Source organism: Chryseobacterium sp. FG46 (assembly GCF_057809135.1).
Genome location: NZ_JBMDJJ010000008.1, coordinates 57,672 through 115,342, shown reverse-complemented (window position 1 = coordinate 115,342; position 57,671 = coordinate 57,672). Strand labels below are relative to the sequence as shown.

The following is a 57,671-nucleotide window of genomic DNA, read 5'->3' as shown; positions in this document are numbered from 1 at the left end:
GTGGTATTAATGGTTTCAGAACCTGTAAGTCCGGATTTTTTCTGCAGCAGATTGAGAAGTCTTTCGTCTACTTTTTTGAAAGCAATGGCATTGATAATATCCAGTAGTTCTTCAAATCTTTTATGGTACAATCTGAAAATGTAGTCCAGCCATTCCGGATGTTCCCTGATGAATAAAGATACTTTATCTATAGGTAAGAACAGTATTTCCGCGTCTTCTTCAATTTCCGCTTTTACGATACTTTTTTCATTGTGCATGCCCCCCAGAAAAGACATGATGCAGCTTTCTCCGGCCTTGATATAGTACAATAAAATTTCACGTCCGTCTTCTTCTGTTCTGATCACTTTCAGCATTCCTTTCATCACGATAGGAATGGAACGAATGGAAGCATTTTCATCTAAAATAATGTCTCCTTCATGGTAATTTTTGGTTGTACCATACTGATACAGCTTTTCTACCAGGTCTGGCGACGATGAGAATTCGGAAGAAAGTATAGTGTCGTCCTGCATTTTTTTATTCTAATTTACACCAATTTCATCAACAAACAACCATGCTTTGGAATCTGCTCCGGGATTTCCTGCCGGAATAATACCAGCATTTTCAATAGTTACTTTCAGGTATTTCGCATTTTGCGTTCCTACATTCACTTTAATTTTTCCATTGGCTTTCTGAATTTCAGAGGTTTCGATTTCTTTGATCAGTTTAAAATTCTTATTATCGTCAGAAACAAAAATTTTAGCAGATTTAGCCAGATGAATCCAGCTTCCTTTATTCTCAAGGGTATTGAAATACACTTCTGAAAAAGCTGTTTTCTGACCGAAATCTATGGTTGCCACTACATCTTTCCCCTGAAAGCCCAGCCATGTTTTACCCAGCTGTTTTACATTTCCTATAATTCCGTCTACTAAGGTGAAAGCTCCTCCAAAAGAATAGTTTTCACTCGGTTGCTGTTCTAGGGTTATGTTTTTTCCCGTTGTTTTTGAAATTATAAATTGCTGCGAAGAAACAGCACTCTTTAATTGTCCGTCTTGAAAATAGGCTGATTTAACTGTTAAAGAATTAGGAATCTGAACTGCCTTCTGATACGTCTCAGAATGGATAGAAGGGTTTGTTCCGTCCAGCGTATATCGGATACCGTTAGGATTTTGCGAAGTTGAAAGCTCATAAGCAATTCCGTTATTGGAAGGAATTACTTTTCCTGTAATATTATAAATGCTTCTCGCATAATTTACCTTCATATCATCCAGAACTTTAAACTGGCTGATCACTCTGTTTTCAAATTCTTTATAATTCTTGGGATCTGATGTTCCCCATCCCACTTCAGAAAGTGCCATTAATCTTGGGAAAATCATATATTGTACCTGTTTAAAATCTAGAATATATTCCGTCCACAGATTAGCCTGAACTCCCATAATATATTGTGCCTGCTCTGCATTCAGTTCGGAAGGGACAGGATTGTAGGAATAGACTTTTTCCAAAGGAGTAAATCCTCCAAAAGCATTAGGCTCAGACTGCGGATCTCCCTGATAGTGATCAAAATAACAGTAGGCACCAGGAGTCATTACGGCAAAGTGTTTTGCTTTTGCTGCTTCAATACCTCCGTTCACGCCTGTCCAGCTCATTACTGCTGCATTGGGAGCTAGCCCGCCTTCTAAAATTTCGTCCCAGCCAATAATTTTCCGGCCTTTGCTGTTAACATATTTTTCAATCCGATGAATAAAATAGCTTTGCAAGCCATGTTCATCTTTTAAATTATTTTTCTTAATCAGTTCCTGGCAGTGTGCACATTCCTTCCATCTTGTTTTCGGGCACTCATCACCACCAATATGAATATATCGTGAAGGGAATAATTTGATGACCTCATCCAAAACATTTTCCAGAAAGGCAAAGGTTTCATCTTTAGGGCAGAAAACATCATCAAAAACGCCCCATTTCGTAGCAGGTTCAAAAGGTCCTTTGGTACATGCCAGTTCAGGATATGCTGATAAAGCTGCCAATGCATGTCCCGGCATTTCAATTTCCGGAACAACGGTAATGTGTCTGTCCTGAGCGTATTTTACTACGTCTTTTATTTGTTCCTGTGTATAAAAATAAGGACCGTAAGGTTTTCCGTCAAAAGTATTATCCACATAAGCCCCAATCATGGATTCTTTACGTTTTGAGCCAATCTGAGTAAGTTTCGGATATTTTTTGATTTCAATTCTCCATCCCTGATCATCCGTTAAATGCCAGTGAAAAGTATTAAGCTTGTACATCGCCAGATAGTCAATATATTGTTTCACTTCGTCTACTGTGAAAAAGTGACGGCAGACATCCAGGTGCATTCCTCTCCATGCAAATTTCGGTTGGTCTTCAATCTTCATTGCCGGAATTTTCTTACTCTCTTTATATTGTTCGAAAATCTGAGCCAGCGTCTGTAGCGCCAGGAAATACCCTTGTTTAGTATAAGACTCAATATGAATTTGTTTTGGAGAAATTTCTATCGAGTAGTATTCTTTCTTCTGTTCAGCTTCTCCTCCCGCAACAAGAGGAATTATAGAATTCTTTAAATGAATATCATCACCCTTCTGAGCATATTGAAATTTTAACTGTGAGCCTATTCTTTTTTTGAAATAATCCGTTTCTTCTTTCGGAAGATTCCCATTTAATAAGAAGGCTTTGGGAATTAAAAATTCTCCCTGTAAAAGTTGAACTTTTTGAGGGTAAGGAATTACATTTAATTTATTTTGAGCAAAAATCACGTTTGAAATCAATACAAAAAACACTAAAAAAGTCCGTATCATTAGATGGGGTTAAGGTTTGAGCTAAGATAATTATTTTTCAAAACTCTTTGAACCTTTTTAAAAACAAATTAAATACTCTCAATTGTTTAGATTCATATAAAATGAATAATTTGCAGTTGTTCACCATTCTGTCTAGAAATTATTCTATTCAATACAGTGTATTATGGTGTGCTTTTTGATCAATTTAGTTGGCTTTAAAAAAATTAAAGGTTTAAATTTGTAAAAAAACAGGATGAAAAAAAACATTTTTCTGGCAGCCGCTTTATTATTTTCTTTCTCAGCTCAGGCACAAATTTTTGATATTATAAAATCTGCTGTTAAAGATAAAACCGGTGTAGATCTTAATGTTCCGGTAAAAAATAATGGTACAACAGTTCCTGCTAAAACTACCACTACAACTTCTGGTTCCAACCCTTCATCTTCCAACCTTGGAAACCTTACTTCCGGTCAGATTTCCTCAGGATTAAAAGAGGCTTTAAACATGGGTGTAACGGATGGAGTAAAAAAACTGGCCGTAACAGATGGTTTTTTCAAAAATGAAGCGGTAAAGATTTTAATGCCTGAAAAATTAAGAAAAATTGATACAACTCTACGTTCAATCGGAATGGGAAGCCTTGCTGATGAAGGGGTAAAATTATTAAACAGAGCAGCTGAAGATGCCGTAACAGAAGCTGCACCTATTTTTACAAACGCTATTACTTCTATGACCATTACAGATGCTAAAAACATCTTATTAGGAAGTAATAATGCAGCAACTAACTATCTGCAGGGAAAAACCCAGACTCAACTATTCAATGCCTTTCAACCCAAAGTAAAAGCTTCTTTAGGTAAAGTAGGTGCTGATACACTTTGGAAAAATCTGATTTCAAAATATAATACATTTACAGGGCAGGCTGTAACAACAGACCTTAACGAATATGTTACTACAGAAACCATAAACGGAGTTTTTAAAATGGTGGCAGACAAAGAGAGCGGAATCAGGAATACGCCCGCTATGAGAACTACGAGTATTCTGCAGAAGGTATTTGGGGCTCAGGACGGGAAATAAATGAGATGTTAGATTTGCATACTAACCGTTTAGATATAAAAGCTGTTTCAATGATGAAACAGCTTTTTTTGCTCTAATTTCTTTTGTCTTGAAATCGAAGATTCGACGTAGTCAAACAAAAGAAACAAAAGATCTCTTCGCTAAAAATAAATCCTGTTCTCTAAAAATTCTAAACTTGCACGAATTCTTTATTTCTTAATCGGTTCTGAATTGGTCTCGCGCTTCGGACAGGAGAATTTTCTTAACGTTCTTAGGAATTATTTTTTTAACGCTGCGAGTTCCTATGTTGGTTTAAAAAATTTCGGCCTCACAAAGTGAGGCCGAAATTTTTATATTTATTATCAGATTAGAACTGCATTTCAGGAATCTCTCCTTCAATAATCAGATCTGCTTCTGTTGCTTTGATAATATCTTCTACAGAAACGCCTGGTGCTCTTTCTAACAGCTTGAATCCTGCCGGAGTTACATCCAGAACAGCTAATTCAGTAACTACTTTTTTCACACAGTTTACGCCAGTTAAGGGAAGTGTACATTTTTTAAGGATTTTGCTTTCGCCGGCTTTATTTACGTGCATCATTGCAACAATAATATTTTCAGCAGAAGCTACAAGATCCATGGCACCCCCCATTCCTTTCACCATTTTCCCGGGAATTTTCCAGTTGGCAATATCTCCGTTTTCCGAAACTTCCATGGCACCAAGAATGGTAAGGTCTACTTTCTGACCACGAATCATCCCGAAACTGAAGGCAGAATCAAAGAATGAGCCTCCTTCCAGAATAGTAATAGTCTGTTTTCCGGCATTGATGATATCAGCATCTTCTTCTCCTTCGAAAGGGAAAGGTCCCATCCCCAAAACTCCATTCTCACTCTGGAATTCTACGGAAATACCTTCCGGAACATAGTTGGCAACCAAAGTAGGAATCCCAATTCCCAGGTTTACATAATAACGATCTTTGAGTTCTTTTGAAATTCTTTTGGCAATTTGTTCTTTTGTAAGCATAATAAAAACTTAGACTGCAATTTAATTATTTTCACTTGAATACAAAAGGGCTTTGTTGTATTCAACAATTAACACTGTTAGTTAAAATAATATCTGTAATTTTGTTCCATTATTTTTTAATAGAATGAAAATACTTTTTAGATATCTTAAACCCTATCAGTGGCTGATAATCATCTCTTTATTTTTGGCTACGATCAACCAGGTTTTTTCTTTATTTGCTCCGGCGATCACAGGAAATATCCTTGATCAGCTGGTTACTCATCCCAACTTTTTTGATAAAGAAAAGCTATTGCCCCGAAACCTGAATGAATATTTATACGGAAGTTCTGTATATCACGGAGCTTTTTATTTTTTGGGACTGCTTATCGGAACAGCAATGGTGAGCAGAATTGCCAAAGCCTTTCAGGATTATGTAGTCAGTGTGATCACTCAAAAGTTTGGAGCGAAAATATTTACAGACGGTTTAAAGCACTCTATGGCACTCCCTTATCAGGAGTTTGAAGATCAGAGAAGTGGTGAAACCTTATCCATTTTAACCAAAGTAAGAGAAGATACGGTCAAATTCATCACAAATTTCATCAATATATTCTTTGGAATTCTGGTGAGTATTATTTTCGTTTCCGTGTATGCGATCCGCTTACACTGGTCTATTATGCCGGTTTATATCTGTGGTATTTTCTTTATTGCCATTGTCACCAATTTATTGAGCAAGAGAATAAAAGTGATTCAGAAAAATATTGTGACTGAAACCACAGCTTTAGCCGGAAGTACTACTGAAAGCTTGAGAAACATTGAAATTGTTAAAAGTTTAGGATTAACCAATCAGGAAGTGATCCGTTTAAATAACAATACGTATAAGATTCTTGGCCTTGAACTGAGAAAGGTGAAAAGCATCCGTTCTCTGAGTTTTATTCAGGGAACCATGGTCAATTTTCTTCAGCAGTTGATTACACTGACCCTTTTATTTTTAATTTTTAAAAATATTGTCACGCCAGGTCAGTATTTATCTCTGATGTTTTACGGTTTCTTTATTTTCGGGCCTATGCAGGAAATTGGAAATATTATTATTTCTTATCGTGAGGCAGAAGCTTCTCTTCAGAATTTTGACCGTTTGATGAAAAAAGAGGTAGAAGAAAAACCTATTCATCCGAAACAAATCGGAGCTATTGAGGAACTGGAATTCAAACATGTTTCTTTCAAGCATCAGTCTGCTCAGTACAAAGCTTTAAATAACATTTCTTTTGATCTTAAAAACGGTGAGACCATTGCTTTTGTAGGACCGAGTGGTTCCGGTAAGAGTACTTTGGTGAAACTATTGGTTGGATTGTACAGGCCTCAGGAAGGGAATATTTTTTACAATGGAATCAATGGAAAGGAATTTGATTTTGATGAACTGAGAAACCAGATTGGTTTTGTAACACAGGATACCCAGTTATTTGCAGGAACTATTAAAGAAAACCTTCTTTTCGTTAATCCTTCAGCTACTGAGGAGGAACTGGCCATTGCTCTTCAAAAATCAAGCTGTACCGCATTGCTGGAAAGAGCCGAAAAAGGAATTGAAACCGTTATCGGTGAAGGTGGTCTGAAACTGAGCGGCGGTGAAAAACAAAGAATTGCCATTGCCAGAGCTCTTTTAAGAAAACCTCATCTGTTAATTTTTGATGAAGCTACTTCTGCTCTGGACAGTATTACGGAAGAAGAAATTACCACAACCATTAAGGATATTTCGAAAGAAAAGGAACAGATCACCGTCCTCATTGCCCACCGTTTAAGTACGATTATGCATGCGGATAAAATCTATGTTCTTGAACGCGGGCAGGTTGTAGAAACCGGTTCTCACGCCAGTCTTATTGATGAAAAAGGACTTTACTACGCCATGTGGAGACAACAGATCGGAGAAAGAAAAACACTTACTCCTCAAGCATAAAAAAAGCGCTGATGAAATATTCAGCGCTTTTATTTTTATGGTTTGAGCTTATTCTTTAGTTCTTACGGTTCTCTGCTCAATTCTTTTTTCAAATTTTTCTCCCTGGAAGATTCTCTGAATCATAATTCCCGGAATATGAATTTCGTTCGGATCTAATTGTCCCGGTTCTACCAATTCTTCTACTTCAGCAATGGTAATTTTTGCAGCACCTGCCATCGGATGGTTGAAGTTTCTTGCAGATCCCTTGAAGATAAGATTTCCTGCATGATCACCTTTCCAGGCTTTTACGATAGAAAAATCTGCATCGTAAGCATGCTCCAGAATATGAGGTTTTCCTTTGAATTCTTTTACCTCTTTACCTTCCGCTACTTCAGTTCCGTAACCTGCCGGTGTGTAAAATGCCGGAATTCCCGCCTGAGCAGCTCTGCATTTTTCAGCTAAAGTTCCCTGCGGAGTAAGTTCTACATCCAATTCACCTGAAAGCATCTGTCTTTCAAACTCAGCATTTTCTCCTACATAAGAAGAGATCATTTTCTTAATCTGTCTTTTGTGAAGCAGTAATCCTAATCCGAAATCATCCACTCCTGCATTGTTTGAAATACAGGTAAGATCTTTCACATCACTTTCTACCAAAGCATTGATTGAGTTTTCAGGAATTCCGCAAAGTCCGAATCCGCCAAGCATCAGTGTCATTCCATCATTAATTCCTTCGATGGCTTCCTTTGCATTTTTTACTCTTTTATCTATCATGAAATATTAGATTTTTCTGTTGGCTAAATTTAATAAATTTTCCTGTATATCTGATGAATGTAAACAGTACTGAATTTCATGCTTTTTGGAGACCGTATTTTCAAATATTTAAAAACATCATAATCAAAAAGTTACAACAAAAACCGAACAAGTCTGTTCATTTTTTATTTTATTTCTCGTCAATTCGATTTATATTTGAAACCTCAAAGACGAAAATACAGTATGTTTTATTGTATTTGGATGCAATTTAAACACAATTTTAATGTAAAAATTATTCAATGCTAAATCATTACAATTTCTTTCACACTATTTAATCTTCTATAGACATACCATCACATTAATTATAATATAAATCAATTTCAACAAAAGCATGAAAAAATTATTCACCTCAGCATTACTTGCCTTGGTTCTAAGTGTCAACGTATATGCACAGGAAAAAACGTATTTCGATGAAAACTGGGAAAAAACCACTGCAGACAACATGGAGTATTATCGTGAAACGACTCCTAAAGGAAAACTTACCTTTATCAAAGATTTCTATAAGGACGGAAAACTTCAAATGGAAGGATTGGCTTCAGACACTACCCCTAACAGTGAAGTTTTCGAAGGAAAAGTAACCTGGTATACTTCTGAAGGAAAGGTTCAGAATTTCGCCACCTATTCCAACGGTCAACAGGTTGGCCCGGCTCAGACTTATGATACGAAAGGCAGGCTGACAGAAGATTTGGTATATAAAGCTGATGGAAATTTTTCAGGAAAGATGTTCAGCTATAAAGATGCTGAAGACGGAATGGATTTTAATATTCTGGTTGATTACGAAAACTCAACGCCTGTAAAAACAACCGTTTATGATGATGACATTAAAGACATCAGAAATGAAACCATCATTGATAAGGACGGTAATACCGAAACAAAATATTACGGTGAAAAAGGAAAATATCTTGGCAGCAGCACTACCTCCGGTTCGGGTGAAAATATGATGGTAGATTACTATTCCAGTCCAATGAGAATCTCTAAGATAGAAAAATACAGAAAGGACGGCAGTGTAAAGGAAGGTATAATCTACAGCAAAAGCGGAAAGATTTTACAGGAACAGAAAATGAATAAAAAAGATGGCTATAAAACCACTTATGATGAGTCGGGTAAAAAAATAGGCCATCTGGTATACCAATATGATAAGGAAAATGATGTTTATAATCCAATGGACGGGGACGATTATCATCTGGCTTATGAATATTCACAGATTTCCTCTATTGATACTTATGAAAAAGGCTCAAAGATAACCAGTAAATATTTTGATGAAGATGGAAAGCTATCCTCCGAGCAATTTTTAAAAGATGATCTTATCCAGGAAATTAAATATTATTCCCCGGATGGAAAGCTGAAATCTACATTAACATACAAAGATGGCATCCCTTATAATGGTACTACTTATCAAAGCTTTAATGAAACAGTCTATAAGGAAGGTATTGTTGTAAATATCAAAAACTTTTTTGAAGGTGATAATACGAAGCTGAGTTTTGAAAAAAAGCTGAACGCTAAAAAAACAGGCTATGATGCAACCGTTTATGATACCAAGGGCACTATTTTATATACATTCACACAACCGATCAGTGAAGACGGGGAAGAGTATTCCTTCACAGCACAAATCACACAGTATATAAAAGGGAAGCCTGCCAATAAGTCTTCTGTAAAAGCAGGTGTTATTCAAAGCGGAAAAATCAGAATAAAAACATGGGATGGAGCTAAAGAACTTGAACGCAGCGGGAAATGGATTCTGTTAAAACTTTATAATATGGATGGAAAGCTCATTCAGGAAACTAAAACGCTGGCCGATACTCAGGATGAAAATGCTTCTGCTGAAAACCAGACGCTGCTTAACGAGGATGATCTGTACTATCCATTTGACTAATTAACACAACTATATATTGAAGGCGGTTTCATTTTTTGGAATCGCTTTTTTGTTTAACAACCAATGGGCAGAGGTTTTCACAGATGTTTCTAGTTTAATATACCCTATTTTTAACATTTAAGAAAATCAAAGATTTTTAAAGATTTTTAAAGACTTTTGTGACTTTTGTGGTTTGTTTTTGACCACAGATGGCACAGATTTTCACAGATGTTTCTAGTTTAATATACCCTATTTTCAACATTTAAGAAAATCAAAGATTTTTAAAGACTTTTGTGACTTTTGTGGTTTGTTTTTGACCACAGATGACACAGATTTTCACAGATGATTATGAAGAATCATATTTATTTACATCAATAAAAAAGAGGCTATCATTTCTGACAGCCTCTTGATTATAATTGTGTGTTTTAGTTTAACCTACTGAATAATCAATTTTAAAGTAAACAGTTTTCTTCCGTGTACTTTTACATAATAAACGCCTGCCGGAAGATTCTCATTCACCAAAGAAAAACGTTGGTTATTGATATTTTTCGAAACGTACAATAATTCTCCCGAAGCTGAAACCAGTTCTATTTTTTCAATCGGGTAATCGCTTTTAATAAAAGTAGGCTGTCCCGGTTTGGTTGGGTTTGGATACAATACTACATTTTTTTCTGTACTTCTGGTTTCTTCAGTGCCTAAAGTAGGTGAAGCTACCTGGAACTGTACTCTGTTTGAAACTTCTGTATAGGAATCATTCGTAAACATTACCATGTAGTAATTTCCTGGTGTTGCAGGTACCGCTGTTCCCTGAATGGTTTTTGTTCCCTGAGTTATTCCGTCAAAATAGGTATAAGAAACAAAATTATCATCCGGTGTCTGAACACTTTGAGGATAGATTCCCAGCCAGTCTTTAATGATTCCCGGAGAATCCGTCCATGAAGCCGTAATATTTTCACCCAATGTATATACCGGTTTGTTGATCCAAAGATCTGTAACGATATCTCCTACTTTGAAGAATACCTTCTCCCCGATTCCGTTATATCCGTCCTCCAATAAGTACTGAGCATAATAATATCCTTTCGGAAGTCCTGTGAAATTAAGAGTTCCTGATGCCGTTGTTACATAACTCCATTTGATAGAAGCAGTCGTTCCCGGAGTCTGTCCCATTTTATAAATTCCGATCCAGTCTTTCTGTAAATTGGGTCCATCTATAAAATTGATTGTAACCGTTCCTCCTACCGGATACGTATCAGCGGTAGTCTGCAACTGTACTTTCGGTCCTACATAGAAATTTTTTCTTGGAGTGATTTCTGTATATCCTCCATTGGCAAAGAATCCTGCAAAATACTGACCTTTAGTAGCCAGACCATTATTGAACGTTACTGTTCCCGCAGTCTGTCCATTTGTATAAATATAACCCTGTGAAGTGGTAGAAGCCGGAGTTTGTCCCTTTTTATAGATTCCAACCCAATCCTGCTGATTTCCCGGACCTCCGGTAAATGTAGCGGTGATAGCTTCATTTTGGGCATATTCTGTTTTGTTTAAAGTAAATGTAGGATTTGAAACCACACTTCCTGTAATTTCGAACTGCTTCACATCACTCCAGTCACTCCACTCAAGGTTTCTGTCTCTGTAACGTGTTTTTACGTAATAGATTCCGTTGGGAATAGAATTCGCAGCCAGTGTTGCTTTTGTGATGTCTACTCCATCATTCAGGTTTTTCGTTTTATCAGGAGTTCCGTTTCCGTCTTTTCCGAACCAGTTTTCAAAATCGCGGTAGAATTCCTTTTCAATCACAGAGAAATTCGAGGCTTTACTGATCTGGAACTGTGTTGTATTTAAAAGTTCTCCGTTAGAAGATGAAAATGCACTTCCATTCAATGTTAAAGGTAATGTAATTGGACCTGAGAAAGTATTTGTAATGGATGGTTTTGCAGGTTTAGGCTGATTTTTATATCTGTGGAAAGAATCTACCAACACATTGTTTTTCTTGTTGTAAACTCCACCGATTGAATAGCATTCGATATCTACTTTTCCGGTTGGGACATCTACTTCTACAATCTGATAGGTCCAATCTGTCAAAGTTTTCTGAACATCATCAAAATCCTGCTCATTAGACATTCCCCAATACTGATCCCATGCTGTTCCTCCGGAAATAATCTGATAATTCGGTGTATTTTTAAGCTGTCCTCTGTGATACAGATGGTGATGTGCTCCTACATGCATTAGATATTTGTCAGAAGTTACCAGAAGCGGTACAGCATTTTCTCTTACCCATGTAGAAATATCGCCTACATACTGCTCAGCCTGATACGGTCTGTGGCTTAAAGAAATAATCCAGTCTACTGTAGAATCATTGTTGGCCGCCGTTAAGATCTGCTGAAGCCATGTCTGTTGAGCTGATCCGGTATGTTCAGAACTTAAACTTACAAACAATACATTTCCTGCCTGCTGGGCATAATAATTCTCATTTCCTGAGCTTATCCCTTTATAACTGATTTCATCAATATAAAAATGGGCATAGTAAGAATTCATTCCCATCGTTCCGTAGGTTTCATGGTTTCCTACTGTTGTCTGAATAGGCAGATAAGGTGATAATTTGATATTCTTTTTAAAGTGGACATTTTCATAGTGGTCCAATGTACCTACGTCTACCTGGTCACCTACCATAAAAGTAAGCGCAATATTATCTGACGGATCTGAAGTTGCTCCGAATTTTTCTTTTAATTTTTTATAGGCATTCAAAGTAAGCGTATCATATCTTGGCTCTGCTTTGATCTGATTGTCTCCCATAATAAGGAAACGGATCTTTCCATTGGCAGTTACAGCCTGTCCGGGTAAAGGAAGTGTTCTGAAATTGTAAACAGCAGACTCACTGCTTCCTGTTTTAATCTTATAATAATATTTAGTATTCGGCTGAAGATTAGCAATCTTTGCTGTGTGATAATAGTAATTGTTGTTGTATCCCGTATCTGAGAAGATATTGGTAGTTCCCGTTACGGTTACGTTCAGATTCGTTGGAGAATCTCCGTAGATTACGGTTGTTTCATTATTGGAAGCTGTTTTCCAATTGACGATCATAGAATTCGGAGTCGGGTTTTGCAAATAAGGATACAAAGCCTGCCCGAAAGCCATCTGGACCGCGAAACAAAAAAAGAAGAAATAATGTTTCATAATAGCTTTAGTTTTAAAATAACATATAGTTTTAAGTTGTGAATCAGGAATTTAAAAAACCGTTATCCGGATTTTTTACTTCGGGCAAAAGTAGAATTCCCATATAAACTCTGTCTGATGGAATTTTAAAGAAACCGTTAATTTTTTAGCAAAACCGGAATGAAAAAATTATAGTTTTTAGTACATTAAATATTTGGCGTATTCAAAAACTATTTTGTACATTTGCAACCTGTTATTCAACCTCTGACGAAGAACGTGTAAGTTGCTTAGCTTTAACATTTTATTTTATTAATAATGGATTTATTAAAGTACGTACAAGACAAGTACATTGCGAAAAAAGAATTCCCTGAATTCAAAGCAGGTGATACAATTACGGTGTATTACGAAATTAAGGAAGGACAAAAAACCAGAACTCAGTTCTTCAAAGGAACAGTTATCCAATTAAGAGGTACTGGTTCTACAAAAACTTTCACTATCAGAAAAATGAGTGGTGATGTAGGTGTAGAAAGAGTATTCCCTATTAACATGCCTGCACTTCAAAAAATCGAAGTTGATAGAAGAGGTAGAGTTAGAAGAGCTAGAATTTACTACTTCAGAGACCTTAGAGGTAAAAAAGCAAGAATCAAAGACGCTGCTTACAAGAAGAAATAATTCAGACAACAATACATACAAAAAGAGGCTGTTTACTTGTAAACAGTCTCTTTTTTTGTTTCAATATTTTTTACTTTTTATAGGGAGTTCCTTCTCCGGTTTCCAGAAACTTTTTCAGACTGCCAAGAAATTGCAGCCAGCCACCCGAGCAGATCTCATAACACTCAATATCCGGATTCAGGCCGATATGAGTAAGTTTTATCTGAATAATTTCTTTCTTTTCCTCTATTTCCCAGACAATTGTTGTCCCGATCCATTCTGTCTGGTTGTTTAATTCGGGAAGGGCAATCAATGAGTCTTCAACCAACCAGACAATTCCTGTATTGGCGGTTAATTCTTTCACACGCATTGTTTTATGGATGTTATCTCCAAATCTTATGGTAAAAAGATTTCCTGCCTCAGAAGATGAACCTTCAAACAATTCAGTCCACCAAAGAGGAATTTCATAAGTGAAAGCATAATATACTTTATCTGCAGTAGTGTTGACCTCAAGTATATGCATGTAGTTCTCAACACCATTTGTATTAATCGTTTTCATAAAATTATTGTATTGGTAGTACAATTTTATTAAATTTACTATGAATCAAGCTTTTCATAGGACAAGAAACATTGTATGACACCAACCATGTCAAGGTTTACAATCGTACTTTTTATCAGCTGCAAAAAGATTATTCATTCTTCATAAGATATTGCAAAGGTGTTGAGCCTGTCTGTTTTTTGAAAAACTCAATAAAAGCACTGTCTGATGAAAAGTCCAGGATATACGATACCTCTCCTATTGAATTTCCTTCCACCAAAAGCTCAATAGACCTTTGTAACCTCCATTGCTGCCTCCAATCCTGGTAAGACAGCCCGGTTTCTTTTTTAAAAATACGGCTGATCGTTTTCTCCACTGCTCCAGTTTTTTCTGCAAGATCTTTCAGCATTGGCGGCAAAGAATCACGTTGTGTCCATTCTTCAACTGTTTTTTTAAAACGCCTGTCCTGTGGCATTGTAAGTGTCAGTTTTTCTTCCGGAGCCCTTTGCATTTCATCCCAGAATACTTTTAAAAGATTGGTTTGATCGTTTTTGAGAGCTGACCATTCCCAAAAACAAATCCTTTCTATAATTTCTTTTAACAAGGCATTGACATGAAGAACTTTCAGATCCGGTTTTATATACTTTTTGGAATAATCTTCATCAAAATAAATAGATCTGTAGGCCACAATATTTCTGAAATTCACTCGATGAACTTCACGGGCAGGAATCCAAAGCATCCTGAACGGAGGAAGAACCAGCTGTCTGTCAGAAGTTCTAGCCGTCATACAGCCGGATGGCGCATATAACAACTGAGACTTTGTTTTATGAAAATGAAAACCGGAATCATGCAGGACCATGTCAGAAGCTATTCCAATTACTTTTTCCGGGATTGAATCTGCATCAAAGTATTGATTTTGTTTCAGCACAGCCATGTCTTATTTCTGATACTTTTTGTTTTTATATCATTATAAATATACAGCGTTTTTTTGGAAACTTTGCAGGAAAAAAAATGAAAAAGACAAATCCTATCTGGCTGCTGACGGTTCTTGTGATGCTTCCGCAGTTTGTAGAAACCATTTACAGTCCTGTTTTGCCTATGGTACAGGAACAGTTTGGAGTACATGAAGAAGCAGTTACCTTAACAATCAGTTTATATTTTATAGCATTTGCGCTGGGTGTGGCATTCTGGGGAGTTCAATGTGACAGGATCGGAAGGAAAAAATCATTGGAATACGGACTCATCACCTATGGAATCGGAACTTTGACTGCTGTTTTTGCTCCTGATTTTATAATCCTTCTTGGAGCGAGAATTATTTCTGCATTTGGAATTTCAGTGGGTTCCATTGTGACACAGACCATTTTAAGAGACACTTTTGACAAAGATAATCTCAATAAAGTATTTTCATGGATCGGAATCGGCTTATCAATAAGTCCTGTAATAGGAATGATTACAGGTTCAATACTGGCTTCCTCCGGCGGACATCAAGGTGTATTTATTACATTGTTTATCATAAGTATACTTTTTTTAATACTTTCCAGAAAAAAAATTTCAGAAACTCATCATTTCACAAAGGAAATTAACCTGAGTGTTTTGGGGAGCTTACTTATGCGAATGTTTCGGGACCAGGAAATTATCAGGTGCTGCCTGCTGATCATGAGCTTTAATGTTCTGTTATTTTCATACTATTCACTCGGTCCATTTATTTTTAAAGAAAATCATTATTCCTCTTATGTTTTTGGATACAGCAGCATAATACTGGCTTGCGGCACCTTTGCGGGAGCAAAGCTAAATAGATTTCTATTACTGAAGAATATACAACCTGAATATTTAATTAAAGTGAGTACATTTTCCACATTGGCTGCTTCTGTTTTTGTCTGGATTCTGGCAGGTACAGGAATTTATTTTATTATTCCCTATTTCTTCATTGTGATGGCATTCAGCATTGCGATTCCTAATATTTTAAGCACTGCATTGATTCATTATAAGAACGAAACAGGGAGTGCCGGTGCTTTATTAGGATTAATTTATTATGTTCTGATAGGCTTAGGATTGGTAAGTATTGGATTTATACAGAATCTGGGAATTTCCTGTGTGCTGTTTTCAGGAATTGGAGTTTGTACTTTATTCTTCTTTGAAAATAAGAAACATTAAGTTTAACTATTTTTTATTAAACTTAATGTTTCAAATATTTTTATTTTTTTACTGTATAAAACTATACAGTGCTTCAAAAAATTTCGGGTATACTTCTATATGAGGAAGGTGTCCCACGTTATCAATCTCTACCAGCTTTGAACCTGCAATTTCACGTTGGGTTTTCTTTCCCAATTCCTGATATTGACCCATTTTCGGCTGAAGTTCTTTAGGCGCTCTGTCCTTTCCTATTGCTGTTCTGTCTCTTGTTCCGATAATAAGCAATGTGGGAACTTTAATATTTTTAAATTCATAACATACCGGCTGATTGTAAATCATATCCGAAGTAAGTGCTGCGTCCCAGGCTACCTGAGGATACTCTTTATGAAGTGTCCATCCTGCAATTAAGTCAAGCCAGGGTTGATATTCTTCTTTCCATTTGTTGTCATAATAGAATTTCAGCTGATAATTTTTATAGGTTTCCGCTGTATTTTTAAGTTCATACTGATAGGCCTGATCAATGGTCTGGTAGGCTGCAAAAGTCTTATAGTCTTCCAATCCGATTGGGTTTTCCAGAATCAGTTTCTGTACTTTTTCAGGATATAATAATGTAAATCTGGTCGCTATCATTCCTCCCATTGAATGCCCCAGTACTATGGTTTTATCTATTTTCAATTCATCCAGAACTGCTTTTGTATTTTCTGCCAGCTGCGAAAATGAAAACTGGTATGCATGAGGTTTTGAGGATTTTCCAAATCCTATCTGATCAGGAATCACTACCCGGAATCCTTTAGCAGAAAGGTCTTTAGCCGTTCTCTCCCAGTACGCTCCATTAAAGTTTTTGCCGTGGAGAAGCATGACCGTTTTTCCGTTGGGTTTTTGTGGCTTTACATCCATATAAGCCATTTTCAAATCTTCGCCCTGAGACCTGAAACTAAAAAAATGAACTTCGTAAGGATATTGAAAATCAGAAAGCATTGCATCCAGAGGCTTTACCTGTGAAAATATAAAACCAGAGACCGACAAAGCAAAAGCGGTCATTATATTTCTGAAATGTTTCATGAAACTTTATTTTAGGGATTAAAATTAAAAAAACCGTTCCTTTTGGAGCGGTTTCAACTGTTATTTTTAGTTAAATATTTTTTATATAATTATGCCATTGAAACATCTTTTTCTTTTTTTGAAGGCAAATTCATCAAAACAATCGCAAAAAGAATCAGGACAATTCCTACCCACTGGATGAAAAATACTTTTTCTCCCAGCAAAACAAAAGCCATGGTAACGGAAACCGGAAGTTCCAGTGATGAAACGATACTTCCAAGTCCCAATCCTGCATTGGGAAACCCAACATTAAATAAGATGGGTGGAATAATAGTTCCAAAAAGCGCCAGTACAAATCCATACGTGAGAAATATTGAATAATTAAAAGGATGAATATGTTCTGTATTATCTGTAAAATTCAGGTATAAGGATTTTAAACCATCAAAATACATGGGTCCTATCTGAGCAAAGAATAAAAATGCAAATACCACTACTGAACCTCCTGCCAGCATAATAATACTCTTCCTGAAAACCGGAAGATGAGTAGCCAGCGTATTGGAGGTGAACATCGTCAAAGTATATGAAGCGGCTGCCATCAGCCCCCAGAATACTCCGTGCCAGTCCAGTTCTATTTCCATATTAATAAGATTGGTTGCCAGAACAGTTCCCAACAAAACGATAACCACAGAAACCACTTTTCTTGCGTTGGGTAATTTTTTTGTAAGGATACTTTCTACCACTACACTGAACCATACCGACTGCATCAGTAATACAATAGCAATAGAAACATTGATATATTGCACCGCAATATAGTAGAATAAACTTGTTCCCCCCAAGGAAGTTCCTGCAAGCAAGAGCAATCTTACTTCTTTAGAACTTGGCAGCGATAATTTCTGCTTTGAGGTTAGGGTCTGAATAAAGTTAAGGATCAAAAGTCCTGTCAAACCTAATACGAATTGGGAAGTAGTTACTTCTGAGGTTGTAAAACCATCGTGATAAGCCATTTTTACAAAAGTGGCCAACATACCGTATATACTAGCTCCAATTCCTACAAATAAAACACCTTTTAGTATATTTTTCTTCTTCATAATTTTTTAACAGCCTGCAAAGGTACGACATATAAATTAAACCTATCTGAAGTGTTATGGTGATAGATAAATAAAATCGCCACAAGCAAGCTTGTGGCGATTTTGAGATTAATTATAAAAGTAAATTATTTTTTAACCATTACTTTGGAAGCTGCTTCGAAACCTAGTCCTTTGATTTTAACCATATAAGTTCCGTTAACAAGATTACTTGTAGAAATTGCTTTCTTGGCATCCGGTGAGATTTTATCTTCTGAAGAAACCAGTTTACCAGACATATCATACAATTCTACACTTACTTTTCCAAGAGTATTGCTTGGGAATTTAATGTAGAATTCATCCTTGGCAGGGTTTGGATAGATAGAAATGTTATTGTTCTTATCTGCCTTTACATCATTGGTAGCCAATAAACATGCTTCCGGAACGTTAAAGTCCTGAACCTGGTCATTGATATTATTTTTAGCGCCTGCAGATGCATTCACTCCTAAACCTCTTCTTGCAAAAACTCCCCAGATCATACATTTATCCTGTCCCTGAGTAGTTGCCATCTCAGCTGCCAATATTGCATTTCTTCCATCAATAAAGCTAGGATTACAGCCCTGAAGTTTAAGAGCATCTGTTACTAACTGTAGTACTTTTGTGCTTCCGTTAGGGGTTGTTGACAGCACATCTGAAGCATAACCATATTTTTCAACATATTTCCAGTGAAGATCCCATAACATTGTTGCCCAGACAAAACCAATTGAGTGTACATCCGGAACAATTGCTGATCCGTTATTGTATTCCATTCCGTTGGTATTTCCGTATGTAAATCCGTTAACCGTTAAATTTGTAGAATATTTTGCAGGTCTGATACCGCCACCTGTAATAGGCTGACCTATTGCATAAGTACCAGTACCTCTCGCTACTGTTGCATCGTCTCCAGCTTTGTTAGTCAGCATTAAAGCAAAGAAATCAGACCATCCTTCTCCCATCTGTTCTTTACTTACTCCTGAATTCAGACAGTTGTATCCGGTACCTGTCATTCTGTTGGATATTCCGTGACCATATTCATGGGTTACGATTCCGTTATCAAAGCTTCCGTCAGGAGTCATATTTCCTTTTAAGGTAACATTTACTGTGGTACTTGCCGCAAGCTGAGTTTTGATATATTCTCCTTCTGCATTGTTAATAAGTACCGAAGGAATCGTAATTGTCGGATCATTACCGGCCATATTTCCTATAGTAGCACCATTTGCAACGTTATTATATACAATAGCCGCTTTAGCTCCCGCATCCTGAAGATTTTTTACTTTAATAGCAAAGGAACATGTTCCTCTTTCAACCAGTCCTATTTTATTAGTCAATGAACTTGCAGGTAAAGCCGTACATCCATCTAAAACTGATGAAAGTGCTACATCTCCTGTTAATCCGTTCATAGGTAATGGATTACCGAACTGTGCAGTTCCGGCTCCCGGTGTACGAGTTACAGCCGCACTTGGTGCATTATAGAAAAAAACTCTTCCTACCGGAGACCAAAGATACATTTGCATTCTTCCATTATAACCATCCTGCCCTGAAGAGAAGTTCGCATTATTTAATCCGCTTCCATCCTGCGCCTCTGCATATACAGAATCATCATCTCCTCCAACAGGTCCGTTACCAAAATTGTTCTGCTGGAAATTTCTGGCAGATTCTGTAAATCCAAATTTATAGAAAATGTCATGAATTCTGTTATTCAGATAAAATAAATTTGTAATGGCAGCATTTCTGTTATTTAACGGAGTTTCATTGATGTTAAAAGGGAAATCAAAATTTCTTGTTGCCCCTCCGTCTGCCGGAGTTCCTGTAAGATAATCAGGTGCTGTTAAAGCTGTTCCGGCCGAATCTTCATAGGCAAAAACATTATTTCCTCTTGTAATAGTGTAATGATTGGTTCCGTCAGAATGCCATCCTTCAGGAGAAGCACTCAGTATCCAAGGGTTGGTAATAATTGATCTTGAACCAAAAGTTGGTGCCTCAATAGGCAATGGAAACACATTATATGAAGCATTATCAGGTAAAAGCAACGGAATATTATTATTCTGAGCTATATTATTCTGAGGTCCCACCAAGGTATTTTCAAAATGATCGGCGTGAGTATATTCTGCATCGGATGAATAAGCATCGTGATGAAAATTACAAGATAATGTAAGATTATTTTTCAATAGGATATTTCCATTATTGGCATCTATTACAATATTCCAGTAATTAGGCGATTTTGGCTCCATTAAGGTATATTCATATGCCAAACGCAGGTTTCCGCTCTCATCAGTTGCATATACCAGTCTTTGATTCGCTGAAGTAGCTTTTTTCTGAGTTTTTTCAAGATACTCAAGAATAGTGAAATTCGCAATATCAGGATTCTTCAGATCTTCAGCAATCTTTTGAAGTGCTGTACTTTTACTGATAGCAGCTGTACCTGATGTAGATGCAGTATAATCTTTTACAAAATTATCTGTGTAGTAAACAATTTTATTGTCCTGAATCAATGCTGTTCCTACAGAACTGTATACCGGCAAACCGTTATAAGTCTGTAAAAATTTAACAACATTACCATTCAATGATTTTGAAGGATCTACATTATCAACAATAATATTATTCAGATCAGATTTTTTATATTCCCTTATCTTATTTTGAGAAATATAATCTTTTATCAGTTTTTCATTATTCTGTCCGAACAATATTGCCGGAAATACAGAAAATACCGCAAATAAAATAGGTAGAGCTTTGTTTTTCATATCCATTATTAAAGTCGCTAATCTACAAATAATTCACATAACTTTAATAATTTTCATAGTAAAAATTAAACCATAAATACATAAAAATAAAAAAAATAACTATAAAATTAATTTACATATTTCTCAATAGCGAGAACTTTGAATTATATTTATGCCTACCACCTTATGTTTGCCATATTATTTATTTTTTTTCATACAAACATTTTCTATTTATAAGTCATTTTAATGAATATAAATTTTCGACACCAACAGAAATCAGTTTTTACTATTTTACCTTATAGCTTTTGTTTTTGAAGGTCATATTACATTTTACACTCCCTTGCCCTATGCGCATAAAAAAAGCCGCTCAAATGAGCGGCTCCTTATTTATCAATGGTTCAAAGATTATTTACCTTCTTCCATTTTTCTTTTCAACTCTGCTAATGCATCGATGTCTCCAAGAGTAGATCTTTCTTCGTTGTTAGAAGAAGAAGTTACGTTTCTAGAAGAAGATTCTTTTACGTTTTTCTTTTCTTCGTCTCTGAAGATACCTGTGTGAGATACTACTACTCTCTTGAATTCTTTGTTGAATTCGATTACTTTGAATTGAGCATCTTCACCTTTTTTGATTTTAGATCCATCTTCTTTCTCTAATAATCTTGAAGGGCAGAATGCTTCAACCTCAGCATCTTCGAATTGAACAGAAGCTCCTTTATCGTGAACTTCTACAGCTTTACCAGCGTGGATAGTTCCTTCAGCATATTTAGTTTCGAATTTATCCCATGGGTTTTCAGTCAATTGCTTGTGACCTAGAGATAATCTTCTAGCCTGGATATCTAATTCAAGAACTACAACGTCTAATTTATCACCTACTGCGCAGAACTCAGATGGATGCTTGATTTTCTTAGTCCAAGAAAGATCAGAGATGTAGATTAATCCGTCGATACCTTCTTCTAACTCTACGAATACACCAAAGTTAGTGAAGTTTCTTACCGTTCCTACATGCTGAGATCCTACAGGATACTTAGCTTCGATGTTTTCCCATGGATCTTTAGACAATTGCTTGATACCAAGAGAAATTTTTCTTTCTTCTCTATCTAAAGTTAATACTTCAGCTTCTACTTCATCACCTACTTTTACGAAATCTCCGGCAGATCTTAAGTGAGTAGACCAAGACATTTCAGAAACGTGGATTAATCCTTCAACACCTGGAGCGATTTCTACGAATGCACCATAGTCAGCAAGAACTACTACTTTTCCTTTTACTTTGTCTCCTACTTTCAAGTCAGCAGAAAGAGCATCCCAAGGATGAGCTTCTAATTGCTTCATACCTAATTGGATTCTTGTTTTCTCATCATCGAAATCAAGGATAACCACTTTTACAGTTTGTCCGTCCTCAAGGATTTCAGATGGGTGGTTCACTCTAGACCAAGAAAGGTCTGTAATGTGGATCAATCCATCAACACCTCCTAAGTCAATGAATACACCGTAAGAAGTGATGTTCTTAACAGTTCCTTCAAGAACCTGACCTTTTTCAAGCTGAGCGATGATTTCTTTTTTCTGACCTTCGATATCTGCTTCGATCAATGCTTTGTGAGATACTACTACGTTTTTGAACTCAGGGTTGATTTTCACAACTTTGAACTCCATAGTTTTTCCTACGAACTGATCGTAATCTTTAATTGGCTTAACGTCAATTTGAGAACCAGGTAAGAATGCTTCGATTCCGTGAACGTCAACGATCATACCACCTTTAGTTCTTGATTTAACAAAACCGTTAACGATTTCTCCAGTTTCGTGAAGTTCGTTTACTTTATCCCAAGCTTTAAGCGTTCTAGCTTTTCTGTGAGATAACTGTAATTGTCCGGTTTTGTCTTCTCTCTTGTCAACCATTACTTCTACCTCGTCACCTACTTTAAGGCCTTGGTTGTAACGGAATTCGTTAAGAGAGATAACACCTTCAGATTTGAAGTTGATGTCTACGATAGCTTCTTTATCAGTTAATCTTACAACTTTACCAACTAAAACGTCATTATCGTCTAGGTTGTTTAATGATCCGTTGTAGATTTCTTCTAAATCGCTTTTTTCTTTTCTCGCATCTGCATCAAGACCTGATTCGAATGAATCCCAATCAAATTGTTCTGGTGCTACGTTTTGGTTTAATAAAACCTCTGCTGAATTTGTCTCTTTTGACATTTTCTAATAAAATTTGTATTCCTTCTTTTTTAACGGTTTGAATAAATGCAGATTAAAAAATACGGAAGTAATTAATTGTAAGTAATTTACCCTTCAAACCTTTTCGCCACAAAAGTGGGTGCAAAGATATGAATTTTATTTAAAATAAACAATAGATTCCAGCACGCTGATATTTAACTTATATATTTAAAAATCAACACCTTGATTAAAAGAATGCTTTGGATGAGCTCAGCATGACATTCTAATATTAACTGTCTTAAATTCAGAATGAAGCAATATCCGCTGTCACGCTGAGCATACACTGAAAGTTTACGAACGTAGTTCATGAGTATATATAATAAGTAAAAGACAAAATGAGATTCTTCATTTCGCTTCGCTTCATTCAGAATGACGGCGACATACAATTAAAGAAGAGCAACACTTTCCTCTCCCTCTCAAACTCTCTTACCCTAAAACCCTACCACTCTCAAACCCTCAAACTCCAAAATTCACTACCTTTGCACCATGGAATTACAGCCGATCTATCAAAAACTGCAGATTCAGGATATGAATCAAATGCAGAAATCTACTTATAAAGCGTCTGAAAACAATACAGACATTGTTTTACTTTCTCCCACAGGATCCGGGAAAACTCTGGCCTTTTTATTTCCTGTTCTCAGGAATCTGAAAAAAAATGTTCAGGGTGTTCAGGCATTGATATTGGTTCCGGCCAGGGAACTTGCCTTACAGATTGAGCAGGTTTTTAAATCCATGGGGACAGATTTTAAAGTTTCTGTCTGCTATGGTGGGCATGACAAAAAAATTGAGGTTAATAATCTGATTGAAGCTCCTGCTGTATTGATTGGAACTCCGGGAAGAGTTGTTTATCACTTAAGAAATAACAATTTTGATCCGAAAACGATTAAAACGCTGGTTCTTGATGAATTCGACAAAGCTCTGGAACTGGGTTTTCATGATGATATGGAATTCATTTCCAATTCTCTAAAGGGCCTTTCTCAAAGAATTTTAACGTCTGCCACAGCAATGGATGAAATTCCGGCTTTTACAGGATTAAAAGATGAAAAAGTAATCAGCTTCCTTAAAGAAAATGATGTAAAACCGGATCTCCAGCTGAGAAAAGTAATGACTATTCCTGAGGAGAAACTGGATACGCTTTTCAATCTGGTTTGTAAAATCGGAAATAAAAGAACTTTGATCTTCTGCAATCACCGTGAGGCCGTAGACCGTATCTCTGAGCTTCTTCATCAAATGGGAATCGACAGAGAAACTTTCCATGGCGGGATGGAACAGGATGAAAGAGAACGTGCATTGCTGAAATTCCGTAATGATTCTGCGAGAATCCTTATCACTACAGATCTTGCTGCCCGCGGACTTGATATTCCTGAGGTAGAATCTATTGTTCATTACCAGCTTCCTCCAAAAGAAGATGCCTTCATCCACAGAAACGGACGTACCGCAAGAATGAACGCCAAAGGTTTTGTCTACCTGATCATGACTGAAGAGGAAAATTTCCCTTTCATTAAAAATGATACTCCTGAAGAAAGTGTTGCCGGATTTACCAGAGTTCCGCAAAAAACACCTTTCCAGACTGTTTACATCAGTGCAGGAAAAAAAGATAAAGTGAACAAAGTAGACATTGTAGGATATCTGCTAAAGAAGGGAGAGCTTCAGAAAGAAGATGTAGGAATTATTGAAGTAAAGGACACCACATCTTATGTTGCCGTTGCCAGAAATAAAGTAAATGCTCTTTTAAGAAAACTTCAGAATGAAAAACTGAAAGGTAAGAAAGTGAAAATGGAGATTGCTTATTAGACTTTCCACTAAATTGTCATTGCGAACGAAGTGAAGCAATCTCATCTGTAATAAAAAGAGGTTGCTTCGTCGCTATGGCACAAAATTATTTAATCCCTCTCACCCTTGTAGGGAAAGTATATACAGACTTTGAGGCAGTAATGAACAGAATATCATTATTTTTTCCTCCAAAAGCCACGTTGGATGTCCATTTCTCAGGGATAGAAATATGATAGATTTTCTTTCCCAAACGGCTAAAAACATGTACACCGTCTCCTGTCAGGTAAAGATTTCCATGTTTATCAAGCTCCATTCCGTCTGAACCCATTTTGCAGAACAGTTTTTTCTCAGACAATTTTCCTTCTCCCAGTATATCATATACATAAGTTTGCCCGGCGTCAATATCAGAAATATATAATTTTTTTAATTTTTCACTTCCTACAATTCCATTGGGCTGTGTGAATGTATCCAGTTTAGTGACTTTTCCTGTCCTATCCCTGTAATAAAGGCTTTTATGCTGGATTTCCTGTTTGAAGCCTATCCAGTAGTCTCTTTCATACAAAGGGTCTGTAAAATACATTCCTCCAAATTCATCATTCCAGACATCATTGGGACCGTTCAGTCTTTTCCCTTCAAAACCTTTTAGCAGAATTTCTACTTTTTTATCTTTGGATATCTTCCAGATCTCACCCTGATCGTCCGAGCAGGTAATCAAATATCCATCTTTGTCAAAATGGGTTCCGTTAGCTCTTCCTGTTTTATCTAAAAACTCTATCACCTTATTGCTTTTCCAATCCCAATAATAAATCTTATCATTAGGCTGATCGGTAAAGTAAACATTCCCTTCTTTATCTGCTGATGGTCCTTCTGTGAAACTGAACTTGTCGGAAACCATTTCCGGCTGTACTCCTTCATAAAACATTTTACTATAATTTACTGATTGACAGTTTACCAATACGAAAACCAAACCAATCATACTTATTTTAAAGATATTCTTCATACTTCATTTTTAATGCTGCAATTTACGATATGGACTAAAAGTATCAAAATATTTTCTCATTTTGATACAATGAAAACAACAGAGATACAATGTCTCAATTGTCCTATTTTGGAAGTAGATCATATTAGTAATAAAAAGATATAATCCGGAGCTTTGCAATACCAGAATCGATCATTTTTTCATAGAAACATCAATCTGAAAATAAGACCGATCAGGATGAAAATTGTACCAAAATACTTTATAGCATAAACAATGAGCGCAGAGTCCAACAATATCAAGTCTTTGGAAATTGAAAATGAAGATTTCAGAAATTCCGTAGGAACCATGGATGAAACCGGGAAAAGAAAATGGATTTTCCCCAGAAAACCTAAAGGAAAGTATACCAACTACAGGAATTACACCAGCTATCTTCTTCTTGCTATTTTCTTTGGGCTGCCTTTTGTAAAGATCAATAATAATCCTTTTCTTCTCATTAACGTGATCGACAGAAAGTTTTTTATCCTTGGACAGCCCTTTTATCTGCAGGATTTTTTTATCCTGGCTTTAGGCGCTGTAACTTCTGTCATTTTCGTGATGTTGTTTACGGTCGTTTTCGGAAGAATATTCTGTGGCTGGCTGTGTCCTCAGACTCTTTTTATGGAAATGGTTTTCCGCAAAATCGAATACTGGATTGAAGGTGACCGAAATAAGCAGATGAAGCTGGACAGACAGGAATGGGATGCAGAGAAAATACGAAAAAGACTGACGAAATGGTCTGTTTTCCTTTTAATTTCATTGGTTATTTCCCACTTTATGTTCATGTATATTGTAGGATACGAAGAGGTTTTCCGCATTATGAGTGAAGGACCTGAAGGCAACTCACTGAAGTTTATGGTTATGATCTTCTTTACGCTGGCGTTCTATTTTGTTTTCGCATGGCTTCGTGAGCAGGTTTGTACGCTGGTTTGCCCTTACGGAAGACTGCAAGGAGTATTGATTGACAAGCAGACCATCAATGTATATTATGATTTTAAAAGAGGTGAAGGCCGCGCAAAATGGAGAAATAACGAAGATAGAAAAGCGGCAGGAAAAGGAGATTGTATAGACTGTAACCAATGCGTTGTGGTATGCCCTACAGGAATTGATATCAGAAACGGACAGCAACTGGAATGCGTCAACTGTACAGCCTGCATCGATGCCTGTGATGAAGTCATGGAGAAAGTTGGTTTACCTAAAGGGCTGGTACGTTATGCCACAGAAGCTGAGATTGAAAATCGTGATAAATTCAGATTCACTCCAAGAATGAAGGCAACTACCGTTATCCTTGCATTGCTAATTGGATTCCTTGGATTTTTAATGTACGACCGTGGTTCTATGGAAGCCAAATTCATCAAACCGGCAGGTTCTACATTCTTTGTTAAAAACGGTAAAATCACCAACACTTTTATTTATACCCTTCTGAATAAATCCAACGAGAAAAAGACCCTTACCATTAAAGTGATCACGCCCACGAATGCAGAAATAACCTACTTCGGTTCTGAAAAAATCATATTGAAAGGCGATCAGATCCTGAAAGGAAACATCAATATTTCCTTCCCTGAAGACGAAATTAAATTCTCAAAACAAAACATGGTCATCGGAGTATTTGATGAAAAAGGACAGCTGGTAGATTCGTTTGAAACTACTTTTGAAGGACCGTTTAAGTTGGCTCTTTAGGCTGCAGGTGATAGATGATAGGTTGCAGGGATTAGAAAAAGTAGTTGATATTTCCCTAATTCCCTTCCTCTGGAGGGGTGGCGAAAATTCAAAGAATTTTTGACGGGGTGGTTCACAATAATCCCACTCTCCTCCTCCTTCTATTACTTTAATCCATAAACCTTGAGCTTTACACTCATTAAGCCTTATATTTCCTCATAAACTGCGTAGGAGTCATTCCGGAACTTTTCCGGAATACTCTTACAAAGTAGGAATATTCTTCATATCCTAAACGGAAAGCAATTTCTACGAGGCTTTCATCCAGATACATGAGCATTCTTTTGGCTTCCAGCACTACCCTTTCTGTAATTACATCAGTAGCCGTTTTCTGAACAACAGTTTGCACAATCCTGTTCAGATGTTTGGATGAGATACCTAATAAAGAAGCATAATAGGTAATGGATTTATGTTTTGTGAAATTTTGCTCAATCAGATTTTCAAAATCCTGATAATGTTTAAAATAAGAAAGCCCTGCAGCAGAATCCATTGTATCAAAATCCTTTGAAAACAACCTGGCAGCATTGATGAAAATCTGAGACATCAATGATAAAATCAGACCTTCTTTCATGATACTTTTAGTCTGATGTTCTTCTCCCAATTCCTGAAATAAACTGATATTTTTCTTTAGTTCCGGAAAATCCAATTGTAGTTTTCGTGGAAAAGACACGGATCCGAAGAAAGGAAAATTTCTGAGTTTCTGATTTACATAATGCATTTCATAAAACTCCTGGGAACAAAAGAAAATATACCCGTCAATATCCTCCGAAAGCTCCCAGCTGTGAATCTGCCCCGGCGACAGAAAGAAAAGGCTGCCTTCCGAAACTTCATACCTTTGAAAGTCTATCTCATGTACGCCTGTTCCTTTGGTAAAAAGAACCGCAGCATAGAAATCATGTCTGTGAGGCTTTTCTATATGACGATGTCCTACCACCAAATGATTCTTCATTGTGTTAAAATAAAAATCTGAAGTATTTTTACCCGCCTGAAAAAGATCGATATGAAGAACAGAAATCGGATTCATTTATATGTATATATCGTAAGCATTCACAAATTTAGACAAAAAAGAACCAGTTTATCATGATCCTTTATATCTGCGACAACAAACATTGTTTCTGAATGATAAATTTAACCCCATAAATACCTTTGAAACAAAGTATAACCGCACTTTTTACAATATATTTTGGATTAAACTTTAAAAAATTTTTATCTTTGAAGTTTAGGAGTTGTAAAATGAAAATAAATTTACCTGATAAGCTGTATTATTCTATAGGAGAAGTTGCGAAAGCATTCGATGTAAACACTTCATTAATACGTTACTGGGAACAGGAATTCCCTATTATCAAGCCTAAAAAAAACAGAAAAGGAAACCGGTATTTCACTCCTGAAGACATCAAAAATCTTCAGATGATTTACCATCTGGTAAAAGAAAAAGGATACACGCTGGACGGTGCCCGCATCGCTCTGACCACCAACAGTAAAATTTCCGAAACCATCACTCTGATTGACCGCCTGGAGTTTGTAAAAGCTGAACTCATCAAGCTGAAAGAATCTTTAGGAGAAAGAGAGGAAGAATAAATGGTTTGAAAATATAAAAAACCTCCGCTGCAATGAATTGCAGCGGAGGTTTTATGTAAAATCTATCAGAAAATACAATTGAAAGCACTTCCGAACCTGTTGAAGACATTTGATACACCAGCTCCCGGCACTTTTACAGGTATAACAGGATATTTTACCGGATATTTTTTAACCTTTACTTTACAGAATGTATTATCTTTGAATCTTCACAAATTGATTAAAGAATGGACTACAAAATACATCAGGGAAGAAATGTAAAACGTTTCAGAGAAATGCTGGGAATAAAGCAGGAAGCATTGGCGCTTGATCTGGGCGATGACTGGAACCAAAAGAAGATTTCTTTACTTGAACAAAAGGAAACCATTGAGAACCAGCTGCTCGAAAAAATATCCGAAGTACTGAAAATTCCTGTAGAAGCTTTTCAGAATTTTGATGAGGAACAGGCTGTGAATATTATAGCGAATACTTTTCAAGATGATGCTGTTGCCTATGCTGAGCAATACAAATGTAACATCAACCCAATGGACAAAATTATCCAACTTCACGAAGAAAAAATTGCGTTGTATGAGCGTATGCTGAAGGAAAAGGATGAAATGATGGCTAGACTGGAAAAGCTGCTTGAGAAGTAAGAGATAAAAGATAAAAACCACTGTTGGAGCAGTGGTTTTATAATTATAACTTCACCACACGATGTAATCGTGCGGTAGCGGGGGAACTTTCTAAGTGACTGGAAACGGTTTATTAAATGGTTAGCAGGATTTCAGGTTTCTGGGCCAAAAATAAAACCCACCGCAATTGCAGTGGGTTTATCTTTATCTACCACACGAAAGGATTCGTGCGGGAGCGAGGAGGTTTAAAAGCCTGATTTCCAAAGAAGATCATTGATAGCTATTTCGCTTATATCAAAATCATCGGGATGCAGAATAAATCCATTTTGTTTTTTCAATTTTTCTATTGCTTTTTCAGCCATCTCTTCTGAAGAAAAAACACCTATAAATCTTTCATCATCTAAATATCTATTAATAGTGTAGCTATGGTTAATACTAATAATTGAATCCAAATTCAACTCTTTTACAGATAAATCACCATCATCTATTAAATCACTTTCTAAAAGATAATCTCTTCCAATCTCCCCAATAGAACTTTCGAATCCATTTTCCCAATGTACTTTATTAATGATAAATTTATTAATGACAAAATTATTGGGATAGAGATTAAACCCAGATAGTTTTAGAGCTTCTGATTTTAGTTTTTCAACATTTTCTATGGTATCACAAAATCCCAAAATTTTAGTATCCTTCAGTGAATCATCTGAATAAGTATGATCAAGGATATATATAAAATATTGCATAATCATTATTTTTTCTTTACTTCAAATCCTCTATCTCCCCATTTCTTAATTTTGTTAAATTCAGAACCAGGTCCTTTACTTGCTTTTCCTTTATTCCATTCCCCTTTACCATACTGTCCATTTAACAACCTTTCCGCAAAAGTTTTTCCGTCCTCATCTACATAAGGAGCTTCTCCTTGTTCTTTAGCCCAAGACGGAACGTCCTTTGCAGCCTCTTTTCCTGTTTTTCCACTAACAGGTACTTTTTTCTCTTTAGGTACATCCTGACCATTCACATCTTTATCTTCATCAGATTCTGTATTCATTGTTTGAGGAGAATACATCATCGGATCAATTTGTATTCCATGCTGAATTGGCAAAGGAGTATTAAAAATATCATCAATAATTAACTTTGAAAATACAGCTAATAAAATAAATAATCCTACACCAGATTCAGATGATCCTGCTCCTATTGTAATCGCTGCTGCATTAATGCCTGAATTACCTCTTGTTGCTACTTCATCAATATCAGTAAATTTATTTCCTCCATCTAAAAGCTGTACAGTAGCCCCATCAATTCTATAGCTTCCTGTCTTTCCTACATATGTCCAACCATCAGGTGTATTTCCTGGGCCTGTAACATTTGGATCCCACTTATAACCACCGTTTTTATCCTTTATCCAGTCTAAGATCTCACCTTGCATCCCTGTAGGATCTGCAAACTTAATGGGATTATTCCATACGTAACTATAAGCTTCATGAGTATATTGACTTCTAGGATCTACTGTTCCAAAACGCCCTGTATCTGGCATATAAAATCTTGCACCATAATCATACACTCCTGTCTCTTGCAGTTCCTTTCCATTATACTTGTATTTATACGCTGAATTTCCGGTTAATACATTATATCCTTCATGCTTCAATCCGAACGGGTAATAATTATTTTCTTCAATGATCTCTGTTCCTGCTCCACTTTTAGCGTAGCTCAATCTGGTATTTCCAAGGTGGTCCGAATAATTATACACATACTTTCCGGTTTCAACATTAAAATATCCTTCTGCTGTTGGGAAAAACTTTAATACCGAATTCGTATACTGAAAACCATCCAGATAATCGGTTGCTTCTGTTCCGAAAACCTTTCTTACTTTTACTCCGTCTGCTCTGTAAATATAATCTGTTACTTTAGAGTTTTGGGTAATCTTTCCTGGTAAATTTAGATAATTATATTGGATGAGAAGTATAATTATTAGAACTTATTTATATAACTATGGGACACGAGCGAGACACTTGCACCAGCAGAGGGAGGGTTTATTTTTTATCTGCGCAAAGTTATAAACTTTGCGTAGCGGAGTTACACTTGATTATCTCGTAAAAGACGGACAATACGAACAGATTTACGACGACACGCTGAAAAAACTAAAAGCAATACAAGAACTCGACAGCGATACAAAAGCTCATATTTTTGCAACCATCGATGCTTTTATCAAAGCTTCTAAACTTAAAAATATTGTAGCACTTTAGTTCTGTTTCCTAATACAAAACAAGAAAACCACCGCCAGAGCGGTGGTTCTATTATTGTCATCATAGCATAAGCTCGACGCTTGCTCCAGCAATGAGGAGGGGAAATTTATAAAACTTTGACATCGGAATCTAAAATATCAGATTTATAAAATTCTAATCTTACTGATTTTACATTTATAACCCCTGGCTCTAGATTTTCAGGGTATTCGTGTAACTCTGTTCCTAATGTTAAGTGTATATGATCTTCACTTTGCTTAACAAATTTTAAATATTCTATTAATTCCTCTATTCCTTGTTTATCAACAATAACCTCTAATTGTTCAGGAACACCTTTGTAATTTATAAATGATATCATATTAATCTTCTTTTGTTGGTAATTTTTTCTTAGGTGGCATGTTTTTAGGCTTAGGATTTGGATAGTTAACATCAATATGTGCAGGCTCTACTTTTTTTCCCGTTTTTCCTGATTTTCCAGTATCTACATTATATGAATAACCAGATTTCTTATTTTTATAAGAAGTTGAACCACTTTTAGGGTCTGTATAAACTTTATCTAATTTCCCTTTGTTAACTTGTTTTTCCATTGCATTATTTACCTGCGAAGTCATTTTTGTTTTGAACTGATTTCCTAAGCCAGGATCTTTAGCATTTCTTATACCTTTAATTCCTCTTCCCAACCCATCTGTAGCCGCAACAATAATAACTTCTGCTGCTTTTTCCCCTGTTGTTTTCCCTGCTGTTTTAGAATCTCCTTGTATCAGTGCTCCTGCTGTTTTAGCCGTTCCATAAATACCAAATGTCATAGAATTAGCCACACTATCACCATAATCACTCCAAGTGTAATTGTTAACTGCATTTTTTGTTCGATCAATAGGATGAGCTATGAAATTTCCAATTCCTTTGAATGTTCCGACAAAACCCTCTTTTACCCCAGTAAAAAATTCATTACAACAATCATCATCTCCACCATCATCTGGAACTCTTCCATCAGGATCCATTAAACTTATCGGATTATTATAAACATAGGCATAAGGATCTTCTGTATTTTCAACTAATGGATCTAACTGCGTCCAACGCCCCACATCAGGCATGTAATTTCTCCAGCCATAATCATACATACCACTTTCCTGAAGCTCCTTGCCATTGTACTTGTACTTATACGCTGGATTTCCTGTTAATACATTATACCCCTCATGCTTCAATCCAAACGGGTAATAATTACTCTCTTCAATGATCTCTGTTCCTGCTCCACTTTTAGCGTAGCTCAATCTGGTATTTCCAAGGTGGTCCGTATAATTATACACATACTTTCCGGTTTCAACATTAAAATACCCTCCTGCTGTAGGGAAAAACTTTAATACTGAGTTAGTATATTGGAAGCCATCCAGATAATCGGTGGTTTCTGTACCGAAAATCTTGTTTAGTTTCACTTCGTCTGCTCTGTAAATATAATCCGTTATCTTAGAGTTTTGGGTAATCTTTCCAGATAAATTTAGATAATTATATTGGATGGAAATATAATTAATAGAACCTTATTTATAAACAACCCTTGCCATATTTGCAAGGGTTGTTATTTATCCTACCTTGAAAACCAGAGGGTAAGTTTATTTAAAAGCTCAAAGTCTGGAGACTTTGCGCAGTGGGGGCTTTATCTGCCATACAATAAAATCGGTAGCAGGATATTATTTTCTCATTAATATTTGAGAATCACTTAAAAATACTATTTTTTTGTAAGGTAGATTTCTGCTCTAGCTCTTTGTTTTGTCATTTTTCCATTAACAATTCTAAATAGAATAGGGCTTTTCATCATCATTCTATCTCTGTCAATCTTAAATATATAATAAGTTGTATTAAGTGTATCTAAATTTTTAAATTTGTATGTTCCAACTGTTTTATATTTGTCTGCTATTGCTTTATTTTCAAGATTAAACACACCCTGCTCACTAACAGTCACGATTTCATTAACTGCAATTTTATTGAAAGTTCTTCGGTTATCATCAAAATAAACCACATTGGTTAATTCCCATTTACCAAAGGCTTCTTTCTGTCGTTCTTCTGACAAATTTACTCCTTCATTTCCTGCTTTATAAACTACAGAATTAGTAATCTGATCATTTTTAATAGTTTCATTTTTTTTACAACAGAATAATGATAGAAGAGCAAAAAAACTAATAACTATTTTTTTGTTGCTGTATTGTTTTAACATCGATTGCTTCATATTTTTTTTGTCCAAATTGTATTTTAGATTGATCTTGTTGTCGGTATAAAGTAGCTCCTTGTAAGCTTCCATAAGCTCTCCCAAATCCTTTATTATAATTCATAATTTCTTGTAATGAACCTTTTGCTGGCGAAGAATCAAAACCAAAATAACTACTCCAAACAACACCGCCATTTTTTTTGCCAGTTGCTTCTATCATATGACCATCCCATAACAATATATCTCCAACTTTAAAATTTTTACCTGCTGCTTGAGATGACTTATAGCCAGAATCTAATAAGAATCCTCTTATATTTTCTATGCTGTCATCTACAAAAAAATATCCATTAGTTAAAACATATCCATAACAATTTGTAACATTTTGGGCATTTTCATTTAAGAAGTTAGTTCTATTCCAAGGCATCCATCCATACTCTTTATCCCATTGTCCAGCAGTTTGCTTAACATTTAACGTAGCGTTACCGTTTACAGATTTTAAAGTTCCTACTCTCGCTCTTACATTTGCTTGATAAAATTCGACAGTATCTTCAAAATTCCAGTTATTAATAAAACCTGACCAACTAACACCTCCCCAAGAACCTTTTGGACCTGGCCCTGAATCACTTGCAGTATTTCCATTTCCATCAGAAAAATTTCCATTTCCATCATTTGTCCAAGTAGTATTATTTCCCGATTTATTCCACAACTCATCCATAAAAGATTGAGATAATCTTCCATCGGGGTCAATATGACTAATAGGATTATTTAAAACGTAATTATATGGTGACCATCTTCTAGAAACTTCAGCCAAAGGATCTATCACTCCCCATCTGCCCAGATCCGGCATATAAAATCTTGCTCCATAATCATACATCCCCATCTCCTGCAATTCCTTTCCGTTATACTTGTATTTATATGCAAGATTTCCTGTTAATACATTATATCCTTCATGCTTCAATCCAAACGGGTAATAGTTACTCTCTTCAATGATCTCTAATCCTGCTCCATTCTTGGCATAACTTACTCTAACATTTCCAAGGTGATCTGTATAATTATATACATATTTTCCGGTTTCAACATTAAAGTATCCTTCTGCTGTTGGAAAGAATTTCAATACAGAATTTTCATATTGAAAACCATCCAGATAATCGGTTGTTTCTGTTCCAAAAACCTTTTTTAATTTCACTCCGTCTGCTCTGTAAATATAATCTGTTACTTTGGAGTTTTGGGTAACTTTTTCAGGTAAATTTAGATAATTATATTGAATGGAGGAAATTCCTTTATCCAATTGAGTTTTCATATTTCCGTTTAGATCATAAGTAATAGTACTTCCTGTACTTCCTGATGCTAACGGATATCCACTGATGGCGTTTCCGGTGCCTATTTCTTTAAGGTAAGATAGCTTATTACTTTGTTCCCCATTTTCATAATGGTATTCCAGATTGTCCATTACTTCAGGGGCGGTATATCCCGGAAGCTGTCTTCCTCTTCTTAAAAGGCTTTTTATATTTCCGTTAAGGTCATAGATCAACTGCTCGTGGTATTCTCCTCTTTCTAAATTCATGGCATCCCAGAAACGGCCTTCTTTAAGTCGGTTAAGCCCATCATACTCGTAGGAGTAATTTCTCAATACTGCATCATTTTGAGTAATCCATGACATCTGGGAAATGTTTCCATTATATCTTGCAGAACCTGAAAACTGATTATTTGGGTTGCTGTAACGCAATTCGTAGGCAAACAGTTTATTCTGTAAATTAGCAGGATCATTCACTTTTGTCATCCAGCCTCTGATATTGTAGGCATACTTTACACTCTGTAGTGGACTGCCTGTGGTATTTCCTACATTTTTAGTCCGCAGCTGCCCCAGATCATTATACAGATTTTCTGCCAAAAGTTCCTGAGCACCTCCGTTTACCTGATTCCAGTGTCTTACGAGTCTTTCCTGGTGATCATATTCAAAGGTTTCTTTGATATTTACTTTGGTATCGTTTGCAGACCTTTTATGTTCAACAAGGCTATACTCCGGTACTCCTGAAAATTTCAGGAAGCTTTCGGTCTTGGTATATCCTCCTAAATGATTCAAAGAATGGGTTGCGATTGTTCTTCCTTTTTTATCATAGTAGGTAAATGATTTTGTCCAGCCGTCATTTTCGATATTCTTAACATAAGAAGCCGTGGCAAGACTCTTAGTACTTACCGTAGAATTCTGTGTGGTCTGCGGCAATACTTCCTGTCCTAAAACAGCAGTCACTGCCGGAGCTTCTTGAGGATAGGTATCATAATAATTGACGGTTAGAAGCTTATCAACTGCTGTAGGATAAGAAGTGTTTCCGTATTCAATACTAACTCCATTCAGCGTAAAGCTTCCCCCACGGGTTTCAAAAGTATCTGCAGGTTGATTATCAATCGTATTCTGTATGCTATTTCTTGAATTGGTATCCCGGGTAATTCCTGTATAGACTACTCTTCCGAAACGGTCATATTTGGTAAACAACCATGACTGATCCGCTGAAAAATTGGCAATTCCATTTTTAAGAACGGTATCTCTGGAGAGAATAATCTGATCTTTTTTATTGTAAACCATCTGTTCCCAGCCTTTTCCCGGAAGTTTCTTTTCTACCAGTCTTTTTTTGCCATCATATTTATACTGATAACAAAGATGTTCCAATGCTGAAGCGGAAACTGCTGCTGAAGCCGAAGCCAAAGGAGGTATCACAAATGCCAGCTGGTCATATTCATTGTAAACGTAATAAGTATCGGCATTTTCTGAAGCACTGACAATCTTTCTTACCAAAAGCGTCTGACCTCTGCCATTTTTAAATTCTACAGTTTTATTATTATCCTCATCGGTTACCGTATTTTTATACAGCTGGGCATCGCCGTATGTGCCGGATAATACAAGCTGAGAAGAAGTAGCTCCATCCACCCATGCGGTAACAGTGGTAAATTTTTTAACTTCACCTGCCACATTGGCTTCATATCCAAAAACAACAGGTTTGTTTTGCCAGTCAGTTCCCGGGTTTTTCTGGTTCAACACTCTGTCAAGTGGAGAGTTTTCCAGTGTTTTATGGCTAAAAGGAAAAGAATCATTAATGCCGTTAGACTGATAGTAGCTATTGGCACTGCCTTCTACATTGGTCTGGATATTCCCACTCAATGAGTTCATAGGAACCGGAAGCCAGCTGTCTACCTGTCTTCCGAAATTATCATAAGGAATATGCGTTACCAGATCTTTTCCGCCAGGAGTAGATTTAATACTCACAGTCTGCTTAGGTCTTCCCAACCCGTCAAAAAACTGTATACCCTGTATCTGCTGAAGAGATCCGTCTGAAACCGTGGTCGGAACTAAATACTGTCTGGTATAGACATAATTTTCCGCCGTTGGAAGGCTAGACGAATAATTGACTGTAATGGGAGTATAAGTTTCTCCATTGCCAGATGATGATCCTCCAATGTAAGCCCGAAAAGTTCCGTTAACGGAGCTGAACTTGAATCCCGGAAGCATTCGTATACTCTGAGGGTCGGCCACTTCAGTATTCGGAGCGGGAGGAGATGATAAAACCACCTGTCCAAAGTGGTGAAGACTCAACAGCAACCCAATGCTTAAATATATTTTTTTATACACTTCTATATATTAATGGGTTGCATTGGACTTCATCATAAGGAATTGCTCTTTCAATTGCTTAATTTCGGAAACAGCGTTTTTCAGTTCGGAATTCTCTCCTTCTAATTTCTGTATTTTTTCCTGCTGATCCTTTAACTGTCTTTCCTGTTGAATAGCATAAAGGGTAAGCTCTTCAATTTTCTGTAATAATTTGATCTGAAATTCACCAACGTTTACTCCTTCTTTTTCCATCACCTTCGCAGATGCAATTTCAGGAAGGTGCTTTTTTTCTTTAATATGTTTGGCTACTTCTTCCAGCTTTGGAAGGTGGTAGTTTTCTTCGAATACGAAGTCGGCAGTTGGAGTCAGCGTTACTTTTATCTCTTTAGCTTCCAGCTTGCCTTGCAGTAAGGCATTTCCCGCAGAAGAAATTCTCATGATTTCAGGCATCGAAACGGGTGAATCTATAGCTACTTGCTGGGAGGAGGATGCCAATAATCTGAAACCTTCATTATCAAGCGTAAGGGCTGTTTTTACAAAGTTTCCTTCCCCACTGCTTGAAAGCCATCCTACATTTGTACCATTAGCTTTTACTCCATAACCCATATAAGAGGAACCTGTGCTTCGTAATGCTCCCCAGTTATTCATGGAACCACTAGCGTAAGGGATGGAAAAAGCATTAATTCCGGTCACAGAATCACCAGCTCCCGCCATAATAGTTCCTGCTACATGTAGCTTACTTAAAGGAGTTACTGTACCTATTCCCACATATCCGTTACTGTCATTAATAACAAGTTTGGGGTTTGTATAATCTCCTTTGGAAACAATCCACTGGCTGCCATGCAGATCACCAAAAAACCAGCCATTAGTTCCGTTAAGGTATTGAGTTTGAATCCCACGGATAAATCCTCCATCATTGGTACTTCTTTTTAAATATAAGATAGGAGAAGAATTTTGAATGGTTACTTCAGAAAACGCTCCTTGTTGAGCAAATGATAATTGAGCACCTAAAATTCCTGCAATGAATAGTATTTTTTTCATAATTTGAGTTTTTATTGTTTATAGTTATATTTGAATTCTTTTAATAAGTTGCCTGTCTGGCTGTTTTCTCTGATTTCCTTAAGCCTGTTTGCTGAATCATAAAGATATACTTCCCTGATTCCTGACGGCGGAGTGATACTTCGTACACCAATTAATGGATCATAAGTATACGTTGTAATCTGATAATTTGGCAGACTGTTTCTGAAGGTATTAAATACTGATAAAATGGAAGTTTCATCATTATTAGCTGCAGCTACTGCATCTGTATTGGAAGCTGTAACAATAGAATCTATTAATGACTGTGAAATATCTGTTAATTTGGCGCCTTCTATCTTAGCAATGGGCTGGGTTTGGTTATAGCCCCAGATAATTGTTACAGGAATACCAACTCCTAGAGGATCAGGATTTATTGTATATTGAACAAGATTACCGACTCCATCATATTTATTATAGATGACATTTTTTTCCATAACATCAGATTGCAGATTTTTACTAAGTCCTTCATAAGGGAGAGGAAGGCTTGAAGTTTTTAAGTCTGCCTCAGCCTGAGATAATGGATATTTTATTTCAACTTTGGAAATTGTATTACCGTTATTTTTTACTTCAGTTTCTAGCGGAAGTCCAGTAATTCCTTTACTAAATAAATAAGGATTATTACCTCCTTCAGAATATTTATAACTTGTAATTATAGTCTGGTCAGGATTTATTGCTTCATGTTTTTGGACCGAACCAAGGGTATTATAAGTGAAGTGTTCCTTGGTTTCAATAATTTTATTGCCAAAATATCGCTGTGTTATTATAGAATCAATTTTATGAGACTCCGCCATCATAGGTGTAATATAAAAATGATATTTTGTAATACCATCATAGTCCCCCGTTGAGGCTATCATAGGATCTTTTCCATCCGATAAAAACTTCTTTTCAGCCCTAACACTATAGAATTGATTAAATGGTAATAAATTCTTATATTTATATGTAACAGATTCTATAATATTATTATCTGCATCTTTGATCATTTTTTGGTCTAAAAGTCCATTATGCTGATTTTTAATTACAGGAAAATAGTCTGCTACAGTATTTTCTACATTCCAATAATAATATTCTGTTTTTCCTTTTATTTGTAAGGGATTATTAATATCCGCTGTGCTTTCTGTAACTTTACCATATCCCACTGCATCATACTCACCAGAAGAGATCTGATCGGTAATCGACCAAAAACTGTTATAGGAATAGAAGCCAGAACAGTTAGTTGCCTGTCCACAATTAAAACAATAATAATCCTTTTGCCTTAAAGGGCTTATTTTATTTTGAAGAACACCACTTTCATATTCATATTTTTTCCATTCTGCTAAAGTTCCCTGGCTGGAATAATTTTTTAAAGATTTTATTCTGGGACCGTGGCCATAAGAAGTAAAATTACTGCCTATATCTGGTTTTTTAACGATAGTAAAAGAGACTCTTATCCCTGCAGAATGATAAATATCTGCAGCTTGATACATACTGTTATCAATATTTAAAACCACTCTATTTTGAATTGTGGGATCATTATAATTGATAAAGTTGAATACCCCGTCCATCTGAAAATTATAATTCTGGCTGAAATCAGTATTATTGGTAAGTTCTCCAAATTTCCATTCTTTAATAACTTCCAATACAGTTTCCCCGCCACCTGCATTCTTTTTAATTTTTAGCAGTTTAATACTGGCATTAGCATTAGCCATCTGATAGTAGTTATATCTTTTAGACTGTGGACCAGTAGGACCGCCATCAAATCCGCCTGAAAATTCAGCATGAAAGTTCAAAGAACCTGCTTTGTCGTATGGAAAATCATATATATTGTTTAAAGGGCTATATCCCCCAATACCATTATTATTAAGGTGGATAGTCTCGCTGAGGTTGAATATCTGGTCATGACTAGGGATAAACTGATTCTTAAAGGAATTAAGCTCATATTCATAATCAGTATAGCCCTTAGTAGGATACTCAATTCTCTTAAGCATATAAGTGCTGACAAAGTCTTTATTAGAATATCTATTATTCCCTTCATAATATACTGGCACTCCCATAGCAGGAGTGAGATAAAAGCTCAAATCAGGTAATAAATTATTATTATAGTGTCCGTTGTAATATCCCCAGAAATCTTTAGCAAAAGAAACTTTTGGAGGTAAGGTAGCGGAAAGATCATAGTCAAACTTAAATTCTTCATTGCTATTGATCTTGTTACCGCTATTATCATAAGTAAAAAAAGAAACTTTATCCAGCTTTAATCTTTTACCAAATGCATCTTTCATATGAGTAAAGTTCTGAAGCTCAGTAATGGAAGATGGAAAATCATCCCGATAAGGGAAATAAGTGTAAATAAAATCTAAAGATTTAAATTTTTTGTTATTTCTTATATTTATAAAGTCAATAGATTCAAGTCTTTTAAGATTGTTCCAACTGTATAGATTAATATCCTGCCTATCTCCAAGGTTAAAAATGATTTCCAGATCATCGGTTTTAATTTTTTTCAAAATTTTCACATTACTATTATTTAATGTTGCTTTTGCAGGCTCAAACTGATAATTTATTTTTCCATAACACATATCAGTGGGTCCTAAACTATAAGCTGAAGTTCTGATATTTCTCTGTTGGGAAAAAGAATAAAAATTATAATTCGCATCCTGATACACAAAAGAGATCTGCTTCGTATTGGGAAATACTATTTTACTGATTTTATAGCTTCTACTTGAAAATTCTTCTGATAAAGGTGTTCCATTGTAACTGGAAAATATTTCTTTTTGTCCAAAATAATATTTTATTCCATTATCATCAGTAGCTATGATCTGATCATAAAAGACTTCAAATTTTATATTTTCACTTTTCTCCAACTGAATAATCTCACGGGTCTGAAGATTAATGAAAAAGCTTCCGCTATGTCCAAAGAAGTTAAATCTGAAAATGTCAACCTCAGCATTTTTTCCATACACAATCTCATTTACCACTGTGCTTCCATCGGATCCGATTGGTGATGATGGCGCGAAGCATCCAGGATTTTGCTGATTGCCGATAATACACCAATTATAATCGACAAATCCTCGTTGTTTTACCACTTTAAATCTTCCTGCTCCTCCTGGATATAATTCGAGTCTGTTATAAAACGGGATATATTCGTTTGGAGTAGCATAACTTACATCATTCTGATCCGCCTTTCCTTTAACATCTTGGTAAATTACACCTTCAGGCATCAGGTCCCAGCCTAACCCCACCCATGTAGCCTGGTCATCCAGTTTAATACCGGAGGCGTTATAATTCAAGGAAATAGGCAGTTCTAGTCCTGCTTCACGGATTGTATGGATAGGAACATTAGTTTGTGCTACACCTGTATATGTACCGACTGGAATATCTCCAAATCTTTTAAACATTGCTACTTCAGGTGAAGTGGGAAAGTTTGCATTTATTTGATTTTGTGAATACAGCCAACTGCAAAACAGCAAGAGGCACATAATTTGATATTTTTTCATCGTGTTTATTTCTTAATTAATTTAGCACTTGCCGTTTTATTGGTATCGGTTTTTATGGTAATTAAGTAAGCCCCCTGAACCAAACTCTGAGTATTAATCTTAGTCACTTTATTTCTTGTTTTCAGGTTCTGTAATTGTCTACCTGACATATCATAGAGTAAAATCTCTGCCTCTTTGAAATCAAAGCCGATTTCAACATACGCATAATCAGAAACAGGATTCGGATAGATTTTGATGTCATATTTTTCAATTAACTGATCAACCTGCTTATCTCCCAGTTTTACAATCTTCCAGTTTTCTTTGCCTAGTTCTTCTGCACTGGTTCCGGCCAGAACAATAGAGCCGTCTCTGTTCAGTTTTAAATCAGAAAGTCTCTCTTCTTTTTTTCTGGATTCTCCGGTGATATGCTTTCTCCACTGTTCACTGCCGTTTTGATCCAGGTACAGCATCCAGAAAGTTTCGTCATCGGTTTCTATTCTTCCTTCAGCCTGAGTATAACCTCCCAATAAGATTCCTTTAGAAGATTTGTCATCCGCAGAATGAAGTACGCTCATACTCATCAGGATGTCTCTGTTTTTAAAATTGTAAGACTTCTGCCACTGTTCATCACCTCTTTCATTTAAAGCAATCAGCCAAAGATCTGTTCCTTCCTCTAAGCCTACAGTTTTGTTTCCTGACCTTTCTGATCTGGATTCTCCACCAATGATAAAACCATTTGAAGTTAATGCCAGAGTTCTCAAATGATCATCACCTTTCCCTCCAAAATTCTTTTCCCATTCTACTTTTCCGTTTTTGTCCAATTTGACAATCCAGTAGTCGCCTTCACCGAAGTTGCGGCTGACTTTGGAATAAGAGTCGATCTTCACACCACTTCCAGCCTCCAGCTTCCCGCTTCCAGCCTTTACTTCAGAACTCCTTGAGTAAATTCCCAATAAAGCACCGCCATCTCTGGTTGGAATCATCTTCTCTATTTCATCTAAGCCTTTTCCTCCTAAAATGAATTGGGAAAGTTCTTTTCCGTCTTTATCTAATCTAATGATCAAAACATCTTTTGAGCCGTAACCTTTAGAGGAGTTTTGTACATTGCCAGCTACAATAAATCCCTGATCTATAGTCTGAATCACGGCTCTTGCTTCTTCATCCGAAGATGTCCCTAATGTTTTCTGCCACAATTGGTCTCCAAATTCATTGATTCTGATCATCCAGATGTCTGAGCCTCCCTTAGAGTCATCCTTTTTATCAAGACCTTTTCCTGAATATGATGTTCCGGAAATCAAAAAACCACCGTCCTGAGTAGTGAGAGCTGAAGATAGATAGTCATGATTGTTTCCTGAAAAGTATTTTTCAAAAACCTGTTCTCCCTGCTGATTTAATTTTATCAGGCGAAAATCATAACCGTTGTTTTGTTTGCTGTTCTGTTGAAGTTTATCGCTTTGAATGGAACTTCCTGAGACAAGATACTGTCCGTCAATGGTTGTAGTGACCTGGCTTAGAAAATCCTGGGTAGAGGATTGGATATCTTTCTGCCATACCACTTCCTGAGCAGATATGCCCAATATAGTACATAAGGTAAATGCACCGAGATAGATTTTTTTCATTCTATGTTTTCTGAGTTAGTTATTAAAACGCAGCGAATTTAATATTTTTCAATACATGTAAATAGTTATATTTCAATACACTATAAATTCTACTATTAATAATTAAATTTTCTTTATGTTGTATTATAATTTCTCTTATTATGATGCAAAAATATCTACCAACAACGACAGGACTTGCCGTGTTAAAAATAAAAATAAGATCAGAGTATTTCAGTATCAATTACGAAATTATATCACCTAAAAAGCAAGATTCATATTAGCTTTTAAAGAATAAAAATACAATCTCTATACAATCTTTAACCATTTCATTATCAACTATTGTCGAGCTTTATTTTTATCTATAAGTTTACTGCATAATGAGAAAAAGCTATTACCAGAAATTGGCATTGATGGTCACTTTGCTGACTGTTTTATTGGTATATCAGAAATATACCAGCCGGGAAAAAGAACCTTTTCCTGAAGTTACCTTTATCAAAGATGTTTCAATATCAGCAAATCTATCAGATTTTGATCCTAATACACTTGACAAAGAACAGTGGCTGAAACTTGGATTTTCAGAGAAGCAAACGGCTACCATTCTTAAGTATAAAGATATCTTAGGGGGGAAATTTAGTTCAAAAGAACAGTTGAAAAAATGTTATGCTATTTCTGAAGAGAAGTTTAGTGAACTGGCCTCTTTCATTTTACTTCCTGAAACAGCAGAAAAAGAAAATTCCAAAAGATTTACTCCATACGGAAAGAAAGAAATTCTGATATCTGGAAAATTCAATCCTGATCAGTTTTCTTCCCACGACTGGGTTAAGATGGGCTTTAGTGAAAAGCAGGCAGAAGCCATTATAAAGTATAAAAATTATCTCGGAGGAAGTTTTATAAGTAAGGAAAAGTTTAAAGAATGTTTTATCATTTCTCCGGAAAATTACAGCAAACTTGAACCTTATCTTTTACTGCCCGCAAAAACTCCGGAAAACTTCAGAAATTTTACGAAGAATAATACTGTAAAATCCGGAATTCAATATCATCCATTTGATCCTAATCAGTTGGACTTAGAAGGTTGGAAAACACTTGGATTTTCAGAAAAACAAGCAGTCACAATCATTAATTATCGGGACCGGAATTTACGGGGAAGCTTTAAAAGTCTGGATGACCTGCAGAAATGTTTTGTAATTTCCGCAGAGAAATTTCAGGAAATGAAACCGTATGTCAAATTTCAGGAAAAGCAACAGGAAAAAACAGATTTTTCAAAAACAGATCTTAATACCATTACTTTTAAACAGCTTATTGAATTCGGACTGGATGAAAGAAGTGCTGGTTCAGTGATTGGTTTCAGAAAGAAACTGGGTGGCTTTATGAATAAACAACAAATTCTAAGCACTTACAACATCGATCAGGATCTGGTTCAAAAACTGATTTCCATAGCTCCATTGAATACGTCAAATGTTCCCCGATATTCATTAGTAGAAGCACCCGAGGAATGGCTTAAAAATCATCCTTATTTCAAATATTCGGCAGATAAGATCATATTCTACCGGATAAGCAATCCTGATGATAAAAAAATATGGAAACTTTTAAAACTGAAACCTGAATATGAAGAAAGAATGAGATTATATACAAAATAATAAAAATCTTATCAATATGGATTTAAGCTCAATTGATTTCTAAGAAAGAGGCTTGTCTCAAAAGCCAAATAATTTGGCTTTTGTCATTAATTTCGTCGAATCTTCAATTTCTGACGAAGGAGGAATCTTGTTATTAGTCAAACACATAACATTTTTCACTCCATTTCTGAATTGCGTTCGCATACTTCCCCTACTGTGTTCAGAATGACATTTCTTGAGACAGCCTCTTTATCATTTGAAACCTTATTTTAAGTTCTAATGATGCATATAATTGCTGGGACCATTAGTTCCTTCAATGGATTCCGGCAGTATTCCATATCGGGTTCGCAAATCCACTGTCCCTAATTTTTTTCCTGTATTAATATCAATTATACTAATGGTTCCTGAATTTAAGTTAGGAAGATCCAATAAATTATTTTGTACTGCGACAACATCCTTTCCTGATTTGGTTTTAAAGAAAGCCATATGATGCGCTCCTTTATCTGCATCAAAAGTCTTCAAAAGCTTTAATTGAGGAAGATTATTGATATCAAATACAAGTACTTTTCCAGGTTCTGCGAAACTAACATAGAGTTTGTTGGAATCATCAATATACATTTCAAGTGCCCAGCCTAAACCTTTTGTACTTCCATCAAAAACCTTAGTAAAAGCATCATATTTTTGGGTCGTAGTATTATATGGAGCCATCCAGATATCACCTCCAAGCATTGTGGTAGCAAGGGCGTATTGTGGAAATTTTCCACGAAGCAGTAAAACTTCAACAGGAGCGGACATATCTGTTGGAGAATCTGCTACCTGATACGTCTCCTTTATTTCATAGGTATTCAGATCTAATAAAGTACAGGTATTGCCCATTCCGGTAGTAAGATCAGGATGAATGGTGGATGATACCATCATTAATCCCTTTTCCTCATTAATTGAAATACCATGCGGATACATTATAAATTGGTTGGGATTAGTTTGAATTGGAGCTTTAATTGTTTTGATAAGCTGATTATTATTGGCATTAAAGACCCCAATACTCCCATCTTTTGGACCTCCTGCTCCACCCATAAAGGTCATAAAATATCTGCCATCATTAGTGAAAAATAAATTTTCGCCTACCGTATTCTCCCCAGTATCAATAGGAGTTGCACTGATCAATTGAGGCTGTCCATTCTGATCTTCTCCTGTTTTTATTTCATAAAGATAGCTGCCACCTAAAGCAGTTGTGTACATTTTTTTTGCATTCTGATTGTAATAGATATGATGCGGCAATACACCAATACCTAATTCAAGTCTGTTGCTGATATTTCCAAAATTCGGAGCTTCAGGATCGAGTTCAATGACGGCAATTCCATCTGGTAATCCTTTCAGACTTCTGTAATCAATGTAAAACGAAGAATCATGAGGGTAATCCTGATTATGATTATCATTTTGACAACTCAAAAATATTACTAAAGCAACAAACAATAGAACTGAATTTAATTTTAGTTTCATAATTTACTGATTATGGTTATTAGTATTATAAATATAAAACATTTTCAATGAAATATAAAATATATTACACTAATATGTGAGAAATAATTAATTACTTCTCAAATTGTTTATATCAGAAAAAATGAAATTGCTAAAGTATATTAGATATTTTAATCAAAGGTTTTACTGGAATCTGCCAGCAAAGAGTTGAGCATGTTAAGTTCTTCATCGGTCATATCTCTCCATTTCCCGATTGGCAAATCAAGTTTGATATTCATGATACGGATTCGTTTCAGTTTTTTTACTTCATATCCAAGATATTCACACATTCTTCGGATCTGTCTGTTGAGTCCCTGAGTAAGGATAATTCTGAAATTCATTTCATCAATCTTCTCTACCTCACATTTCTTAGTCACAGTATCAAGGATAGGAACACCATTTCTCATTTTTTCCACAAATCTTGGAGTGATAGGTTTGTCTACACGAACAATATATTCTTTTTCGTGATTATTGCGCGCGCGCAGAATTTTATTGACGATATCACCGTCACTCGTTAAGAAAATAAGTCCTTCACTTGGTTTATCCAACCTTCCGATAGGAAAAATTCTTTTCGGGTGGTTGATATAATCTACAATATTATTTTTTTCACGTTTGGTATCTGTAGTACAAACAATTCCTACCGGCTTATTAAAAACGATATACACAGGTTTTTCCTGAGGTTCTCTGATGGGTTTTCCGTCTACTTCTACAAGATCTTCATCAGAAACTTTGGTTCCCATTTCAGGAACTTTCCCGTTTATCTTAATTCTGCCCTCCTCCAATAGCTTATCTGCTGCTCTTCTGGAACAGTATCCTGCTTCTGATAAATATTTATTAATACGTGTCTTTTCCATTAGTCTTTTCCGTAACCGGTATCATTTTTATTGCTGAAATAGTACTTCCATAGTTTAAGCTTATGAAAAACCATCATCTACGTTTTCTGTGTATATAATTCAAAAACAATCCCTCTTTCCTTGGTCAATCCTTTTTGAATAGGAACTTACATTCTCTGTCTTTCCTACTGCAAAGTTAGGAAGAAAATTATATTCTTAAAATGTATTGAGAACTGTTGGTTTGATTATTACAGACCCTCAAACCTGTACTCATTATTCAGGAACTGATCTGTAGCATCTTCAATGGCATAATCACCAATTTTGGTACGTCTTAATTGTGTAAGATAGGCTCCTACTCCCAATTCCTGGCCGATATCATGGGCAAGACTTCTGATATAAGTTCCTTTTGAACACCCTACCATAAAACTTACTAAAGGAAAATCGATTTTAATATCTTTGATGTAGTGAATCGTTGTTCTTCTTGCTTTCATTTCCACTTCTTCACCAGCTCTGGCAAGGTTATACGCCCTTTCGCCATCAATTTTAATCGCTGAATAAACAGGTGGCTTCTGTTCAATTTCTCCAACAAATTTTTCCAGAACTTCCTTTACCTGTTCTTCAGTAATATGAGAGATATCCTGTTGAAGGATTTCAGGTTTTTCGGTATCATAGGATTCCGTCTGTACTCCAATTTTGATCTCTGTCCAATATTCTTTAGGAGCATCCTGAATTTCAGGAATTTTCTTAGTAAATTTTCCACAGCAGACAATAAGAAGCCCGGTTGCTCTGGGATCTAAAGTTCCGGCATGTCCGATTTTAAATTTCTTGGGAAGATCAAATTCCCTTTTAAGTTTATATTTCATTTTATTGACAGCCTGGAAGGAAGTCCAGTCCAAAGGCTTATCCAATAAAAAAATGTATCCTGATTTCAGTTCTTCAGCAGTCATGAATGGGTATAAAAGATTTCTTATTTAAAGAAATAAAAATAAATCAACAAGGCAATTCCTACAAAAATACGGTACCAGCCCCAAGGTTTAAATCCATATTTATTAAGCACTCCAATGAATGCTTTGATCGCAATAAGTGCTACAATAAATGCTACAATATTTCCTACAACAAAGATCATAATGTGATCCTGTGAAGACATGATCATTTCATATCCTTTCTGCGGATTTGCGGTTTCTTTTCCCCAGGTTTTAACAAAAACTGAGTACACTGTTACGGCCAGCATCGTAGGTACAGCAAGGAAGAAAGAGAATTCAGCAGCTGCTTTTCTGGTAAGGCCTTGAGTCATTCCCCCGATAATAGAGGCTGCACTACGGCTTGTACCCGGCATCATGGCAAGACACTGCCAGAAACCGATGGTAATGGCTTTTCTTATGGTAATTCCTTTCTCATCATCAATTCTGGGATTCTTGAACCATTGATCAGCAAACAGTAAAACAACACCACCTAAAACCAATACGGAAGAAATGGCAATCTGATTTCCAAGAACGGCTTCAATTTTATCATCGAATAAATATCCCAGTACCAAAGCCGGAACTACGGCAAACGCAAGTTTAAAATAAAACTGAATATTATTTAAATCAAAAAACTTTTTCCAGTAGGCTACTACCACAGATAGGATAGCTCCAAACTGAATAGACACCTGAAACATTTTTAAAAATTCTGTTTCCTCCAACCCCATAAGATTTGCAGTAAATCCCATATGTGCTGTAGAGGAAATCGGAAGATATTCTGTCAGTCCTTCTACAATGGCAATAATAATTGCTTTGATTAAATCCATATTCTTTTAAAAAATTAAAAGATTAAGAGATCCGGAAATTCAGAATATAATTCTCAATTTCTTAATCTCTTAATCTCAAAAATGTAAAAATTTATTTATTTTCTTTTTAAGATCGCGTACACTTCTATGGCAAATCCTATAACAACAAATAAAGGTGCTATTCTGATTCTTCTGATAGAAAAGATACCGTCATTCCATGAGTCAGGATCAAATTTTCCATCTACCGTATTGGCATCCGGTCCCATCATCAGTAGAAATCCTACTACAATAAATGCTAATCCTATCAGCATCCATTTGAAATTCTGCTGTCCGAAATAGAAAGCGTTTTCCTGTGGCACTTCAGCTTCATGTCCAAAGTCTGAAGCGGAAAATTTATTTGTTTTTTTGCTCATTATTAAGAGTAATATAAATCGTCAACGTTTGATTTTAAGAATCTCCATGTAGCGAAAATCGTACTTAAGACAGAAATAAAAATTCCAACACCAAGTACGAGGATTACTAACCAGAAGTACTGGTTGTTGTCCTGTACGAAAGCAGAGCCAATCTGACTTGTGAAATAATACCAGACTCCGCCCAAAGCAAGAAGACCTATTACAGAACCGATAGCTCCTAAAATAATAGCCTCCACAATGAAAGGTTTAAGGATAAATCTTCTTTTCGCTCCTACCAGCTGCATTGTTTTAATAATAAATCTCTTCGAGAATATTTTAAGACGGATAGAATTATTGATCAATACAACCGCTAATATCAGGAACAGAATTGAAAATCCTAAAATCCATTTCAGAATTCTGCTCAGGTTATTGTAAACATCCACCATCAAAGTACTGTCATTTTTAACATCGATAATCCCCGGAACGGATTTGATCTCTTTGATGGCTTCATCAATTTTTGCGGGATCCACGAATTCTGGTTTTAAAGCAACTTCAATTGAAGATGGGAAAATATTTTCTTCGAACAATGCATCACTGTCGATTCCCATAGTCTTTTTGGCTTCTTTAGCCGCCATATCTCTTGAAATATAAGTTGCTTTTTTTACAGGAGCTAATAACTGTACCTTTTTAAAAGTTTCTTCCTCCAGTTTTGCAATTTTTACAGAATCTTTAGCGTCATAGTTTTCATCAAAGTAGGCGTTCACCACCAACTGTTCTTTGATATAGTCAGAATACTTCTGGGCATTAATCAGAATAAGCCCCATTAATCCTAACAAAAATAACACTAAGGCAATACTTATCACTACTGTAATATTGCTGGACCGAAGCCTTTTCTTATTAAATTCATCTACAGATTTAGCCATTAATATTAAAATTTTTGGCTAAAATAGAAAAAATCTTCCGAAATTTGGGACGAAATAAAGAAAATCACTGTTAATAAAATCATAAAAAACTTTGAGTGTAAAAGCAAAAAAACATCTTGGACAGCACTTCCTGACAGATGAAAATATCGCAAGAAAAATTGTAGAAGGTCTTAGTTTTGAGAACTATACCAACATCATGGAAGTAGGTCCCGGAATGGGCGTTCTTACCAAATATCTTCTTGAAAAGGATCAGAAGATTTATCTTGCCGAAATAGATACAGAATCTATCGAATATCTGAAAAACAATTATGCAAAGGTAACTGAAGAAACTTTTGTAGGAGATTTCCTTAAGCAGGATTTCAGTTTTATCAAAGATGATCAGATTGCGATCATTGGTAATTTCCCTTATAACATTTCTTCACAGATCCTGTTTCAGATTGTAGATCATTACCAGCTAATACCGGAAATGGTAGGAATGTTCCAGAAAGAGGTAGCGGAAAGAACAGCTGCTGTTCCGAGAACTAAAGATTACGGTATTCTTTCTGTTCTGATACAGGCTTATTATGATGTATCTTATATGTTTACGGTACATGAGAATGTCTTCAACCCTCCGCCAAAAGTAAAATCGGGAGTGATCAGGCTTACAAGAAACCCGAAGGAAGGGCTTGCAGGCAATGAAGTTCTGTTTAAACAAATTGTAAAAACAGGCTTCAATCAAAGAAGAAAAAAGCTGTCAAATGCTTTAAAAATGCTCAATATTCCGGAAGCCTTAAAAGGACACGAGTTTTTAGATAAAAGAGCGGAAGAACTTAGCGTAGCAGATTTTATTCACTTTGCGAATCTGTGGAAACAAAATCAATAAACAATCATTATCAGCTCCTTTACGGAGCTTTTTTGTTGAATACATTATAATAAGATTATTCATTAAAAAGCAGAAAGCCTTTCAGATTTATTCTGAAAGGCTTTCTTTTATAGTACATTATCAATTTTAGTTTCTGTTCTTCAGCATGATCCATCCTGACCAGTTCATCTGAGCTTTTGATTTTGGATACTCAAAGTTGAACTTGTACCAGTATGTAGCGGTAGGAAGTCTCTTACCACCTACTGTTCCATCCCAGACAGGATTTTCTTTTGAGAACCTGAACATTTCCACTCCATATCTGTCATAGATAGAACCGGTAAAGTTTTTAAAGTCTCCAAGAGCTTTAAGATCCAGCACATCATTGATTCCGTCTTCGTTCGGAGTAATGATATTATTGATCTGTAAAGTAAAGAATTCAAGAGAGCCCACACAATGTGTTCCTACTCTTCTTACTAAAACAGTATAGTTTGTGTTGTCTAAAAGATTCGTAAATACATTAGAATCCTGCCATGTGATACCACCGTCAAGAGAATATTCCAATGTGCTTGGCGTATTGTTCATTGGCGGGTTTTCGGCCGTAATTGTTACTGTCTTTTTGATGCTTTCATAATTTAAAGCGGTAACGAAAGGAGTTGCAGCGCCCATTACTTTAGCTTCAAAAACTTTCTTACAGATACCGTTATCAATTTCCACTGAGTAGATGCCCCATTGGTTTACATTAATTTTCTGCGTTGTAGCACCTGTACTCCAAAGATATTTATAACCATCACCAGCTCCTGCATCCAGCGTTACAACATCACCAACACACATTTCAACATCTTTCAATGTAGAGGTAATTTCTGGTGTTACTTCAATTCTAATCGTTGCCGGATTAAGAGATTTACAGCCTTTTGCTCCAAGCGCATATACTGTAAATGTGGTAGTCTGGTACAGAGTAACGGTCTGCATATTGCCTGTTCCCATGAAATTGCTCCAAAGATAAGTATCTCCACCTTCAGCGGTAAGGGTTACGGATTCTCCCGGACATATTTTTATTCTGGAAGCTTTTACTTTAGCGGTTGGCGTTGCTTCTTTCTGTAATGTCAATTCTACAATTTTGCTACAGAATCCTCCATTGGAAACCAGAACATACAAAATCTGGCCATCGTTACCATTATAGTTTAAAGGAGTCTGAATATAGTTGTTATTCTGTGCAACAGCGTCCGCCTGATTTTCGTAAAATTTAAAGATAGCTCCTGGTGTGGGGCTGATAGTAGATGTAATTGTACTCAAATCAAAAGTAGTAATATCCGGTGTGGTACAAAGCAGCAATGTTGCATCCTGAGCCTGAGGTGTTGTTCCTCCGTGAATCTGTATGGAAGCTTTACCCGGACATGGGTTACCAGGAACACTTACCTCGATCGTATAAGTACCGGGCTGTATTGCAGTAATGGTATTGGTTGTAGCATTCGGGATTGGTGCTCCATTAAAGAACCACTGGTATACAAGGTTAGGGTCATTTACAGAAGCTGTAATGACCTGAGGTACATTATCACATACATTAATATCTGAAGGCAATTTGGTTCCTGCAGGATCTAAAAGATCTACCCCGATATTGAAAGATCCTCCTTCAAGGAATACTGCAGAATCATAACTGTGGTCACTATAATCGGCAATTACCATTTTGAAGTGATATTGCTGTCCTGCCACTACTGTTGCTGTGGCAGTTAATGGAATTGTTCTTCCATTAAAGTTGGTTTCAATATTGGCAGTGTTATACCCTCCAAAATACTGTTCGTTTACCGCACCACAGCTGGATCCGATTGCAGGGTGGATATTGGTAATACTTACCGGTCCTGCTCCTCCCGGAAGTACGGCCATATTTACATAAGGTCCCCCTGAAGTAGGTTTCAATAAGATAGCAAATGCATCTGCAAAGGTACAAGGGAATGAACCTGTATATTCTTCTGAAGCGATCAGATAATTAAATTTAATCTGGCTGGTTGTTGGAACGAAGTCAAACTCCAAAAGAACAGCATCATTCAGTCTGCTTTCCACTACCCCAATCACCTGTGCAAGATCAGCATCTGATCCTCCACCGTTAATATCACTAAGCCCACCTTCAAAAGTGTTACCAGCTCTTCTTGCATACCCTGTGGAAAGAATAAGCCCATCTTTAAATGGAAAATTGGTGGCAGCCTTATGAAAATATCCCCATGCTCTGTTTGCATCACTTGCAGCATGATTCGGAGTAATCTTTACATTGGTTACATTGGGAGTAAGACAGGTATTGGTACCGGATGAGATCAATACATCTTTAACCATTTTTTCAATAGTGTAAGCGGTTTCAGGATACTGCGGCGCGTTCACATCGATAAAAGCCCCTGCTCGTCCGGACAGATTTGAAGCAGTTTCTTTTGCTTGTTTTCGTGGCGGCAGATTTTGTGAAAATAAAAAAGTCGAGATGACTAAAAAAAATAAACAAAGCGGTAGATATCTTCTCATAATATTTTTGTTTCAACAAATTTAATTTTTTTTTAAATATATCATACACATATTTGTATTTTTTACTGTAAAAAACCAAAGTAAAAACCTTTTACAGTAAATTTTCATTAATCAACCCCTATTCGGAAAAATGATAATTGGTGTGGCAGCATTGCATTACAAATGCATTTTAACATATTTTCCACTTATTTCAAATAATTCACAAAACACAATAGCATTTATTCATCAAAACAAAAAAAATCTTTCATTAATGAAAGATTTTTTGTCAATTTTATTTTATAAAAACGTTTAATTTCTGTTCTTTAAAAGAATCCAACCGGAGCGTTGTTCCATTTTTTTACTTGCGGGATTTTCCCATTGTACTCTGTACCAATAAGTAGCGGTAGGAAGATTAATTCCTTTTAAAGACCCTGTCCATATAACATTTCCTTTACTGGCTTTGAATACCTCAGCTCCGTATCTGTCGAAAATAGAGGCCGCGAAGTCTTTGTATCCGCTTATTCCGGTGAAGTCGATGGTATCATTTACCCCATCCATATTAGGAGTAATGGCATTACTGACAATGAAGGTAAAATAATCCAGTGAAGTACCACATTTAGCACCTTTCACTCTTACCATTACGGAATACATGGTATTATTTAAAATACCCGTAAACACATTTGATTCGTGCCATGTCAATCCTCCATCGATGGAATATTCTAAAACTCCACCTGTAGGGTTACTCGCCGTAAGCGTAAGAATATGATTATCATAAACAATATTGGTAAACTGCGGCAGATCAGGATTAATAAGCTGTGCCGAGAAAGTTTTAGAACAAACTCCATTACTGATTGTCACAGAATATGTTCCGGGAATATTAGTGGTTATGGTTTGAGTGGTTGCCCCTGTACTCCATACATAAGTATAGTTTGGCCCTGCCCCTGCATCCAGAGTTCCTTTATCTCCGGCGCATACAAACACATCTTTTAAAGTAGAAACGATTGCCGGAACTACTTCAATTTTAACTTTAGCCGGGTTCACAGAACTACATCCGTTTCCTCCCAATGCATATACTGAATATTCTGTTGTAGCCGTAGGCGTAACTACCTGAGTGTTTCCGTTTCCTGTAAGACCTATCCAGTTATAAGTAATTCCTCCTGTAGCAGTCAATGTTACAGATTCACCTTCACAAATTTTTAATTTAGATGCGGTAAGACCTGCTATTGGCGGACCTACCTGCACTGTGACAGTTGCCGGTGTAGCAGAAATACATCCGTTTGCTCCAACAGCAAACACCGTATACACAGTAGTTGTAGTAGGCGAAACAACCTGGGTGTTTCCATTTCCTGTAAGACCATTGCCCCAGTTATAGGTTACTCCTCCGGAAGCGGTAAGGGTTACTGATTCTCCAATACAAATACGAGGTTGTGATGAAACTAATGCAGCAACCGGTTGTACCTTATCTTCCTGCACTGTTACTGTTGAAGTAAAAGTACAGCTCAGGTTTCCTGGTTGTGATACATTGGTAACTGTTAAAGTATATGTTCCGCCTGCACTTACAACAGGGGTAAGCGTATTACCTCCTGAGACAATAGTTCCGCCGGTTGTTGTCCAAACAATTGTAGACCCTGCAGGCACAACAGATGCTGAAGCATTGAGCGTAATCTGCGGAGTTGTACAGGTAATTGTTTGTGGTGCTGCGATAGTAAGCGTAGTTTGAGCTGTGCTTAATAATTGCAGAGATACTACATAACTGCAGCCTCCGTTGCTAACTAATACATAAATTGTCTGGCTACCTCCCGGAGGTGTATATGTTGTAGGTGTTACAATAAAGTTTCCATTAGCCGCATTGGCATCAGCCTGATTGACATAGTAAGTGAAAGTTACCCCTGCAGTAGCTGTGATCTGAGGCTGAGCTTCAGTAAGATTATAAGTTAATCCTGGCTGGTAACATTTATGAAGTATTGCATTTTGTGCTGTAAAAGGTTCTGATACTTCTATTGTTATCGTTGCAGGGTTTTGAGAGACACAACCATTCGCACCCACCGCTGTTACGGTATAAGTAGTTGTCACAGTAGGTGAAACAACTTGTGTACTTCCGTTTCCTGTAAGCCCATTACCCCAGTTATAGGTAGCTCCTCCTGAAGCGGTAAGTGTGGTAGAATCTCCTTTACATATTTTTATTTTGCTGGCCGTAAGCCCGGTAACCGGTGGAGCGCTGTTTCCTGTTACGGTGACAGTTCCTACCGCTGTACAGCTGATATTTCCGGGCTGATACACTTTTGTAATGGTTAAAGTATAAGTTCCTGCAGCGTTAATCACAGGATTTAAAGTAGTTGCTCCTGAAACAATATTTCCTCCTGTAGTTGTCCAGTTAAAAGTAGCGCCTGCCGGATAAACGGAAGCAGATGCATCCAGTGTAGTCTGAGAGTTAGCACAGGTAAGTACTGCCGGAGGGGCAATGGTAGGTATCATTTGTGGCGCTTTTACCAGTTGCAGCTGTGCTACTTTTGCACAGAAACCATTGGCTACTCTTACGTATACTGTTCCTCCTGCACTCGGATAAGCTGTTGAATTAGGAATTGTGTTTGCATTTCCTGCATTAGCATCTGCCAAAGTGGTATAGTATGTAAACACAGCTCCCGGAGTATTGCTTATGGAAGCTTGTGCTGATGTTAAATTAAACGTTGCATTTCCGGCTGCATAACAGGCCGTTAATGTAGCATTCTGTACCGTAGGAGACGTCCCGCCTACCACAGTGATAGTAGCCTCTCCCGGGCAGGTATTTCCCTGGATGAACACCTTAACGGTATATACACCAGGTTGTGTTGCGGTGTAACTTGCATTGGTAGCTCCTGCAATCGGATTGGTACCCTGATACCACTGATATGTTATATTAGGTCCCTGAACAGAAGCTGTAAAAGTCTGTGGTGTATTATCACACATATTTACAGAAGCAGGAAGCTGTACGCCTGCCGGATCCAGAATTTTTACTCCGATATCGAATGATCCTGCTTCCAGAAATACTGCTGAATCAAAGTTGGGATCCTGATAATCCGCAAGCACAATTTTAAAATGGTAGGTTTCTCCAGGAATTACAGTTGCTTTGGCAGTAAGAGGAATGGTACGTCCGTTAAAGTTGGTTTCTATCTGAGCTGTATTGGTACCTCCGTAATAGGCTTCATTTACAGGTCCGCAGTTTTGATATTGCGGGTGTATATTCGTTACGCTTACGGGTCCTGCTCCTCCGGGAAGCACTGCAAGATTGGTATAAGTAGGATCAGATGCCTTTTTTAACAGCAAAGCGAAACCATCTGTAATAGTACATGGGAAGTTTTGCTGGTATTCTTTAGAAGCAAATAAATATCTGAAAGTAATTTCAGTAGAGGCGGCTACAAAGTCAAACTCTATAGAGGTTGCATTGGTTAGGTTATTGTTAGCAATCCCTAATGCGTTCGCAAGATCTGCATCTCCTCCGGTTCCCAGATCATC

43 protein-coding genes (2 of these 43 cut by a window edge) are annotated in these 57,671 nt (G+C 36.4%); 13 read left to right on the top strand and 30 right to left on the bottom strand.

Features of this window, described 5'->3' with window-relative positions:
- Together ACODR7_RS08245 and ACODR7_RS08240 are read right to left on the bottom strand one after the other, a co-directional pair.
- Positions 1 to 509 carry the 5' portion of a Crp/Fnr family transcriptional regulator gene (locus ACODR7_RS08245; protein WP_488838600.1) on the bottom strand. The gene continues 133 nt to the left of window position 1, outside the view, so the window shows 509 of its 642 coding nt (coding positions 1-509); the start codon lies at positions 507 to 509; its stop codon lies off the left edge, out of view.
- A 9-nt stretch (positions 510 to 518) separates the two neighbouring features.
- Positions 519 to 2,783 (bottom strand): glycoside hydrolase family 20 protein, encoded by a 2,265-nt coding sequence (locus ACODR7_RS08240; RefSeq protein WP_488838599.1) that lies wholly within the window; start codon positions 2,781 to 2,783, stop codon positions 519 to 521.
- A 232-nt stretch (positions 2,784 to 3,015) separates the two neighbouring features.
- On the opposite strand from ACODR7_RS08240, the gene ACODR7_RS08235 reads away from it, so the two are divergent.
- On the top strand, positions 3,016 to 3,831 hold the full coding sequence (locus ACODR7_RS08235) for a DUF4197 domain-containing protein (protein ID WP_488838598.1): 816 nt from the start codon (positions 3,016 to 3,018) through the stop codon (positions 3,829 to 3,831).
- 346 nt (positions 3,832 to 4,177) lie between these two features.
- Here the strand turns inward: ACODR7_RS08235 and ACODR7_RS08230 are convergent, their stop codons facing one another.
- On the bottom strand, positions 4,178 to 4,831 hold the full coding sequence (locus ACODR7_RS08230; protein ID WP_488838597.1) for a CoA transferase subunit B: 654 nt from the start codon (positions 4,829 to 4,831) through the stop codon (positions 4,178 to 4,180).
- A 124-nt stretch (positions 4,832 to 4,955) separates the two neighbouring features.
- On the opposite strand from ACODR7_RS08230, the gene ACODR7_RS08225 reads away from it, so the two are divergent.
- Positions 4,956 to 6,758 (top strand): ABC transporter ATP-binding protein, encoded by a 1,803-nt coding sequence (locus tag ACODR7_RS08225; protein WP_076597114.1) that lies wholly within the window; start codon positions 4,956 to 4,958, stop codon positions 6,756 to 6,758.
- Between the two features lie 48 nt (positions 6,759 to 6,806).
- On the opposite strand, the gene ACODR7_RS08220 is transcribed toward ACODR7_RS08225, so the two are convergent.
- Complete coding sequence (locus tag ACODR7_RS08220; RefSeq protein WP_047376945.1) at positions 6,807 to 7,508, bottom strand: CoA transferase subunit A; 702 nt, start codon at positions 7,506 to 7,508, stop codon at positions 6,807 to 6,809.
- Positions 7,509 to 7,878: 370 nt separating this feature from the next.
- Here ACODR7_RS08220 and ACODR7_RS08215 point away from each other — a divergent pair, with 370 nt between their 5' ends.
- Positions 7,879 to 9,420 (top strand): toxin-antitoxin system YwqK family antitoxin, encoded by a 1,542-nt coding sequence (locus tag ACODR7_RS08215; RefSeq protein ID WP_488838596.1) that lies wholly within the window; start codon positions 7,879 to 7,881, stop codon positions 9,418 to 9,420.
- Between the two features lie 414 nt (positions 9,421 to 9,834).
- On the opposite strand, the gene ACODR7_RS08210 is transcribed toward ACODR7_RS08215, so the two are convergent.
- Positions 9,835 to 12,573 (bottom strand): fibronectin type III domain-containing protein, encoded by a 2,739-nt coding sequence (locus ACODR7_RS08210; protein WP_488838595.1) that lies wholly within the window; start codon positions 12,571 to 12,573, stop codon positions 9,835 to 9,837.
- A gap of 294 nt (positions 12,574 to 12,867) precedes the next feature.
- On the opposite strand from ACODR7_RS08210, the gene rplS reads away from it, so the two are divergent.
- Positions 12,868 to 13,224, top strand: a complete 357-nt coding sequence (gene rplS, locus ACODR7_RS08205; protein ID WP_002980648.1) for a 50S ribosomal protein L19 — start codon at positions 12,868 to 12,870, stop codon at positions 13,222 to 13,224.
- 70 nt (positions 13,225 to 13,294) lie between these two features.
- Here rplS and ACODR7_RS08200 read toward each other — a convergent pair whose 3' ends face one another.
- Together ACODR7_RS08200 and ACODR7_RS08195 are read right to left on the bottom strand one after the other, a co-directional pair.
- On the bottom strand, positions 13,295 to 13,762 hold the full coding sequence (locus ACODR7_RS08200) for an SRPBCC family protein (RefSeq protein WP_488838594.1): 468 nt from the start codon (positions 13,760 to 13,762) through the stop codon (positions 13,295 to 13,297).
- 130 nt (positions 13,763 to 13,892) lie between these two features.
- Positions 13,893 to 14,675 carry an AraC family transcriptional regulator gene (locus tag ACODR7_RS08195; RefSeq protein WP_488838593.1) on the bottom strand — a complete coding sequence of 261 codons (783 nt, stop codon included), beginning with the start codon at positions 14,673 to 14,675 and terminating at the stop codon, positions 13,893 to 13,895.
- A gap of 77 nt (positions 14,676 to 14,752) precedes the next feature.
- Here ACODR7_RS08195 and ACODR7_RS08190 point away from each other — a divergent pair, with 77 nt between their 5' ends.
- Entirely contained in the window at positions 14,753 to 15,895 is a 1,143-nt protein-coding gene (locus ACODR7_RS08190; protein ID WP_488838592.1) for a multidrug effflux MFS transporter, read from the top strand.
- Between the two features lie 48 nt (positions 15,896 to 15,943).
- Here ACODR7_RS08190 and ACODR7_RS08185 read toward each other — a convergent pair whose 3' ends face one another.
- The 4 genes from ACODR7_RS08185 to rpsA all read right to left on the bottom strand — a co-directional run bounded on the left by ACODR7_RS08185 (position 15,944) and on the right by rpsA (position 22,934).
- Positions 15,944 to 16,936: an alpha/beta fold hydrolase gene (locus ACODR7_RS08185; RefSeq protein WP_488838591.1), complete on the bottom strand. Its 993-nt coding sequence runs from the start codon at positions 16,934 to 16,936 to the stop codon at positions 15,944 to 15,946.
- Between the two features lie 89 nt (positions 16,937 to 17,025).
- Positions 17,026 to 18,003 (bottom strand): EamA family transporter, encoded by a 978-nt coding sequence (locus ACODR7_RS08180; RefSeq protein ID WP_076597119.1) that lies wholly within the window; start codon positions 18,001 to 18,003, stop codon positions 17,026 to 17,028.
- A 125-nt stretch (positions 18,004 to 18,128) separates the two neighbouring features.
- Complete coding sequence (locus ACODR7_RS08175) at positions 18,129 to 20,759, bottom strand: T9SS-dependent M36 family metallopeptidase (RefSeq protein WP_488838590.1); 2,631 nt, start codon at positions 20,757 to 20,759, stop codon at positions 18,129 to 18,131.
- Between the two features lie 384 nt (positions 20,760 to 21,143).
- Positions 21,144 to 22,934: a 30S ribosomal protein S1 gene (rpsA, locus tag ACODR7_RS08170; RefSeq protein WP_047095475.1), complete on the bottom strand. Its 1,791-nt coding sequence runs from the start codon at positions 22,932 to 22,934 to the stop codon at positions 21,144 to 21,146.
- Positions 22,935 to 23,438: 504 nt separating this feature from the next.
- Between rpsA and ACODR7_RS08165 the strand changes: the two genes are divergently transcribed.
- Positions 23,439 to 24,746 (top strand): DEAD/DEAH box helicase, encoded by a 1,308-nt coding sequence (locus tag ACODR7_RS08165; protein ID WP_488838589.1) that lies wholly within the window; start codon positions 23,439 to 23,441, stop codon positions 24,744 to 24,746.
- An 85-nt stretch (positions 24,747 to 24,831) separates the two neighbouring features.
- Here ACODR7_RS08165 and ACODR7_RS08160 read toward each other — a convergent pair whose 3' ends face one another.
- Positions 24,832 to 25,725: an SMP-30/gluconolactonase/LRE family protein gene (locus tag ACODR7_RS08160; protein ID WP_488838588.1), complete on the bottom strand. Its 894-nt coding sequence runs from the start codon at positions 25,723 to 25,725 to the stop codon at positions 24,832 to 24,834.
- 252 nt (positions 25,726 to 25,977) lie between these two features.
- Between ACODR7_RS08160 and ccoG the strand changes: the two genes are divergently transcribed.
- Positions 25,978 to 27,420 (top strand): cytochrome c oxidase accessory protein CcoG, encoded by a 1,443-nt coding sequence (gene ccoG, locus ACODR7_RS08155; RefSeq protein ID WP_488838587.1) that lies wholly within the window; start codon positions 25,978 to 25,980, stop codon positions 27,418 to 27,420.
- A 178-nt stretch (positions 27,421 to 27,598) separates the two neighbouring features.
- On the opposite strand, the gene ACODR7_RS08150 is transcribed toward ccoG, so the two are convergent.
- Entirely contained in the window at positions 27,599 to 28,480 is an 882-nt protein-coding gene (locus tag ACODR7_RS08150) for an AraC family transcriptional regulator (RefSeq protein WP_488838586.1), read from the bottom strand.
- 209 nt (positions 28,481 to 28,689) lie between these two features.
- Between ACODR7_RS08150 and ACODR7_RS08145 the strand changes: the two genes are divergently transcribed.
- From ACODR7_RS08145 to ACODR7_RS08135, 3 genes are all read left to right on the top strand, one after another.
- Positions 28,690 to 29,034, top strand: coding sequence for a MerR family transcriptional regulator (locus ACODR7_RS08145; RefSeq protein WP_076597126.1), 345 nt, complete (start codon positions 28,690 to 28,692; stop codon positions 29,032 to 29,034).
- A 78-nt stretch (positions 29,035 to 29,112) separates the two neighbouring features.
- Positions 29,113 to 29,292: a hypothetical protein gene (locus ACODR7_RS08140; RefSeq protein ID WP_488838585.1), complete on the top strand. Its 180-nt coding sequence runs from the start codon at positions 29,113 to 29,115 to the stop codon at positions 29,290 to 29,292.
- The gene (locus ACODR7_RS08135; protein WP_488838584.1) at positions 29,259 to 29,663 is read left to right on the top strand and encodes a helix-turn-helix domain-containing protein; all 405 of its coding nucleotides are present in this window, start codon (positions 29,259 to 29,261) and stop codon (positions 29,661 to 29,663) included. Before ACODR7_RS08140 ends, ACODR7_RS08135 begins: the two co-directional genes overlap by 34 nt.
- Before the next feature lie 224 nt (positions 29,664 to 29,887).
- Here ACODR7_RS08135 and ACODR7_RS08130 read toward each other — a convergent pair whose 3' ends face one another.
- On the bottom strand, positions 29,888 to 30,385 hold the full coding sequence (locus ACODR7_RS08130; RefSeq protein ID WP_488838583.1) for a DUF7336 domain-containing protein: 498 nt from the start codon (positions 30,383 to 30,385) through the stop codon (positions 29,888 to 29,890).
- Positions 30,386 to 30,390: 5 nt separating this feature from the next.
- Positions 30,391 to 31,389: an RHS repeat domain-containing protein gene (locus ACODR7_RS08125; RefSeq protein ID WP_488838582.1), complete on the bottom strand. Its 999-nt coding sequence runs from the start codon at positions 31,387 to 31,389 to the stop codon at positions 30,391 to 30,393.
- Positions 31,390 to 31,702: 313 nt separating this feature from the next.
- Between ACODR7_RS08125 and ACODR7_RS08120 the strand changes: the two genes are divergently transcribed.
- Positions 31,703 to 31,885 carry a hypothetical protein gene (locus ACODR7_RS08120; protein ID WP_488838581.1) on the top strand — a complete coding sequence of 61 codons (183 nt, stop codon included), beginning with the start codon at positions 31,703 to 31,705 and terminating at the stop codon, positions 31,883 to 31,885.
- 106 nt (positions 31,886 to 31,991) lie between these two features.
- Here ACODR7_RS08120 and ACODR7_RS08115 read toward each other — a convergent pair whose 3' ends face one another.
- From ACODR7_RS08115 to ACODR7_RS08085, 7 genes are all read right to left on the bottom strand, one after another.
- Positions 31,992 to 32,240 carry a hypothetical protein gene (locus ACODR7_RS08115; RefSeq protein WP_136522792.1) on the bottom strand — a complete coding sequence of 83 codons (249 nt, stop codon included), beginning with the start codon at positions 32,238 to 32,240 and terminating at the stop codon, positions 31,992 to 31,994.
- A 1-nt stretch (position 32,241) separates the two neighbouring features.
- Positions 32,242 to 33,315: an RHS repeat domain-containing protein gene (locus tag ACODR7_RS08110; protein WP_488838580.1), complete on the bottom strand. Its 1,074-nt coding sequence runs from the start codon at positions 33,313 to 33,315 to the stop codon at positions 32,242 to 32,244.
- 290 nt (positions 33,316 to 33,605) lie between these two features.
- Positions 33,606 to 34,091 carry a hypothetical protein gene (locus ACODR7_RS08105; protein WP_488838579.1) on the bottom strand — a complete coding sequence of 162 codons (486 nt, stop codon included), beginning with the start codon at positions 34,089 to 34,091 and terminating at the stop codon, positions 33,606 to 33,608.
- Complete coding sequence (locus tag ACODR7_RS08100) at positions 34,054 to 37,707, bottom strand: DUF6443 domain-containing protein (protein WP_488838578.1); 3,654 nt, start codon at positions 37,705 to 37,707, stop codon at positions 34,054 to 34,056. Before ACODR7_RS08100 ends, ACODR7_RS08105 begins: the two co-directional genes overlap by 38 nt.
- A gap of 9 nt (positions 37,708 to 37,716) precedes the next feature.
- Positions 37,717 to 38,727: a hypothetical protein gene (locus tag ACODR7_RS08095; protein WP_488838577.1), complete on the bottom strand. Its 1,011-nt coding sequence runs from the start codon at positions 38,725 to 38,727 to the stop codon at positions 37,717 to 37,719.
- A gap of 11 nt (positions 38,728 to 38,738) precedes the next feature.
- Positions 38,739 to 42,230, bottom strand: coding sequence for a hypothetical protein (locus ACODR7_RS08090; protein ID WP_488838576.1), 3,492 nt, complete (start codon positions 42,228 to 42,230; stop codon positions 38,739 to 38,741).
- Between the two features lie 5 nt (positions 42,231 to 42,235).
- Complete coding sequence (locus ACODR7_RS08085; protein WP_488838575.1) at positions 42,236 to 43,828, bottom strand: T9SS type A sorting domain-containing protein; 1,593 nt, start codon at positions 43,826 to 43,828, stop codon at positions 42,236 to 42,238.
- A gap of 356 nt (positions 43,829 to 44,184) precedes the next feature.
- Here ACODR7_RS08085 and ACODR7_RS08080 point away from each other — a divergent pair, with 356 nt between their 5' ends.
- The gene (locus ACODR7_RS08080; RefSeq protein ID WP_488838574.1) at positions 44,185 to 45,444 is read left to right on the top strand and encodes a helix-hairpin-helix domain-containing protein; all 1,260 of its coding nucleotides are present in this window, start codon (positions 44,185 to 44,187) and stop codon (positions 45,442 to 45,444) included.
- Between the two features lie 255 nt (positions 45,445 to 45,699).
- Here ACODR7_RS08080 and ACODR7_RS08075 read toward each other — a convergent pair whose 3' ends face one another.
- The 6 genes from ACODR7_RS08075 to ACODR7_RS08050 all read right to left on the bottom strand — a co-directional run bounded on the left by ACODR7_RS08075 (position 45,700) and on the right by ACODR7_RS08050 (position 50,854).
- Complete coding sequence (locus tag ACODR7_RS08075) at positions 45,700 to 46,923, bottom strand: hypothetical protein (protein ID WP_488838573.1); 1,224 nt, start codon at positions 46,921 to 46,923, stop codon at positions 45,700 to 45,702.
- 149 nt (positions 46,924 to 47,072) lie between these two features.
- A complete protein-coding gene (rluF, locus tag ACODR7_RS08070) occupies positions 47,073 to 47,795 on the bottom strand; it encodes a 23S rRNA pseudouridine(2604) synthase RluF (RefSeq protein ID WP_488838572.1) in 723 nt (240 codons plus the stop codon).
- A gap of 227 nt (positions 47,796 to 48,022) precedes the next feature.
- Positions 48,023 to 48,721: a tRNA pseudouridine(55) synthase TruB gene (truB, locus tag ACODR7_RS08065; protein ID WP_488838571.1), complete on the bottom strand. Its 699-nt coding sequence runs from the start codon at positions 48,719 to 48,721 to the stop codon at positions 48,023 to 48,025.
- Between the two features lie 20 nt (positions 48,722 to 48,741).
- Complete coding sequence (locus ACODR7_RS08060) at positions 48,742 to 49,560, bottom strand: undecaprenyl-diphosphate phosphatase (RefSeq protein ID WP_488838570.1); 819 nt, start codon at positions 49,558 to 49,560, stop codon at positions 48,742 to 48,744.
- Between the two features lie 95 nt (positions 49,561 to 49,655).
- Positions 49,656 to 49,952, bottom strand: a complete 297-nt coding sequence (locus ACODR7_RS08055) for a DUF3098 domain-containing protein (RefSeq protein ID WP_076595659.1) — start codon at positions 49,950 to 49,952, stop codon at positions 49,656 to 49,658.
- Positions 49,953 to 49,954: 2 nt separating this feature from the next.
- Complete coding sequence (locus ACODR7_RS08050) at positions 49,955 to 50,854, bottom strand: cell division protein FtsX (protein ID WP_488838569.1); 900 nt, start codon at positions 50,852 to 50,854, stop codon at positions 49,955 to 49,957.
- A 91-nt stretch (positions 50,855 to 50,945) separates the two neighbouring features.
- On the opposite strand from ACODR7_RS08050, the gene rsmA reads away from it, so the two are divergent.
- Complete coding sequence (gene rsmA, locus ACODR7_RS08045) at positions 50,946 to 51,716, top strand: 16S rRNA (adenine(1518)-N(6)/adenine(1519)-N(6))-dimethyltransferase RsmA (protein ID WP_110367606.1); 771 nt, start codon at positions 50,946 to 50,948, stop codon at positions 51,714 to 51,716.
- Positions 51,717 to 51,842: 126 nt separating this feature from the next.
- On the opposite strand, the gene ACODR7_RS08040 is transcribed toward rsmA, so the two are convergent.
- The gene (locus ACODR7_RS08040; protein WP_488838568.1) at positions 51,843 to 54,200 is read right to left on the bottom strand and encodes a choice-of-anchor L domain-containing protein; all 2,358 of its coding nucleotides are present in this window, start codon (positions 54,198 to 54,200) and stop codon (positions 51,843 to 51,845) included.
- A gap of 288 nt (positions 54,201 to 54,488) precedes the next feature.
- A protein-coding gene (locus tag ACODR7_RS08035; RefSeq protein WP_488838567.1) for a choice-of-anchor L domain-containing protein crosses the window boundary here: on the bottom strand, positions 54,489 to 57,671 show its 3' portion. 402 nt of this gene lie beyond the right edge of the window; 3,183 of the gene's 3,585 nt are visible here — the last part of the coding sequence; the start codon falls outside the window, past its right edge; the stop codon is at positions 54,489 to 54,491.

What these genes read in the sequence shown, in the direction of transcription:
- ACODR7_RS08240 (WP_488838599.1), bottom strand. Translation starts at nt 2,783, where the DNA reads ATGATACGGACTTTTTTAGTGTTTTTTGTATTGATTTCAAACGTGATT.
- ACODR7_RS08235 (WP_488838598.1), top strand. Translation starts at nt 3,016, where the DNA reads ATGAAAAAAAACATTTTTCTGGCAGCCGCTTTATTATTTTCTTTCTCA.
- ACODR7_RS08230 (WP_488838597.1), bottom strand. Translation starts at nt 4,831, where the DNA reads ATGCTTACAAAAGAACAAATTGCCAAAAGAATTTCAAAAGAACTCAAA.
- ACODR7_RS08225 (WP_076597114.1), top strand. Translation starts at nt 4,956, where the DNA reads ATGAAAATACTTTTTAGATATCTTAAACCCTATCAGTGGCTGATAATC.
- ACODR7_RS08220 (WP_047376945.1), bottom strand. Translation starts at nt 7,508, where the DNA reads ATGATAGATAAAAGAGTAAAAAATGCAAAGGAAGCCATCGAAGGAATT.
- ACODR7_RS08215 (WP_488838596.1), top strand. Translation starts at nt 7,879, where the DNA reads ATGAAAAAATTATTCACCTCAGCATTACTTGCCTTGGTTCTAAGTGTC.
- ACODR7_RS08210 (WP_488838595.1), bottom strand. Translation starts at nt 12,573, where the DNA reads ATGAAACATTATTTCTTCTTTTTTTGTTTCGCGGTCCAGATGGCTTTC.
- rplS (WP_002980648.1), top strand. Translation starts at nt 12,868, where the DNA reads ATGGATTTATTAAAGTACGTACAAGACAAGTACATTGCGAAAAAAGAA.
- ACODR7_RS08200 (WP_488838594.1), bottom strand. Translation starts at nt 13,762, where the DNA reads ATGAAAACGATTAATACAAATGGTGTTGAGAACTACATGCATATACTT.
- ACODR7_RS08195 (WP_488838593.1), bottom strand. Translation starts at nt 14,675, where the DNA reads ATGGCTGTGCTGAAACAAAATCAATACTTTGATGCAGATTCAATCCCG.
- ACODR7_RS08190 (WP_488838592.1), top strand. Translation starts at nt 14,753, where the DNA reads ATGAAAAAGACAAATCCTATCTGGCTGCTGACGGTTCTTGTGATGCTT.
- ACODR7_RS08185 (WP_488838591.1), bottom strand. Translation starts at nt 16,936, where the DNA reads ATGAAACATTTCAGAAATATAATGACCGCTTTTGCTTTGTCGGTCTCT.
- ACODR7_RS08180 (WP_076597119.1), bottom strand. Translation starts at nt 18,003, where the DNA reads ATGAAGAAGAAAAATATACTAAAAGGTGTTTTATTTGTAGGAATTGGA.
- ACODR7_RS08175 (WP_488838590.1), bottom strand. Translation starts at nt 20,759, where the DNA reads ATGAAAAACAAAGCTCTACCTATTTTATTTGCGGTATTTTCTGTATTT.
- rpsA (WP_047095475.1), bottom strand. Translation starts at nt 22,934, where the DNA reads ATGTCAAAAGAGACAAATTCAGCAGAGGTTTTATTAAACCAAAACGTA.
- ACODR7_RS08165 (WP_488838589.1), top strand. Translation starts at nt 23,439, where the DNA reads ATGGAATTACAGCCGATCTATCAAAAACTGCAGATTCAGGATATGAAT.
- ACODR7_RS08160 (WP_488838588.1), bottom strand. Translation starts at nt 25,725, where the DNA reads ATGAAGAATATCTTTAAAATAAGTATGATTGGTTTGGTTTTCGTATTG.
- ccoG (WP_488838587.1), top strand. Translation starts at nt 25,978, where the DNA reads ATGAGCGCAGAGTCCAACAATATCAAGTCTTTGGAAATTGAAAATGAA.
- ACODR7_RS08150 (WP_488838586.1), bottom strand. Translation starts at nt 28,480, where the DNA reads ATGAATCCGATTTCTGTTCTTCATATCGATCTTTTTCAGGCGGGTAAA.
- ACODR7_RS08145 (WP_076597126.1), top strand. Translation starts at nt 28,690, where the DNA reads ATGAAAATAAATTTACCTGATAAGCTGTATTATTCTATAGGAGAAGTT.
- ACODR7_RS08135 (WP_488838584.1), top strand. Translation starts at nt 29,259, where the DNA reads ATGGACTACAAAATACATCAGGGAAGAAATGTAAAACGTTTCAGAGAA.
- ACODR7_RS08130 (WP_488838583.1), bottom strand. Translation starts at nt 30,385, where the DNA reads ATGCAATATTTTATATATATCCTTGATCATACTTATTCAGATGATTCA.
- ACODR7_RS08115 (WP_136522792.1), bottom strand. Translation starts at nt 32,240, where the DNA reads ATGATATCATTTATAAATTACAAAGGTGTTCCTGAACAATTAGAGGTT.
- ACODR7_RS08105 (WP_488838579.1), bottom strand. Translation starts at nt 34,091, where the DNA reads ATGTTAAAACAATACAGCAACAAAAAAATAGTTATTAGTTTTTTTGCT.
- ACODR7_RS08095 (WP_488838577.1), bottom strand. Translation starts at nt 38,727, where the DNA reads ATGAAAAAAATACTATTCATTGCAGGAATTTTAGGTGCTCAATTATCA.
- ACODR7_RS08090 (WP_488838576.1), bottom strand. Translation starts at nt 42,230, where the DNA reads ATGAAAAAATATCAAATTATGTGCCTCTTGCTGTTTTGCAGTTGGCTG.
- ACODR7_RS08085 (WP_488838575.1), bottom strand. Translation starts at nt 43,828, where the DNA reads ATGAAAAAAATCTATCTCGGTGCATTTACCTTATGTACTATATTGGGC.
- ACODR7_RS08080 (WP_488838574.1), top strand. Translation starts at nt 44,185, where the DNA reads ATGAGAAAAAGCTATTACCAGAAATTGGCATTGATGGTCACTTTGCTG.
- ACODR7_RS08075 (WP_488838573.1), bottom strand. Translation starts at nt 46,923, where the DNA reads ATGAAACTAAAATTAAATTCAGTTCTATTGTTTGTTGCTTTAGTAATA.
- rluF (WP_488838572.1), bottom strand. Translation starts at nt 47,795, where the DNA reads ATGGAAAAGACACGTATTAATAAATATTTATCAGAAGCAGGATACTGT.
- truB (WP_488838571.1), bottom strand. Translation starts at nt 48,721, where the DNA reads ATGACTGCTGAAGAACTGAAATCAGGATACATTTTTTTATTGGATAAG.
- ACODR7_RS08060 (WP_488838570.1), bottom strand. Translation starts at nt 49,560, where the DNA reads ATGGATTTAATCAAAGCAATTATTATTGCCATTGTAGAAGGACTGACA.
- ACODR7_RS08055 (WP_076595659.1), bottom strand. Translation starts at nt 49,952, where the DNA reads ATGAGCAAAAAAACAAATAAATTTTCCGCTTCAGACTTTGGACATGAA.
- ACODR7_RS08050 (WP_488838569.1), bottom strand. Translation starts at nt 50,854, where the DNA reads ATGGCTAAATCTGTAGATGAATTTAATAAGAAAAGGCTTCGGTCCAGC.
- ACODR7_RS08040 (WP_488838568.1), bottom strand. Translation starts at nt 54,200, where the DNA reads ATGAGAAGATATCTACCGCTTTGTTTATTTTTTTTAGTCATCTCGACT.